We start from the raw sequence: 47011 nt of genomic DNA, 5'->3' as shown, positions 1-47011 counted from the left end.
GCCCGGTAACCGCCGCGCCATCCCCGGACCGGCCTCCTGTTCCGGTGAGCGGAACACAACGTGGCGGAGCGCCCGGCGGGCCCCATAGTGAACGCCAGCCGCATCCCGCCCCGTCCCGTCCCCGCGGATGCGATCCCCGAAGTCAGAGCCGCCGTCGGCCGATCCCACGGCCCCGTACCCCGGCACCCGCGCCGGGCGGGTGGCGTGCGAAGGAGCAGCCATGAACGTCATGCGCACCAACCTCACCACGGCCGGAAGGGTGACCGGCGCGCCGCGCATCGCACCCCGCCGGGAGCCCGCCCCCGGAGCGGAGAAGTGATGGACGCCGCCACGGCTGGGCTGCTGCCCGCGGATTCCGCGCGTTCCGTTCTTGTCGGACGGGTCTGGGACCCCGAGACGGGAGGCCCCCGGGTCGTGACCGTCCGCGGGGGCCAACTCCTGGACCTCACCGAGGAGTTCTCGACCGTCGCCGAGCTCATCGAGCATGCCGCGCCCGCGCGTACCGTCGCGCGGGCCGCGGCACCGGTCCGCTGGTCCCTCAAGGACGTCGCCGACTCGTCGGAGCACGCGGAGCCGAACGTCCCGCGGCTGCTCGCGCCCATCGACCTACAGGTGATCAAGGCATGCGGCATCACCTTCACCGAGAGCCTGATCGAGCGGGTCATCGAGGAGCGCTGCCGCGGCGACTTCACCCGCGCCTCGGCCGTCCGCGGCCTGGTCATGGACGCGCTCGGCGGAAGCGTCGCGGTGGCGCCGGGGTCCCCGGAGGCGCTTGGGGTGATCGAGGTGCTGACCGCACAGGGCATGTGGTCCCAGTACCTCGAGGGGGGACTGGGCCGCTATCCGGAGGTGTTCACCAAGGCCCCCGTCCTGTCGTCCGTTGGCCACGGCAGCGCCATCGGCATCCCGTCCTTCTCCGAGTGGAACAACCCGGAGCCGGAGCTCGTACTCATCGTCGACTCCGGCGGGCGCGTCAGGGGAGCGACGCTCGGCAACGATGTGAACCTGCGCGATGTCGAGGGCCGCAGCGCACTCCTGCTGGGCATGGCCAAGGACAACAACGCCTCCTGCGCCGTCGGCCCGTTCATCCGTCTTCTCGACGACGACTTCACCCTCGACGTGCTCCGCGACGAGGAGATCACCCTCCGGATAGCCGGACGGGACGGCTTCCGCCTGGAGGGCCACAACAGCCTCTCCCGCATCAGCCGGACGTTCGAGGAGCTGATCGGCGCCACCTACGGCGTCCACCACCAGTATCCGGACGGGTTCGCCCTCTTCACCGGAACGCTCTTCGCCCCCACCCAGGACCGGGGGGAGGACGGCATGGGGTTCACCCACCGCCCCGGTGACCGGGTCACCATCAGCAGCCCGCACCTCGGCACCCTCATGAACACGACCGCGCCCACGGAGGAGCTGCCGCCCTGGGAGTTCGGCCTCCTCGCCATGTCCACGCATCTGGCGCGGCTCGGACCCGCGCGAACTCACACCGAGGCCGACCCATGCCCGAGAGAGGAGCCCGTTTCCCATGGCGCCGACGATCAGTGATCCAGCCGTGGTCCTCGTCCCCCACGCCGACTGCGCCGCGGTCCTCGCCGAAGTGCCCGGCCTGCGCCCGGTCGTCTACGATCCGCGGTCCGCGCTGCCCCCGGAGGCGCGTACGGCGCGGGTGCTGGTGGCCCCGTTCCTGATGACCCCCGGAATGACCGCGCTCACCGGCGGAATGCCGGACCTGGAGCTGGTGCAGCTCCTCACCGCCGGGGCCGAGGCCTGGATCGGGCGGCTGCCCGAGGGGGTCGTGCTCTCCGACTGCCGGGGCGCCCACGGCGGCGCCACCGCGGAGTGGGTGGTGTCGACGCTGCTCGCGGTGTACCGGCATCTGCCGCGGTTCGGCCGGGCCCAGGACGAGGGGCGCTGGGACTACCACCGGACCGAGGAACTGGCCGGGAAGAAGATCCTCATCGTGGGGGCCGGTGACGTGGCGGAGAACACGGTCCGCAGGCTGGCGGGGTTCGAGGTGAGCACCACGCTGGTCGGGCGGCGCGCCCGGGACGGCGTGCACGGCATGGACGAACTGCCCGCCCTGCTGCCCGAGCACGACGCCACGGTGCTGGTCGTCCCGCTCACCGAGGAGACCCGCGGCATGGCCGACGCGGAGTTCCTGGCCGCGATGCCGGACGGCGCGGTGCTGGTCAACGGGGCGCGCGGCCCGGTCTGTGACACCGACGCGCTGGTAGCCGAGCTGGACTCCGAGCGGCTGCGGGCCGCGGTCGACGTCACCGACCCGGAGCCGCTGCCCGAGGGGCACCCGCTGTGGAAGGTGCCCGGTCTGCTGCTCACCCCTCATGTGGGCGGCAGTGTGCCGCTGACGATGCCCCGGGCCTACGCCGTGGTGGCGGAGCAACTGCGCCACTTCGTACGGGGCGAGGAACCGCCGAACGCCGTGCACGGCGCCTACTGACGCGTGCCTGTTCCTCCCTCATTTCCCATCCCTCCCCTTGCTCCCGTCCTTCCTCCCCTTCCTCCCCTTCCTCCCCTTGCTCCCGTCCTTCCTCCCCTTCCTCCCCTTCCTCCCCTTCCTCCCCTTCCTCCACCACCGTCGCCGGAGGTCCGTCATGTATCACCAGCCCACCGCCCCTCTGGGCGGATCCCTAGGATGGTCGGCCCTGACCGCCGCCATCCCCCTCCTCCTGCTGTTCCTGCTGTTGGGCGTGTTCCGGGTCCGTGCGTGGATCGCCTCCGTCACCGGGTTGCTGGTGGCGACCGCCGTGGCGGTCGGGGGGTACGGGATGCCGTTCGGCACCGCGGTGGCCGGCGCGGCCGAGGGGGCCGTCTTCGGGCTGTTCCCCGCCATGTGGATCGTGGCCAACGCGATCTGGGTCTACCGGATGACCCGCGGCAGCGGGGATTTCGACCGGTTGCGCGAGGCGTTCTCACGGGTCAGCGACGACCGCCGGGTCCAGGGGCTGATCATCGCGTTCTCCTTCGGTGCGCTGCTGGAGGCGCTGGCCGGATTCGGGGCGCCGGTGGCGATCTGTTCGGCGATGCTGGTGGCGCTCGGGCTGTCGGCCATGCGGGCGGTGACGGTGTCGATGATCGCGAACACCGTGCCGGTGGCGTGGGGCGGTGTCGGACTGCCGATCATTACGCTCGGCCAGGTCACCGGGATCCCGGTGGACACGCTCAGCCGGGCCACCGCCCACCTCGTTCCGGTGCTCGCGCTCTTCGTCCCGGTGCTGCTGCTCGTGGTGCTCGACGGCGCCCGTGGGGTGCGCGAGGTGTGGCCCGCGGCGGCGGTGGCCGGGGTGTCGTTCGCCGTCCCGCAGTACGTGGTCGCGACCTTCGGCCCGATCCAACTCGTGGACATCGTCGCCGCACTGGCCTCGGCCGGATCCGTACTGCTGCTGACGCGGTTCTGGCAACCGCGCCGCTCGGACCACTCGGCCCGGGCCGGTGCCGAGGCGTCCGGCGGCGGTGCCCCGGCGCCAACCGCCGCCGACGCGACGGGCGTTCTCACCGCCCCGCCCCGCGTTCTCCCCGCTGCGTCCCGCGTCGATGTCCTCCGCGCCTTCGCGCCCTACCTGGTGATCATCGTGTTCTTCACCGTGTCCGTGGTCCCGGGCGTCAAGAGCGCGCTGACGGCCGCGACGATGACCTTCGCATGGCCCGGGCTCGCGGTGCGGACCCCGCAGGACGAGCCGGTGGCGCTCGCGACGTACAAGTTCGACTGGCTCGCCACCCCCGGGACCGTCCTGCTCATCGCGGGCATCGTCACCGCGATGATGCTGCGGATCGACGCCCGCTCTGCGCTGCGGGCCTACGGCCGAACGCTGTGGCAGCTGCGGGAGGCCGCGGGCACCGTGATGGCGGTGCTGGCACTGGCGTACGTCATGAACCTGTCCGGGCAGACCACGACACTCGGCCTGTTCCTGGCCACCGCGGGAAGCTTCTTCGTCGTCCTGTCACCGCTGCTCGGCTGGTTCGGCACCGCCGTCACCGGCTCGGATACGTCGTCGAATTCGCTGTTCGGCGCGCTGCAGGTCAGCGCCGCGCAAGGGACCGGGATGCCGCCGAACCTCGCCGCGGCGGCCAACACCGCCGGAGGGGTCCTGGGGAAGATGATGAGCCCGCAGAACCTGGCCATCGGAGCGGCGGCCGTCGGCCTGGCAGGGCGCGAGGGCGAAATCCTCCGGCGGGTCGTGGTCGCCTCCGCGGTGCTCGTGCCCGCGCTCTGTCTGCTCGTCTCTCTGCAGTCGACGCCGGTCCTCGGATGGCTCGTGCCATGACCGGGGAACCGGTACACCCACCCCCGCACATGGACACCACCGGCAGTGGAGGCAACCCCATGATCGACACACGGATCTCATCGGTACGGATGCGGGAAGTCAGCGCCGTGCCCGCTGCGGATTCACCGCCCCGCGCGGCCCCGCCCCAATCCCGTCCGCTCAGCGTCTACCCGGCGTTCCACACCGGATCCGCGGGCCAGGTGCTGCTCTCCGATCCCCATCGCAGGACCGCCAGATACCTCGAGATCGCGACCACGACCGGTGTGACCGGCAGATACGGACCGCTCGATCACGATGTGGTCGCCCCCCTGGCCGACGGCATGGCGGGCGAATTGCTCGGCCTGAACCCGATGGCGAACGGCTACGTCTGGGATGTGCTGCAGCGCACCAACCGGCACGCACGCCATGGAACCCGCAAGATCGCCATGAGCGCCGTGGACAACGCGCTGTGGGATCTGCGCGGCCGCCTGATGGGCGTGCCCGTCTGGCAGCTGCTCGGCGGGGCCGGGCGCACCCGGATCCCGGCCTATGCCAGCACCCACGGCACCTTTCATTCCGAGGGCGAGGTCGAGCGCACGGCGGCGGAACTGCTTGACCAGGGCTACACCGCCCAGAAGTGGTTCTTCGGCGACGGGCCCGGACAGGGCCCCGAAGGAATGGAACACAATATCGCGCTGGTCGAACGCGCCCGAGCGGCCGTCGGTTTTCGGTCCGCCCTGATGTTCGACGCCTTTATGAGCTGGGACCTCCCCTATGCCCGGGCCTGGTGCGCCCGGGTGGAACGGTTCCGTCCTGACTGGCTGGAGGAACCGTTCCCCGCCGCGGCGGTTCCGTCGTTCGCGCAGCTCAGCTCCTCGACCACCATTCCGCTTGCGGCCGGTGAGCACCTGTACGACCGGTATGACCTCCTGCCCTTCCTGCAGCAGGGGCTGCTGAGCGTGGTGCAGGTCGATCCGGAATGGTGCGGTGGGGTCACCGAGGCGGTGCGCATGTGTGCCATGGCCGAGCCATTCGGCGTTCAGGTCCTTCCGCACGGGCACGGTATTCACGCCGCGCTGCATATCGTGGCGAGCCAGTCGCCACAGCTCTGTCCGTCCGTCGAATACCTCTACCGCTTCACTCCGGAAAAGCACTACTTCGAAGTCGAGGCTCCCGCCGCGAAGGGCGGGGCGATTCCGCTGCCCACCCGCCCGGGATTCGGAATCGAAATCGACGAGGACCGAGTGGAGATGGACGAGGAAGTCTTCGCGTTTTCCTGAGCCCGTGCCGTTTCCTGAGCCGGTCCCGTACGCCGCCGAGGCGCCGCGGCAGCGTCACGTCCCTTGTAGGATTGCATGATCACAGGGCTTGTCTGCTGTGTCTTCACGGGGGTGACCTGCCTCCCTTCGTGTGAAAATGTGGAAGTATGCAATTCCTTGAGCCCGGTACCGGACGCTACGTAAAGTCATCTCCGGCTCCCTACGACCTGACGTACGACGATGTGTTCATGGTGCCGAGCCGTTCCGCGGTCGGCTCCCGCCAGGGAGTGGACCTGTCGTCCCCCGACGGCACCGGCACCACCATCCCGCTCGTCGTCGCCAACATGACCGCGATCGCCGGCCGCCGCATGGCCGAGACCGTCGCGAGGCGCGGTGGCCTCGTCGTCATCCCGCAGGACATCCCGATCGACGTCGTCACCGATGTGGTCCGCTGGGTCAAGGGCCGCCATCTGGTGCTGGACACCCCGATCGTCCTCGCCCCGACCGGCACCGTCGCCGACGCGCTGGCGCTGCTGCCCAAGCGGGCACACGGCGCGGGCGTGGTGGTCGAGGACGGGCGGCCGGTGGGCGTGGTGACCGAGTCCGACCTGACCGGGGTGGACCGCTTCACCCAGCTGTCCGAGGTGATGTCGCGGGAGCTGATGGTGGTCGACGCCGACATCGACCCCCAGGAGGCGTTCGGCCGCCTCGACGCCGCCCACCGCAAGCTGGCGCCCGCCGTGGACGCGGACGGAAAGCTGGCGGGCATCCTGAGCCGCAAGGGGGCGCTGCGCGCGACGCTCTACACCCCCGCGGTGGACGCGGCGGGCCGGCTGCGGATCGCGGCCGCCGTCGGGGTCAACGGCGATGTGGAGGGCCGTACGAAGGCGCTCATCGACGCCGGGGTGGACACCCTCGTCGTGGACACCGCCCACGGCCACCAGGAGTCGATGATCAGCGCGCTCAAGGCGGTCCGTGGCCTGGGCCCGCGGGTGCCGGTGGTGGCGGGCAACGTGGTGGCCGCCGAGGGGGTGCGCGATCTCATCGAGGCCGGGGCCGACATCGTCAAGGTCGGCGTCGGGCCGGGCGCCATGTGCACCACCCGCATGATGACCGGCGTCGGCAGGCCGCAGTTCTCCGCGGTGATGGAGTGCGCCGCCGAGGCGCGCAGGTTCGGCAAGCACATCTGGGCGGACGGCGGCATCCGGCACCCGCGTGACGTCGCGATGGCGCTGGCCGCCGGGGCGTCCAACGTCATGATCGGCTCCTGGTTCGCGGGCACCTACGAGTCGCCGGGCGACCTCCAGCACACCGCCGACGGCCGCCCGTACAAGGAGAGCTTCGGCATGGCGTCGGCGCGCGCGGTGCGCAACCGCACCAGCGAGGAGTCGGCGTACGAGCGGGCCCGCAAGGGGCTGTTCGAGGAGGGCATCTCCACCTCGCGGATGTTCCTGGACCCGGTCCGGCCGGGCGTCGAGGACCTGATCGACGCGATCGTCGCGGGCGTGCGCAGCTCCTGCACCTACGCGGGCGCGGGGTCGCTCGAGGAGCTCCACGAGCGGGCCGTCATCGGCGTCCAGAGCGCCGCGGGCTACGCCGAGGGGCAGCCCCTCCACGTCTCCTGGGACTGAGACGGAGTCTCCTGGGACCGCGACAGCGCCACAGCCCCACTCGGCTCGGGTGAGTGGGGCTGTGGTGCTGTGGTGCGGCGGTGCCTCATCTCGCCATTCCACGCTGCTCACCCCGGGTGCGGGGCAGCGCGTGGCGCGGCGGGCTGGTGAGCGTGATCTGCCGCACCAGCTGGTGGAACGAGACCAGCGCGGCGACCGGGGGAAGACCGGCCACGGCCATGCTGGGCGCGTTCCTCGGGGCGTGGGCGACGCACAGGAACACCGCGATGGTGGAGAAGAGCACCACCACGGCCCATGAGTGCGCCGCACCCCGCCGGTGCAGGGCGGCCCGCAGCACCGACAGCGAGGCGACCAGCCAGGGTCCGTAGACCAGCAGTGGCCACCACGCCGCCATGGACTCCGAAGTGCTCGGGGAGGCCAGATAGCGCAGCGGAGGGTAGGAGATCATGCCGCCGAGCACGCTCAGCATGGCGACGATGATCGTGGTGACCGCCGCGAAGATCAGGCTGATCACATGCAGCCAGGGCAACCTCGGCAGCTGGAAGCGGACCCGGCGGCGCTTGCCGCGCCCCCGCACATGCGGGGGGGAGGGGGCGTGCAGCGGGGGAACCGGCGGTCCGATGGGGCCGGTGGTGTGCACCGCGTCCTCGGGGGAGGCCGTCTGGAGCAGCCGGGCCAGATCCCCCTCCAGGTCCCAGCGGCCCTCGATGGTCTCCGGATCCGGCAGGGGGAAAGGATTCATCTCATAATCGACGGGCGCCTCGAAGCGCTCCCCGGGAGGGGGCGCGGGGGCGGGCCGGTGGCCGGTGGGAGGGGGCCCGTAGCCGCCCGGCCTCGGCTCGGTGTACGTCATGCCTTGACGCCCGGTTCTGTGGTATTGGAGCGCTGGAGGAAGTCCGCCTCGATCCGGCCCAGCGTCCGGATGAAGTCCTCCCACACTCTCGCGCAGTATTCGAGCGGGTAGCGCTCGTTGTCACCCCCCTGGTCACGAGGCCGGAACACCGGTTCGGCACCGAGGTGGGAGTGATCGGGTGGTTGCAGACTGTCAGTGGTCACGTCCCCACCAACGACCGCTAAAATGGTGCAGTATCGCGGCATTCGGGTGAAACGCGCGCTGACGAGCTCAGTGTTTCGCAACGATTCACCGTCGGGCGCCCCCGCGCGCAACGTTGCGACACGCATGCGCAACCATGGTCCATTACGGCCGTCGGCGGACGGCTCATAGGGTCTTGCGCTGACGTGGAGTGGCGGAGACCGGCTGCTCGGCGATTCCCACCTGCGGGTTTCCCTTCCGGGCAGCCGTATGTCCGCAGCCGGTCGCCACCACCTGATGGCAGCGAACAAGGAGCCACCCAAGTGTTGGAGCACGGCGCAGTACCGCCCGCCACCCAGCAACCGGAACCAGACCCTCCGGTCGGTGGGCTGGGCGCCCGGCTGATGCGGCGCAAGCCGGTGGAGCGGCTGGTCGCCGAGGGCGGCCAGGGCGAGGGCGGAAGCCTCCGGCGCTCGATGGGCATGTGGCAGCTCACGATGATCAGCATCGGGGCCACCCTGGGCACCGGCATCTTCGTGGTGCTCGGCGAGGCGGTGCCGGACGCGGGCCCCGCGGTCGTCGTGTCATTCGTCATCGCCGGACTCACCGCACTGTTCTCCGCGCTGTCCTACGCCGAACTGGCGGGCACCATCCCGGTCTCCGGCTCCTCCTACTCGTACGCCTACGCGACGATGGGCGAGCTGATCGCCTGGGTCTGCGGCTGGTGTCTGATCCTCGAATACGGCGTCTCGGTGGCGGCCGTCGCCGTCGGCTGGGGCGAGTACCTCAACGAACTGCTCGACGGCACGCTCGGTGTCACCATCCCCGCCGCGCTGGCCGCCCCGCCCGGGGACGGCGGGATCTTCAATCTGCCCGCGCTGCTCGTGGTGCTGCTGGCCATGGCCTTCCTACTGGGCGGCGCCAAGGAGAGCGCCCGCGCCAACGCCGTCATGGTCGGGGTGAAGATCGCGGCGCTGATCCTCTTCTGCGCCGTCGCCTTCACCGGCATCCGGGCCGGGAACTACACCCCGTTCATGCCGCTGGGCATGGCGGGCGTCAGCGCCGCCGGTGCCACCCTCTTCTTCTCCTACATCGGCTTCGACGCCGCCTCCACGGCCGGTGAGGAGGCCAAGAACCCCCAGCGCGACCTGCCCCGCGCGATCATGCTCTCGCTGGTCATCGTCACCGCGCTGTACTGCCTGGTGGCCGCCGTGGCGGTGGGCGCGCTGCCGTGGAAGAAGTTCTCCGGCTCCGAGGCCGCACTCGCCTCGATCATGAACGATGTCACCGGGCAGAGCTTCTGGGCCGTACTGCTGGCCGCCGGGGCGGTCATCGCGATCGCCTCGGTGGTGCTGACCGTGCTCTACGGGCAGACCCGCATCCTCTTCGCGATGTCCCGGGACGGGCTGGTGCCCAAGGTCTTCTCCACGGTCCACGCCCGGACCGGGGTGCCCCGCGCCAACACCGTCATCGTCTCGCTCTTCTGCGGCGTCCTCGCCGCCGCGATCCCGCTCGGCCAGCTCGCCGACGCCACCAGCATCGGCACGCTCTTCGCCTTCGCGCTGGTCAACATCGCCGTGATCGTGCTGCGCCGGACCCGGCCCGAGATGCCCCGGACCTTCCGGGTGCCGCTGTCCCCGCTCTTCCCGGTGATCGGCTTCGCGCTGTGTCTGTGGATGATGAGCAGTCTGCAGTTGGTGACCTGGGTGGTCTTCGGCGTGTGGATGGCCGTCGGCCTTGTGCTGTACTTCGGATACGGCATGCGCCGATCCCGACTGGCCACAGCAGAGAAGTGATTGCCCCCCAGTGCGACTGAACGATCTCGACGAACGCATCGTCCACGCCCTCGCCGAGGACGCCCGCCGCTCCTACGCCGACATCGGCGAAATCGTCGGACTGTCCGCGCCCGCCGTCAAACGGCGGGTGGACCGGCTGCGCGCGGAGGGAGCCATCACCGGCTTCACGGTGCGGGTCGACCCGGCGGCGCTGGGCTGGGAGACCGAGGGCTTCATCGAGCTCTACTGCCGCCACAACACCTCGCCGGACGACATCCGCCGGGGTCTGTCGCGCTACCCCGAGGTGGTGTCCGCGTCCACCGTCACCGGTGACGCGGACGCCGTCGTCCAGGTCTTCGCCGCGGACATGCGCCACTTTGAGAGGGTGCTGGAGCGGATCGCGGGGGAGCGCTTTGTGGAGCGGACCAAGTCCGTGTTGGTGCTGTCGCCGCTGCTGCGGAGGTTTGGTTCGGGTGCCCCCACGTAAGCGCTCCGCTGGGTGCGCGGGTTCTTCGGTGCGTTTCGTCGGCGGTCGACTGCGGCGCCGTTGTGGCTGGTCGCGCAGTTCCCCGCGCCCCTTCGGGGCGCCCCCCCCGCGGCGGAGCCGCATATCGACACAGCCCCGCGGCGGATCTCGTCCTTGTGCAACGAATCGTTGTGTACGGATCCCCATACGTCATGAATCGACGCCGGACGCAATGAAGTCGTCTTGTTGGGCGATCCGGAGGCAACGTACTGTTTTTATGCCCGTACTCCTTCCCCCAAGGTCTGCCCATGCCGCCGCTGCGCACCGCCCTGCTCCAGAACTCCGGTCACCCCGGCGACCCCGCCGGTAACCTCAAGGTCCTCGACGAGGCCGCCGCCCGCGCGGCCGCCGATGGCGCCGGGCTGCTGGTCACCGCGGAGATGTTCCTCACGGGCTACGCCATCGGCGGCGGCGTACGGGAGCTGGCCGAGCCCGCCGACGGGCCCAGCGGGCGGGCGGTGGCCGAGATCGCCGCGACGCACGGGCTGGCCGTCCTCTACGGCTACCCCGAGCGCCACGCCGGCGCCGTCCACAACTCCGCGCGGCTGGTGGGCGCGGACGGCACCCAGCTGGCCAACTACCGCAAGACCCATCTCTACGGCTGCTTCGAGCGGGCGTCGTTCCTCCCCGGGGAGACCCCCGTCGTCCAGGCCACCCTCGGCGGGCTGACCGTCGGCATCCTGGTCTGCTACGACGTGGAGTTCCCCGAGAACGTACGGGCCCACGCCCTGGCCGGGACCGATCTGCTGCTGGTGCCCACCGCGCAGATGCACCCCTATGAGTTCGTCGCCGAGTCCCTGATTCCGGTACGGGCCTTCGAGAGCCAGATGTACATCGCGTACGTCAACCGCAGCGGCCCCGAGGGCGAGTTCGACTTCGTCGGGCTGAGCTGTCTGGCCGGGCCCGACGGCGCCACCTGTCTGCGCGCGGGCCGCGGTGAGGAGCTTCTCCTCGGCGATGTCGACCCCAAACTGCTGACCACCTCGCGCCGGATCAACCCGTATCTGCGCGACCGCCGCCCCGGTCTCTACACCTCACTCGGCTGATCCGGCCCCCTGCCGCACCCGAACCACCCTTTTGAGCACCAAGCAGCAAGGAGTCCGTACCCCATGACGTCCACGGTGCCCACCGCCGTCCATGACGAGCAGGAGGCGCAGGCCCTCGAGGCCCTGCCGCCCATCACCATGTTCGGCCCGGACTTCCCCTACGCCTACGACGACTACCTCGCCCACCCCGCCGGCCTGGGCCAGATACCGGCCACCGAGCACGGCGCCGAGGTCGCGGTCGTCGGCGGCGGTCTCTCCGGTGTCGTCACCGCGTACGAGCTGATGAAGATGGGCCTGAAGCCCGTGGTCTACGAGGCCGACCGGATCGGCGGGCGGCTGCGCACCGTCGGCTTCGACGGCTGTGACGACGCGCTGACCGCCGAAATGGGCGCGATGCGCTTCCCGCCGTCCTCCACCGCCCTCCAGCACTACATCGACCTGGTGGGGCTGAAGACCCGGCCGTTCCCCAACCCGCTGGCCCCCGAGACCCCCTCGACCGTCGTCGACCTCAAGGGCGAGGCCCACTACGCCCGCACCATCGACGATCTGCCGCCGGTCTACCGCGAGGTGGCCGACGCCTGGAACACCTGCCTGGAGGAAGGCGCGGACTTCTCCGACATGAACCGCGCCATCCGCGAGCGGGACGTGCCCCGGATCCGGGAGATCTGGTCGCGGCTGGTGGAGAAGCTGGACAACCAGACCTTCTACGGCTTCCTCTGCGACTCCTCGGCCTTCACCTCCTTCCGCCACCGCGAGATCTTCGGCCAGGTCGGCTTCGGCACCGGCGGCTGGGACACCGACTTCCCCAACTCCATCCTGGAGATCCTGCGCGTCGTCTACACCGAGGCCGACGACCACCACCGCGGCATCGTCGGCGGCAGCCAGCAGCTTCCGCTGCGGCTGTGGGAGCGCGAGCCCGAGAAGCTCGTCCACTGGCCCCGGGGCACCTCGCTGGCCTCGCTGCACGAGGGCGCGCCGCGCCCGGCCGTGACCCGGCTGCACCGGGCCGCGGGCGACCGCGTCGTGGTGACGGACGCGAGCGGCGGCATCCGCTCATACCGCGCGGTGGTCTTCACCGCGCAGTCCTGGATGCTGCTCGCCCAGATCGACTGCGATGACTCGCTCTTCCCGATCGACCACTGGACGGCGATCGAGCGCACCCACTACATGGAGTCCAGCAAGCTCTTCGTGCCGGTGGACCGGCCGTTCTGGCTGGACGAGGACGAGGTCACCGGCCGGGACACGATGAGCATGACGCTCACCGACCGGATGACCCGCGGCACGTATCTGCTGGACGACGGCCCGGACCGGCCCGCCGTCATCTGCCTCTCGTACACCTGGTGCGACGACAGCCTCAAGTGGCTGCCGCTGTCGGCGAACGAACGGATGGAGGTCATGCTGAAGTCGCTCTCGGAGATCTATCCGAACGTCGACATCCGCAGGCACATCATCGGCAGCCCGGTCACCGTGTCATGGGAGAACGAGCCGTACTTCATGGGCGCGTTCAAGGCCAATCTGCCCGGCCACTACCGCTACCAGCGCCGGTTGTTCACCCACTTCATGCAGGACCGGCTGCCCGCCGACAAGCGCGGCGTCTTCCTCGCGGGCGATGACATCTCCTGGACGGCGGGCTGGGCCGAGGGCGCGATCCAGACCGCGCTCAACGCGGTGTGGGGCGTGATGCACCGGTTCGGCGGCTCCACGGACCCGAAGAACCCCGGGCCGGGCGATCTGTACGACGGGATCGCGCCCGTCGAGCTGCCCGAGGACTGAGCCGGGGTCGTCCAGCGCCCGGTCCGGGGCCGCTTCAGTACCCGGACGGCAGCGGGGTGAGCAGAAAGCGCCCGACCAGGCCCACGGTGGCGTCCACGCGCTCCGCGAACTCCTCCGCCAGCTCCGGCGCCGCACGCAGCCCCCACAGTGCGCGGAACGCCGCCCACGCGGCGTCCCGCGCCTTGTCCAGGCTCCAGGAGACCGTGAGATGGGTGAGCGGATCGGCCACGTCCAGCAGGTCGGGGCCGGGCATCAGCTCCTCCCGGATCCGCTCCTCCATCCCCGTGAGCAGGGCCCCGATCCGGTCGAAGTCGCCCTCCAGGGCGCCCGGTTCGAGGTCCCGGGCCCGGCAGGTGTCCAGCAGCGCGAGCGCCAGGTCGTGGCCGATGTGGGCGTTGATCCCGGCGAGCGCGAACTGCACCGGGCGGACCCCGGGGTGGCACCGCAGCTGGAACAGCGGCCGCCAGCAGGCGGGCGGCCGCCCTCCGGTGGCCGCCGCGTCGACCGCCGCCAGATAGCGCCCGGCGAACCGCACGTCCAACTCCTCGGTGGCGGACGGGTCGTGGAAGTACCCGTCCGCTAGCCGTCGGCTGACCTCCTCGGTGACCGAGAGGTACACCCCGTTGAAGACCGCCACCCCGTCCCCGGGCGGCAGCGCCGCGCCGAGCGCGCTCATGCGCGCCACGACGCCTCTCACGGTGCGCGGCGCGAGCCGCGCGGGCACGGTCGTGGCGGCGGGGGTGGGCGTGGGCGTCGTCATGGACGCCAGAGTGGCAGGCCGGACGGGCTCGGTCCCGCCGTAGGCCGCCGCTTCCCCTGGACGGCCTAACGCCCCGTCAACCGCAGTCGCATCACAGCACACCCGCGTCGCGCGCCGTCCAGATCGACGGATACAGCGGCCGCCAGCCCAGCTCATCGCGCAGCCGGAGGTTGGAGGTGATCCCGAACCAGGGGTCGTCGGTGGTCCGCCCGGGCATGCCCTCGGGCAGCGGTGCGCCCATGAGCCGGTGGATCTCGACGACGGTCGGCGGGGCGTCGTCGACGATGTTGTACTTGCGGCCCGACACCGAGCCACCGGCCGTGCCGCCCGGTGCGCGCAGCAGCCGCAGCAGTGCCTGCGTCGCATCCGCGTGGTGGACCATGGCGAGCCGCTGGTCCCCGGCCCAGCTCTGGGCGTGCGGCAGGAAGTTCGCCACATGCGGATCGCCGTCCCCGTACACGAAGGCCAGGCTGCCGATCCGCAGATCGAGGCCGTGCTCACGGTGCAGCGCCAGCAGCTCCCGCTCCGCCTCGGCCTTGGAGGCCGGGTACGCCCCCCACAGCAGACCGCCGGGCCTGCTCTCATCGTCCTCGGTGAACGGCCGCCCGCGCGATTCGCCGTACACCAGATTGGTGCTGACCTGGAGGAACCGGCTCGCCCCCGCCTCGACCGCGGCCCGCCCGAGTGCGACGGCCGCGTCCCGGTTGACCGCCCACGCCTCGTCGTCCGGCACCCCGCGGAAGGCCGCCGCGATGTTGACCACCGCATGCACCCCCTCCACGGCCCGCCGCAGGTCCTTCTCCTCGCGCAGATCGCCCACCGTGAGCCGCGCGCCCCGGGCCGCGAAGGGGGCGCCGCGCTCCTCGTCGCGCACCAGCACCCGTACCTCGGTACCGGCCGCGGGCCGCTCCAGCAGCCGCTTGGTGAACCGCTGGCCCACCTGACCGGTCGCGCCCGTCACCAGAATCAAGGGCATGAGCATCCGCCTTTCGTCTCGTCGCTCGGCCCCAGCCTGCGGCGGGCCGGGCGGGGCCGGGAGAGACCTCCTCATCCAGGGATCCGCAGACCCTGGATACGGGACGCCGACGCGGCGACGATGGGAGGGTGCACCGAATGGAACTCGCCGACTTCCTGCGCCGCTGCCGCGCCCGCCTCGGCCCCGCGGAGGTGGGGCTGACGCCCGGCCCCCGGCGCCGTACGCCCGGGCTGCGCCGGGAGGAGGTGGCCCAGCTCGCGGGCATGTCCCCGGACTACTACACCCGGCTGGAGCAGGCCCGCGGCCCGCGCCCGTCCCGCCAGATGCTGACCGCGCTGGCCCGGGCGCTGCGGCTCACCGACGATGAGCGCGACTACCTCTTCCACCTGGTGGGGGAGGAGCCGCCGCGCGACCGCAGCACCTCGGAGCATGTGCGGCCGGGCCTGCTGAGGGTGCTTGACCGGCTGTACGACACCCCGGCCCAGGTGATCACCGACTGGGGCGAGGTGCTGGCGCAGAACGCGATGGCGGCGGCGCTGGTCGGCGACATCATGGCGCGGCCGCCCGGCGACCGCAATATCGTCCGGAGCTTCTTCACCCGGCGCGACGCCGCCTCCTCGGATGACGGCGCCTCCTCCGGCACCCCCGGGATCTTCCCGAGCGAGGAGATCGAGGAGCACGCCCGACTGCATGTGGCCACCCTCCGGGCCGTGCTCGCGGCCCGCCCCGACGACCCGGGCCCGGCGGCCCTGGTGGCCGAACTGCTGTCTGCCAGCGAGGAGTTCGCGGCGGTGTGGGCGGACCACGAGGTGGCCATCCGGCACTCCACGGTCAAGCGGTTCACCCACCCGGTGGTGGGGACGATGGAGCTGGACTGCGAGGTCCTGCTGAGCTCGGAACACGCCCAGCGCCTGATCGTCCACACGGCCCGCCCCGGCACGGAGTCCGCGGAGCGGCTGGAACTGCTACGGGTGGTGGGCCTCCAGGACCTCGCCCCACAAGGCTGAGGCCCTGGGGTTGCGCGGCTCCGTCGCGTGGCAGCTGCTTCACCCCTGAACGCCCGGGGGCTGGGGCGGAGCCCCAGGTCCGGGAAGGGGCGGGGAGGGGGAAGGCCCGCCGCAGGCGCCACAGCCCGCCGAACGCCCCCCGCGCCTACGCCGGTCGTTCGTCGTCGTATCCGCTCGTCCCCGCGTCCAGCAGCGGCTCCCCCCGCTTCAGATGCGCCGGGGCCAGAGCACGCAGCACGTGGTAGCCGAGCAACACCACCACCGTGCCGAGCGCGATCCCGCCCAGCTCGAAGTTGTCGCCGATCTTCAGGCTGACGCCGCCCACGCCGATGATGACGCCCGCCGCGACCGGCACCAGATTGACCGGATTGCGCAGGTCCACCTTGTTGTGCACCCAGATCTGCGCACCGAGCAGCCCGATCATCCCGTAGAGGATGACGGTGATCCCGCCCAGCACCCCGCCCGGCACCGCCGCCACCACCGCGCCGAACTTCGGGCACAGTCCGAAGAGCAGCGCGAAGCCCGCGGCGGCCCAGTACGCGGCGGTGGAGTACACCCGGGTCGCGGCCATGACCCCGATGTTCTCGGAATACGTCGTATTGGCCGGGCCACCGACCGAAGTGGAGATCATGGTCGCCGCCCCATCCGCGGCGATCGCCGTGCCCAGCTGGTCGTCGAGCGGATCGCCGATCATCTCGCCGACCGCCTTCACATGCCCGGCGTTCTCGGCGATCAGCGCGATCACCACCGGCAGTGCCACCAGCACCGCCGACCAGTGGAAGGTGGGCCCGTGCAGGGACGGCAGACCGATCCAGTCCGCCTTGCCCACACCGGAGAGGTCCAGCCGCCAGTGGTCGGTGACCCGTCCACTGCCGTCAAGGGAGTGGATCCTGCCGAAGACGCGGTCGAAGACCCAGGAGACCGCATAGCCGAAGACCAGCCCCAGGAAGATCGCGATACGCGACCAGAAGCCCCGCAGACAGACCACCGCCGCCCCGGTGAGCAGCATCGTCAGCAGCGCGGTCCACTGATCGGCGGGCCAGTACGTCCCCGCGGTCACCGGCGCGAGGTTGAACCCGATCAGCATGACCACCGCACCGGTCACCACCGGCGGCATCGCCGCGTGGATGATCCGGGCGCCGAACGTCCGTACCGCCAGACCGCTCAGCAGCAGCACCCCGCCGACCACCAGGATCGCCCCGGTGACGGCGGCGCTGCCACCGCCCTGCGCCCTGATCGCGGCGGCCACGCCGACGAAGGACAGGCTGCACCCCAGATAGCTGGGGATCCGGCCACGGGTCGCGAGCAGGAAGAGGATGGTCGCGACCCCGGACATCATGATCGCGAGGTTGGGGTCCAGCCCCATCAGCACCGGGGCGACGAAGCTGGCCCCGAACATGGCCACGACGTGCTGCGCGCCGAGCCCCACCGTCCTCGGCCACGACAGCCGCTCATCCGGCTTGACGACGGCACCGGGGGCGGGGGTGCGCCCATCGCCGTGCAGGGTCCAGCCCACGCCGAGGCCCATGACTGCTCCACTTCATCGCTGCGGGATTCGCGGCAATGGTAGTTGGCCGAAAATATGCGCCGTGCGGCTAGCTGGGATCGGCTTCCGCGAAGTCCTCGGCCAGCGACTGCGCCGCCGCATAGGAGCGCGGGCCGGCGGCCCCGTCGAGGTCGGTACGGACGTCCGGGTGGGCGATCGACCAGGCCAGCTCGACGGCGCGGTCCAGGGCGGCCCGGAAGAGCAGCGAACCGCAGCTGATCCGCCGCACCCCGAGCTCCGCCAGCCGCTCATAGGTGTGGCGGCCGGGCGTGAAGAGGATGTTCAGCGGGATCTCGCCGAGGTCGTCGGCCAGTGCGCCGATGTTCTGCTCATCGGCGAGCGCGGGTACGAAGATCCCGTCCGCGCCCGCCCGCACATACGCCTCGATGCGCTCGGCGGTGGCGGCCAGCGAGGGCGGGGTGCCGCCACCGGTCGCCGCGACCCAGTAGGTGTCTGTCCGGGCGTTCACGAACAGCCGGGGCACCCGCTCCTTGACCGCCTCGATCACCGCGCGCTGCCGGGCCAGCGGTGCGAGGGTGCCGTCGGGGCGCCCGTCCTCGATGTTCACGCCGACCACCCCGGTCCGGTCCAGCTCGGCGGCGACCGCCGCGACCTCCTCGGGCCGTTCGCCGAACCCGCCCTCGATGTCGACGCTCACCAGCGCCGGGAGCCGGGCGATGCCACGGGCGAGGGCGAGGGTGCCGTCGCGGGCGGCGCCCGTCGCGTCCGGCAGCCCGGCCGCCGCGGCCACACCGAGGCTGGTGGTGCCGATGGCGGGGAAGCCACGCCGGACGAGGGCGGCGGCGGAGGCGTGGTCCCACGCGTTGGGCAGCAGCAGGGGGCGTTCGCCGTGGTGGAGTTGGCGGAAGGCGGTGTGGCGGTCGGGGGCCGGACCGTCGCTCGTAGCGCTCATGGCACCGACCGTACGGCCGGATCCCTTCGGCGCTCACCGAACGATGGCGGTGTCCGAGAGGGTGCACCATCGTCCCCGCGGTCCCGGCCCGCTTCCGGCGACCCGGCCCCGCCCTCTGGCGACCCGGCCCCGCCCCCGGGCGGGGCTCGCCCCCGCCCCGTCAGGAAAGCGTCGCCCGGGACGTCGACGCGTCCGGGTCCGGGTGCGGTGCGGAGTCCGTGGCGTCCGTCCCCGCCGGGGTCCGCAACACCCCGGCCCCCGCCACCAGCCCCAGCGCCAACGTCGTGACCAGGCAGAACGAGATCGTCAGCGAGGTCAGATCCGCGATCGAGCCCATCGCCGCCGGAGCGATCAGCCCCGAGGTGTAGGTGATGGTGGCGACGCCCGCGATGGCCTGGCTCGGGGCCGGGCCGCTGCGCCCCGCGGCGGCGAAGGCCAGCGGCACCACGACCGCGATGCCCAGACCGATGAGCCCGAATCCGGTGATGGCGAGGGCGGGCCCGGAGGCGGTGACCACGAGGAGACCCCCGGCGGTGGCCAGGACGCCGCCCGTCCGTACGGTCCGCACCGGGCCGAAGCGGGCCACCACCGCGTCCCCGACGAGCCGGGCACCGGCCATCGTGCAGGAGAAGGCGGTGGTGCAGGCGGCGGCGACACCGGGGGAGGTGTCCATGACGTCGCGCAGATAGACCGCCGACCAGTCCAGGCTCGCCCCCTCCGCGAACACCGCGCAGAACCCCACCGCGCCGATGATCAGCGCGGAGCGCGGCGGCAGCGCGAAGTGCGGCGGCGGATGCTCCTCGGGGGCGCTGCGCAGATCCAGGACCCAGTGGCAGGCCACCGCGCCGAGCACCGTAAGGACCCCGGCGGCGATGGCGAGATGGAGCCGGGCGTCGGCATCGGCGTGCGCGGCGACCGTGCCCGCCGCCGAGCCGGTGAGCGCGCCGACGCTCCACATGCCGTGCAGCCCGGACATGATCGAGCGGCCGAGGCGGTTCTCGATCTCCACGCCGAGGGCGTTCATGGCGACGTCGGACGTTCCGGCGACCGCGCCGAAGATCAGGAGCGCACCGCACAGCCAGACCAGACCCGGCGCGAGCGGGGGCATCGCCAGCCAGGCGGTCCACAGGGCGAGCAGTCCGCGCAGCGCCGCGCGGGCGCCGAAGCGATGGCTGATCCGCCCGGCGAGGGGCATCGCGACCGAGGCCCCGATGGCGGGAAAGGCGAGCGCGAGGCCGAGTTGACCGGCGCTCAGGTCCAGCCGCTCCTGGATCCAGGGGATACGGGTGGCGAAGTTGCCGGTCACCGCGCCGTGCACGGCGAACACCGCCGCCACGGCGATTCGTGCCCGCCGTACGGGGCGCATCTCGGACGCCCCGGACTCCTTGAGCTTGCCCATACCTGTCGCACCCTCCCCGTAGCGCCGACCCGCTGTCCGCATCCGTGCCCGCGTGCCCGTTGTTCCGTACCCGTGCGTGCGCGTGCCTGCCCGTACGCGTGCGTGATTGTGCCCGGCCCGTGCCGTGGGCCCACCGGAAACTATCAGGAAGGGTCCCTGATAGATAGAGCTTTTCCCGTGCCCCTCTGGCAGGATCCGGGCATGACCTCGACGAGCGTGTCCATGGCGGGCCGCACCGCCTCTCCGAGCACGGCGCGGGCCATCAACGACCGCCTCGCCCTGCAGCTGCTCAAGGAACGGGGGCCGTTGACCGCGGGGGAGCTCAAGTCACTGACCGGGCTGTCCCGTCCCACCATCGCGGACCTGGTCGAGCGGCTGATGCAGACCGGGTTGGTGGCGGTCGTGGGGGAGTCGGGGGCGGAGCGCCGGGGGCCCAACGCCCGGGTGTACGGGATCGTGGCCGACAGCGCGCATGTGGCCGGGGTCGACGTCCGTACGGACCGCGTCGCCGTGTGCGTGGCCGATCTGCTGGGCCGGACCGTGGCGGAGGAGTCGCTTCCGGTGGCCCCGGACATGGATCCTGCGCACACCGTGGCCGCCGCGGTGGCCCTGGTGGAGCGGGCCGCCGAACGGGCCGGGGCGGCGCGGCTGCACCACATCGGCATCGGGGCCCCCGGTCTCATCGACCCCGCCACGGGGGAGCTCAACTCGCCGGGCGGGCTGCCCTCCTGGCACCGGGAACTGGCCACCGCGCTGCACGGCGGCCTCGCGGGGCCGGTGCTGCTGGAGAACGAGGTCAATCTCGCGGCCGTCGCCGAACAGCGGCTGGGCGCGGTGCGCGACCGCGACACCTTCGTGCTGCTGTGGCTCGGCCATGGCATCGGCGCGGCCGTGGTGCTCGACCGGAAGCTGCGGCGCGGAGCGTCCGGCGGCACCGGGGAGATCGGCTTTCTGCCGGTCCCGGGCACCGTGGGGCTGCCCTCCGCCACCGGCTGCGACGGCGGGTTCCACTCCCTGGTGGGCAGCGCCGCGGTCTGTGAACTCGCCCGGCGGCACGGCCTGGAGGCCGCGGCGGGCGGTTCGCGCGGGGTCGGGGCGGAGGGCTCCGGCGCGGCGGAGGCGGTGATCCGCGCGGCCCTGGAGGCGGGGGAGCGGGGCGAGACGTTCCTGGACGCGCTGGCGGCCCGTATCGCGCTGGGTGTCGCCGCGATCTGCGCGGTGCTCGACCCGGGGTGCGCGGTGCTCGGCGGCGAGGTCGGCCGGGCCGGGGGCGACGGACTCGCCCGCCGGGTGGAGGAGCATGTGGCCCGGCTGTCGCCGCTGCGGACGTGGGTGCGCGCGGGGGTGGTGGGTGGCGGCGGGGTGCTGCGGGGCGCCGTGCTGACGGCGCTGGACGCGACGCAGAACGAGCTGTTCGGCGCGGTGTAGCGCCTCGGCGCTCGGTGGCCCTGCATCCGCCGCGGCCCCTCCGGCGCGCGCCGCGTCCGTGGGGCGAGGGCATTCCTGTGCGATCTCTTGTCGTGCCCATGGAGCCGCCTTACGCTGAGCCCGATCTCAATTCTGAATAGCGTTCAGCTATCTGATTGGAGTGCTCGATGGGTGCACCTCCAGCGGGACGCGGGCGGATCGCCCGGGCGATCGTCACCGCCTCCGCCCTCCTGGCCGTCCTGGCGATCCCCGCCGCCCCCTCCGCGCAGGGCGCCGAGCGCGTCGGGCAGTCCGGCCCGGTGCCCCGTACGGTGGTGCTCGATGGGGCCCGGCTGTCCCTCACCAAGCTGAAACTGCAGCTGGGAGACCGGGATTTGCGGCGGACCGTACGCGATCTGACCACCCAGGCCGACCAGTGGATGGAGCAGGGCCCCTGGACGGTCACCGACAAGGACCAGGTGCCGCCCAGCGGCGACAAGCACGACTACTTCAGCCAGGCCCCGTACTTCTGGCCGACCCAGCCCAAGACCGACGACAATCCGTATGGCTGTCCCTACGTTCAGAAGGATGGCCAACGGAACCCCGATGTGGACAAGATGACGGACCGTCCCGAGGTCGGCAAGGTCTTCGAGTCCGCCTACGAGCTCTCCCTGGCCTGGTACTACACCGGTGAGCGGGCCTACGCTGAGCACGCGGCCGACATCCTGCGCACCTGGTTCGTCAGCCCGGCGACCCGGATGAATCCGAACCTGAACCACGCCCAGTTCATCCCCTGCATGTCAGACGGCCGTTCGATCGGGATCATCGACTTCTCCCAGGCCTTCACCAGCCTCCTCGACGCCGCCGCGCTGCTCGACACCGGCGCCCCCGGCTGGACCGAGAGCGACCACGCGGGCTTCCGCACCTGGAACGAGCAGTTCCTGGACTGGCTGGTGAACAGCGACTTCGGCAAGGAGGAGGGCGCCACCGAGAACAACCACGGCACCTTCTACGACATGCAGGTCGCCGCGATCGCCACCGCCGTGGGCGACCGGGACCGCGCCCGCCAGGTGCTCCGCGACGCCCGCACCAAGCGCATCGACACCCAGATCGCGGCCGACGGCACGCAGCCGCAGGAGCTGGAGCGGACCCGGAGCTTCCACTACTCGACGTTCAACCTGGTCGCGTACGTCCGGATGGCCGCCATCGGGAAGCAGATCGGGGTGGACCTGTGGCACTACACCGGGTCCGGCGGCGCCAACCTCTTCAAGGCGGTCGACGTCCTGCTCCCGGCGGCCACCGGCGCCGAGCCCTGGCCGTACCCGGAGCTCGACTTCCGCGCCTACGCGGCGAGCGACATCGTCCACGCGGCGGCCGACGCCGGTGACCGTAAGGCCCGCGCGGCACTACCCAAGCTCCAGCCCCCGCCCGGCGGCGACCTGTGGGCCCTGCGACCGGCGGTGGAACAACTGGACAGCATCGCCCAGGGCTGACGGGCGTCTCGCTCCCCGCCCCGCCCCTTCCCGATCCGGGGCCTGGGGCAAGCCCCGGGCCCCGGATCGGGAACCGCCTCCGCGCCGTGGTGCCCGGCCTCCGGGGCCGAGCGCCCTGCGGGCGGTTCGCGGTCGGTGGTCGCGGTGGTTCCCGGGCTGGCGGTGGCAGGGGCGTTTTTCTCCCCGCCCCGCCCCTTCCCGAACCGGGGGCGAGCCCCCGGGCCCCGTCCGGGAGCGCCCCCCCCGTGCGGCGGCGGCCCGTCTATGCCTCGGTGGCATTGCCGGTGGGTGCTCGTGCCCGGTGTGGGGTAGTCGGTGGGTTCCGTTCGGGAGCGGTGCCCGTGCGGCGGCGGGCAGCCTACGCCCCGGTGCCCTACAGGCGGTGGGGGGCGGGGGCCCGCGGTCGGTGGTTGCGCGGGCTCCCGGTTGCGCGATCCCTTGGGGTGTCACCGGTGGCTGCCCAGGCTCGGGCCATCGGTGCGGAAGCGGTGCCGGGACCACCGGGGGGCCGGGGGCCGGGCCCCCGTTTCGGGAAGGGGCGGGAATGGGGAATTTGCACCGGTGGCCCGAGGCGGCGCACCCGGTCGGGCTCGGGGCCGAGATGGCGTCGCACCCGGCCAGGGGACGGGGAGTCCCCTCGGGTGGGGCACCTCGCGCGGGCGCCTCGCGGGGCGGTCCGCTCTGGCGCCCCGGGGCTCGTCTCCGTGAGGGAGGCCACATGGGGGTCGGGTCCCGGCTGGGCTGATGGCCGTGGCACACTGGGCCCGTACCAGTGACGTCAGCGCACTCCGGGGTCGGTGAAAATCCGAACCGGCGGTTACAGTCCGCGACCCGTCCGCCGCCAGCGGCCGGTTGACCAGGTGAAATTCCTGGACCGACGGTGAAAGTCCGGATGGGAGGCAGTGCGCGGCGGTAGCGACATCACCGGTGCGTCGCCTCGGCGGTCCGTTCTCGCGCATGCGGGATGGCGGACGCTTCGCTGATCCCGGCGTGCTGGCGGCGGCGTTTCCGCTTCCAGGTCATCTCGACGCCCCGGAGTCCGTGCCCGTAAGAGGCAGGAGGACCCGGTGGCCACCGCAGCCGAAGCCCGAGCGATGCGCCGTGCCATCGCGCTCGCCGCCCGCGGCCTCGGCCACACCAGCCCCAACCCCGTCGTCGGCTGCGTCGTCCTCGACACGGGCGGCCGCGTCGTCGGCGAGGGCTGGCACCAGCGGGCCGGCGGCCCGCACGCCGAGGTCCACGCGCTGCGCGCGGCGGGGGAGCGGGCCCGCGGCGGCACCGCCCTCGTCACCCTCGAGCCCTGCGACCACACCGGCCGCACCGGTCCCTGCTCGCAGGCGCTGATCGCCGCCGGGATCTCCCGCGTCCACTACGCCGTCGCCGACCCCACCGCCCAGGCCACGGGCGGCGCGGCCACCCTCGCCGCCGCCGGGGTCGAGGCCGAGGCCGGGCTGCTGGCCGACGAGGCCGAGGCGGTCAACGAGCCGTGGCTGACCGCGATGCGCCGTGGCCGCCCCTTCGTGCTGTGGAAGTTCGCCGCGACCCTGGACGGCCGCAGCGCCGCCGCCGACGGCACCAGCCGCTGGATCACCTCCGCCGAGTCCCGCGCCGATGTGCACCGGCTGCGCGCGGAGGCCGACGCCGTCGTCGTCGGCTCCGGCACCCTGCGCGCCGACGATCCCCACTTGGCCGTACGTGACCAGGAGGGCGCCACCCAGCCGCTGCGGATCGTCGTGGACACGGGCGCCACCATCAAGCCCGGCGCCCGGGTCCTGGACGGCGCCGCGCCCACGCTGATCGCCGTCGCCGAGGACGCGGGCATCGCCCATCTGCCGCGGCGGCCCGGCGTGGAGACCGTAAGGCTGCCGCGCGCGGAAACCGGGCTCCGGATCCCCGCGCTCCTGGCCGAGCTGCACGGCCGCGGGGTGCGCTCCGTCCTGCTGGAGGGCGGGCCCACCCTCGCCGGGGCGTTCCTCGCCGCGGACGCTGTCGACAAGGTCGTCGGCTATCTCGCCCCCGTCCTGCTCGGCGCGGGCCCCGCCGCCCTCGCCGACGCCGGAATCACCACCATCACGCAGGCGTTGCGCCTCGAGACGGCCGATGTGACCCGGCTCGGTCCCGATCTGCGCATCACCGCCGTGCCCGTACCCGTGCCCCTTTCCGCCACCGACCCAGCCGAGGAGAACTGAAGTGTTCACCGGAATTGTCGAAGAACTGGGTGAGATCGTCGCCATCGAGCACCTGGGCGACGCGTCCCGTTTCCAGGTACGCGGCCCCGTCGTCGCCGAAGGGGCGAAGCACGGCGACTCCATCGCCGTCAACGGCGTCTGTCTCACCGTCGTCGACATCACCGAGGACGCGGAGGGCACCCGGTTCGGCGCCGATGTGATGGCCGAGACCCTGAACCGCTCCAGCCTCGGCGCGCTCGACATCGGCTCCCGGGTCAACCTGGAGCGCCCGATGGCGCTGGGCGGGCGGCTCGGCGGCCACATCGTGCAGGGCCATGTGGACGGCACCGGCGCCATCGTGGAGCGCAAGCTCTCCGAGCACTGGGAGATCGTGAAGATCTCGCTGCCCGCCGAACTCAGCCGCTACGTCGTCGAGAAGGGCTCCATCACGGTGGACGGCATCAGCCTCACCGTCGTGGACGCGGGCCCCGACTACTTCACCGTCAGCCTCATCCCGACGACCCTCGCGCTCACCACGCTCGGGGTCAAACAGGCCGGGGACCCGGTCAACCTCGAGGTGGACGTACTCGCCAAATACGTCGAGCGGCTGCTGGGACGCGACAACGGCACGCAGGACAAGGAGGCCACATCTCATGAGTGAGGCATACGCGGTGACCGAACCGCATCCCAGCAGCGGACCGGCCGCCTCCCCCCACGGCGGACCGGCCGCCTCCCCCAGCGGCGGCCCCGCCGCCCCCCTGCGAGCCGCGCACTGGCCCGACGAACTGGCGCTGGACCCCATCGAGCGCGCCATCGCCGACATCGCCGCGGGCCGCCCCGTGGTCGTCGTGGACGACGAGGACCGGGAGAACGAGGGCGACCTCGTCGCCGCCGCCGAGACGATCACCCCCGAGATCGTCGCCTTCATGATGAACGAGTGCCGGGGGCTCATCTGCGCGCCCATGGACCCCGCCGACCTCGACCGGCTGCGGCTTCCGCAGATGGTCGAGGAGAACACCGAGTCCATGCGGACCGCCTTCACCGTCTCGGTCGACGCCACCGCCGAACACGGCGTCAGCACCGGAATCTCCGCCGCCGACCGGGCCACCACCCTGCGGCTGCTGGCCGACCCGGCCACCGCCCCCGGCGACCTCGTACGTCCCGGCCACATCTTCCCGCTGCGCGCCCGCCCGGGCGGGGTGCTCGAGCGCGACGGCCACACCGAGGCCGGGGTCGACCTCGCCCGGCTGGCCGGACTGCGCCCGGCGGCCGTGATCTGCGAGATCGCGGGGGAGGACGGCGCCATGCTGCGCCTGCCCGACCTGGTCGCCTTCGCCCACAAGCACGACCTGGCGATCGTCTCCATCGCCGATCTGATCGCGTACCGCAAGCCCGCCGAGCCGCTGGTGCGGCGGGAGGCCGAGACCCGGCTGCCCACCGCCTTCGGCGACTTCCGGGCGTACGGCTACCGCGCGACCGACGGCGTCGAGCACATCGCGCTGGTTCAGGGCGACCTCAAGGACGGCGAGGACGTGCTGGTCCGCGTCCACTCCGAATGCCTCACCGGCGATGTCTTCCACTCGCTGCGCTGCGACTGCGGCCCCCAGCTGCACGCCGCTCTGGAGCGGGTCACCGCCGAGGGCCGGGGCATCGTGCTGTATCTGCGCGGCCATGAGGGGCGCGGTATCGGCCTGCTGTCCAAGCTGCGCGCGTACGAGCTGCAGGAGCTGGGCCGGGACACCCTGGACGCCAATCTGGAGCTCGGCCTGCCCGCCGACGCGCGGGACTACGCCGCGGGTGCGGAGATCCTCGCCGACCTCGGCGTGCGCTCGCTGCGGCTGATGACCAACAACCCCGAGAAGACCACGGCGCTGGTGCGCCACGGGCTGCGGGTCACCGGCCGGGAGCCGATGCCCGTCCAGGCCGGGGAGCACAACCTCCGCTACCTCCGCACCAAGCGGGACCGGATGGGGCACGACCTGCCCTGGCTGGACGGCGAGCGCGCCGAACCCATGTCGGCCTGCGGCAACCAGTAGCCACCCACCACCACAGAAGCACCACCGGAACACCAGAAACACCAGAAACACCGAGGAGAGACGTGAGCGGTAAGGGCGCCCCCGAACTGTCCGTGAAGAGCTGCGGGGACCTGCGCGTCGCCGTCATCGCCGCACAGTGGCACGAGCAGGTGATGGACGGGCTGCTCGACGGCGCCCTGCGCGCGCTGGGCGAGCTCGGCATCGACGGGCCCACCGTGCTGCGGGTGCCGGGCAGCTTCGAACTGCCGGTGGTCGCCAAGGTGCTCGCGGGCCGCGGCTACGACGCGATCGTGGCCCTGGGCGTGGTCATCCGCGGCGGCACCCCGCACTTCGACTATGTGTGCCAGGGCGTCACCCAGGGGCTGACCCAGGTCAGCGTGGACACCGGCGTGCCCATCGGCTTCGGCGTGCTGACCTGCGACACCGAGGAGCAGGCCCTGGACCGGGCCGGGATCGCGGGCTCCAGCGAGGACAAGGGCCACGAGGCGGTCACCGCGGCCGTCGCCACCGCCACCACCCTGCGCTCGGTCGCCGAACCCTGGCGCTGAGGGGCGTCGCACGACCCAAGTAGGATGACGGACACGATGCCCAAGAAGACGTTCGAGGAGCTCTTCGCCGAGCTCCAGCAGAAGGCCGCCACGGCCGACCCCGCCACCTCCCGCACCGCCGAGCTGGTCCACTCCGGTGTGCACACCATCGGCAAGAAGGTCGTGGAGGAGGCCGCCGAGGTGTGGATGGCCGCCGAGTACGAGAGCGACGAGGCGACCGCCGAGGAGATCTCCCAGCTCCTGTACCACCTTCAGGTGATGATGGTCGCCAAGGGGCTGACCCTCGACGACGTCTACGCCCATCTCTGAACACCACCGCCAGCCGCCCCGGCCACCGAGCCACCGAGCCACCGAAGTAAGGAAAGAGCACTCATGCTGCGCATCGCCGTCCCCAACAAGGGTTCACTGTCCGAGCCTGCGTCGGCGATGCTCCATGAGGCGGGCTACCGGCAGCGCAAGGACCGCAAGGAGCTGGTCCTGGTCGACGCGGAGAACGAGGTGGAGTTCTTCTTCCTCCGCCCCCGCGACATCGCCGTCTACGTGGGTTCCGGCAGGCTCGACATCGGCATCACCGGCCGCGATCTGCTGCTGGACTCCGGCTCCCAGGCCGAGGAGATCATGCAGCTCGGCTTCGCCGGGTCCACCTTCCGCTACGCCACCCGCCCCGGCACGGCCAGGGACGTCAGCGAGTTCGGCGGGATGACCGTGGCCACCTCCTTCGCCGGACTGGTCACCAAGCACCTCGCCGACAGCGGAGTGGACGCCGCCGTGGTCCACCTCGACGGCGCCGTGGAGACCGCCATCCAGCTCGGTGTCGCCGAGGTCATCGCGGATGTGGTCGAGACCGGCACCACCCTGCGCAACGCCGGGCTGGAGATCATCGGCGAGCCCATCCTGGAGTCCGAGGCGGTCGTCATCCGACGCACCGGCGACCCCAGCGACGACCCCAAGGTCCAGCAGTTCCTCCGCCGGATGCAGGGCGTCCTGGTGGCCAGGCGCTACGTGATGATGGACTACGACATCCGGGTGGAGCAGGTGGAGCGCGCCGTGGCGCTCACCCCGGGCCTGGAGTCGCCCACCGTCTCCCCGCTGCACCACGAGGGCTGGGTCGCGGTCCGCTCGATGGTCCCCGCCAAGGACGCCCAGCGGATCATGGACGAGCTCTACGACCTGGGGGCACGGGCCATCCTCACCACCGGCATCCACGCCTGCCGCCTCTGACGGCCGGCCCGTCGCCCCACCCGCTATCCCGTATCCCGTTCCCTCCCATCCGAGAGGCCGACCACGTGTCCGCCGCCGCGCCCACCCCCGCCCTGCCCGTCACCTTCCGGCCCACCAGGACCCGGGCCGTGCTGACGACCGTCGGTGTCGCCGTCCTGGTCGTCCTCACGGCCGTCGCCCTGCTGCTGGAGCGGCTGGGGCCGGGCGAGCGGGCCAGCTTCATCCTCACCGGACTGCTGTTCTTCGGGGTGCTGATGCTGCTCAGCCGCCCCAAGGTGGTGGCCGAGGAGGGCGGGGTGACCGTGGTCAACCTCACCACCAAGCGCCGGCTGGAGTGGGCCGAGGTGCTCCGGGTGAATCTGCGCCCCGGCGACCCCTGGGTCTATCTGGACCTCGCCGACGGCACCAGCCTGCCCGCGATGGGCATCCAGCCGGGCATCGCCAAGGCGCACGCGATCAGCGACGCGCGGGCCCTGCGCGCCCTCGCCGAGCGGCACGGGACGGGCCGTGCCAAGGACTGAGCCGCCCGGCAGGGCCGCCCGGCCCCGCGGTGTTGAGCGGCCCCTTTACGTCCGCTTCCGCCCCCTGCCGGGCGGGCCCCACGAACCGGCCGACGCGTGGCTCTGCACTCCAACGGCGTGAGGGGCCTGCCCGTCACGCCCCATCCTTGATTACTCTGTTGCCGGGGCCGAACGGTGCCCCGCCCCGCCTCTGAAGCGCGCACGCGCGCGTGCGCCCCTGGCGGGCTCCCCTGCGACCCGAGGAGTGACTCCCTCAGCAGATGGACGGATCGTCCTGTAGTACCTGCGCCGCCGCCGACCACGAGGCGGCGGCATGAGCATCACCCTGGCCCTCCTGTTGCTGTCCGCGGCACTCGTCCTGATCCTCGCCAACGGCTTCTTCGTGGCCGCCGAATTCGGCCTGGTCACCGTCGAGCGGCCGGACGCCGAGCGAGCCGCAGACGAGGGCGACAAGCGCGCCCGTACCGTCGTCGAGGCGCTGCGCGAGCTGTCCTTCCAGCTCTCCGGCACCCAGCTGGGCATCACCATCACCTCGCTGATCGTCGGCATGCTGGCCGAGCCCGCGCTCGGCCATCTGCTGACCGCGCCGCTGGAAGCGGTCGGACTGCCGCACGGCGCCGTCCCCGGCGTCGCCATCGTGCTCGGCATGCTGCTGGCGTCCGCCGTCCAGATGGTCATCGGCGAGCTGGTGCCCAAGAACTGGGCGGTCTCCCGGCCGCTGCAGGTCGCCCGCTTCGTCGCGGGCCCGCAGTACGCCTTCGCCCGCTTCTTCCGGCCCGTGATCGCCCTGCTCAACACCGTGGCCAACCGGCTGGTGCGGGCGCTGGGCGTGGAGCCCACCGAGGAGCTGGCCTCCGCCCGCACCCCCGGTGAGCTGGTCTCGCTCGCCCGTCACTCGGCGCGGGCCGGCGCGCTCGAGCAGGACACGGCCGACCTGTTCGTCCGCACCCTCTCGCTGGGCGAGCTGACCGCCCAGCATGTGATGACCCCGCGGGTGCGGGTCAGCGCGCTGCACTCCACGGCGACCGCCGTGGACGTGCTCAATCTCACCCGGGCCACCGGGCTGTCCCGCTTCCCCGTCTACCGCGACCGGCTTGACGAGGTCATCGGGATGGTGCACCTCAAGGACGCCCTCGCGGTGCCGTCGGACGACCGGCTGCGCACCCCCGTCAGCCGGATCGCCCAGCCCCCGGTGCTGGTCCCCGAGACGCTGCCGGTCCAGCCGCTGCTGGAGCAGCTGCGCAGCGAGCAGCCGATAGCCGTGGTCGTCGACGAGTACGGCGGCACGGCCGGTGTGGTCACCCTGGAGGACATCGTCGAGGAGCTGGTCGGCGAGGTGCGCGACGAGCACGACGACGAGACCGCGGAGACCCCCGACCTGGTGCAGGCCCTCACCGAGGACGGCCGCCCCGTATGGGACGCCGACGGCGGCTGCCGCGTCGACACCCTGCGCCGGATCGGCCTCGACGTGCCCGACGGGCCGTACGAGACCGTGGCCGGGCTGGTGGCCGATCTGCTGGCGCGGATCCCCGCCCCCGGCGATATCGCCGAGCTGCCCGGCTGGAAGCTGGCCGTCCGGCAGGTCGGCCACCACCGGGCGGAGCTGGTGCGCATCGTCCGTACGAAGCCGGGTACGCCGTCCGTCCAGATGACTGCCCACGCCGTGGCCGGGAAGGCGGACGGACGATGAGCCTGGTACAGCTTCTCTTCGCCGTGCTGCTGGTCCTGGCCAACGGCTTCTTCGTGGGCGCCGAGTTCGCCCTGGTCTCGGTGCGCCGCAGCCAGATCGAGCCGCGCGCGGCCGAGGGCTCCGCGCGCGCTCGTACGGTGCTCACGGGCCTGGAGAACCTGCCGCAGATGATGGCGGCCGCCCAGTTCGGCATCACCGTCTGCTCGCTGACCCTCGGCGCGGTCGCCGAGCCGACCGTCGCCGAGCTGCTTGAACCGGTCTTCCACGCCGTTCATCTGCCCGAGCAGCTGATCCATCCGCTCGGTTACGCCATCGCGCTCGCCCTGGTGGTCTTCCTCCACCTGGTCATCGGCGAGATGGTGCCGAAGAACCTGGCCATGGCGGCGCCGGACAAGACCGCGCTGTGGCTCGGCCCCGGGCTGGTCGCCTTCGCGCGGCTGTGCCGCCCGGTCACCGCGCTGCTGGGGGCGTGCGCCCGGGTGGTGCTGCGGCTGTTCCGGGTGGAGCCCAAGGACGAGATCGAGGCCGTCTTCACCAGCGAGCAGCTGACCCATCTGGTCGAGGACTCCCGGCAGGCCGGGCTGCTCGATCCCGGGGAGCAGGAACGGCTCGCGGACGCCCTGGAGCTGGGCAGCCGCCCGGTCACCGACGTCCTGCTGGACCCGGCGGGCCTGGTCACCGTGGACCCCTCGGTCACCCCCCGGCAGATCGAGGAGCTGACCGTGCGCACCGGCTACTCACGCTTCCCGGTGCGCGGCCCCGGCGGCGCCTTCATGGGCTATCTGCATGTGAAGGACGTCCTGGAGCTGGAGTTCCCGGAGCGGGCCGTGCCACAGCGGCTCTGGCATCCCATCGAGACGCTCCGGGCGGAGCTCCCGCTGGACGACGCCCTCACCGCGATGCGCCGGGCCGCCTCCCATCTGGCGGCCGTCGCCGACGCGTCGGGCACGGTGCTGGGACTTGTGGCCCTGGAGGACGTCCTGGAGAAGCTGGTCGGCGAGGTCCACGACCCCGCCCACCGGGGCGGGACCCGGGACCGGGTGGCCGAGCCCAGGGGCGAGGCCGCGCCCGCGGTGCCCTCCGGGGAGGAGCGGGCGATGGTGGGCTGACCCGCGGGTTCGCCTGCGGGGGGTTCGCCTGCGGCGGGCTGTTCCCCTACCCGCCCCTTCCCACAACCGGGGCTCCGCCCCGGACCCCGCTCCTCAAACGCCGGAGGGGCTGATTTCAGCCCGTCCGGCGCTTGAGGACACGCCCGAAGGGCGTCCGGGGTCCAGGGGGCGGAGCCCCATGGTTCGGGAAGGGGCGGGTCGGGGAAAGCCCGCCGCAGGCGACCCCGCAGGCGCGCTACGCCAGCGGCGGGTCCTGCGGGTCGCGGTACATCGGACCGCGACCCGACAGGACCTCCCCGTACGCCTGCATCAGATCCGGCAGCCGCAGCGTCGCGAGGTCATCCCGATTAGGCGTTCCGCTCCACCCGGACAGCCGCAAATCCCGGTACGCACAGCTCTTCTCGTACAGCGTGCGCAGGAACCGCCCGTTCCCCAGCTCGTCGATCCAGCCCTGGTCCACCACATGGCCGCTGATGCTCCGCAGCTCCTCCACGGCCTCCTCGTCCCACACGTCCCCGTTCTCCGCCGCCAGCACCTCACCGATCCGGGTGAGCTCCAGCGGGCGGTAGCTGGGGAAGTCGACGCGGGTGGTGAAGCGCGAGCCGAGGCCGGGGTTGGCGGCCAGCAGCCGGTCCATGCCCTCGGGGTACCCGGCGAGGATCACCACCAGCCGGTCGCGGTTGTCCTCGGCCCGCTTGAGCAGCACCTGAAGCGCCTCGTCGCCGTACGCGTCGCCCTTGCTGTAGCCCGAGTTGGACAGGCTGTACGCCTCGTCCACGAAGAGCACCCCGCCGAGCGCGGAGTCGATCAGCTCATTGGCCTTCACCGCCGTCTGGCCCAGATACTCGCCGACCAGATCGGCGCGCCCGGCCTCCACCAGGTGGTCGCCGCCGAGCAGCCCGAGGGCGTAGAAGACCCGGCCGAGGATGCGGGCCACGGTGGTCTTGCCGGTGCCGGAGGGCCCGGAGAAGACGAAGTGCCGCTTGGGCGGCTGGACCGGCAGCCCCTGCCCGGCGCGCAGCCGCGCCATGTGGAGCTGCGCCGACAGCGCCCGGACCTGCCGCTTGACCGGCTCCAGGCCGACCATGCGCTCCAGCTCCTGGAGCGCGCTCTCCAGCAGCACCGGATCGGAGGGGCCGGGCTGGGTGGGCAGTCCGGCCCGGTCACGGGTGCCGCCCGCGCCCATCACGGCGGGGCCCATCAGCGGCGGGCCCTCGGGGCCCTCCGGCGCGGCGCGCGGATCGCGGCCGTCGGACAGCGTGTCGGCGGGGTCGGCGGCGCTGGCGTCCCGGCCGTCCGAGGCGTCCTGGCCACCGGCCCCGGCCAGCGATACGGCGGCGAGGTCCGCGGGCTCGTCAAGACCGTCGGACTCGGCTATCGCCGCCAGCCGCGCCGAGGTGTCCATGAAGTGGGAGTCGATGCGGTGCACCGCGCGGTAGAGGGGGAGCGCGGCGGCGCTGCGCCCGGTGCCCTCATGGGCGCGGGCGAGCCAGTAGCGCAGCTCCTTGCGCTGGGGCTGTTCGCTGCGACAGCGCATTAAGGCGGCGGCGAGCAGCGGTTCGGCCTGGCTGTACATCTCCAGCCGGACCCGCGCCATCCCGGCGAACAGACCGGCCTCGATGCCCAGGAACGGATCGTCGAGCAGCGGCTCGGTGTGGCGTACCAGCTGCTCCCAGTCCTTGACCAGATAGGCGCGGCAGGCGTGCAGAAAGCGGGCCTGCGGATCGGCCTCGACCGGGGGGCAGCCGGCCAGCGCGCGGTCCAGCTCGGGCACATGGCGGCCGTCGAGCCAGTGGGAGGCGTGGGCGAGCAGCAGGTCCCGGCTGGTCTCCAGCACCGGCTGGACCCACCAGCCCAGCCAGTACCAGGAGTTGAGGGTGCGGCGGTGCCGGGTGCGCTGCTCGCCGAAGCGGTCGCGGTGCCGGTACATCCGCAGCAGCGCCGCGGCCGTATCGGCCCGCAGCGCGTGCAGCCCGAGCCAGGCGTCGGCCATTCCCGGATCGAGCCGGGTGGCGGCCCGGAACTCCTCCTCGGCCTGTGCGTACGCGCCCATCGTGTAGGCATCGACGGCTCGCAGCCAGGCGAGGTCGGCCGGGGCGTGCGAACCCTGCGTGCCGAAATCCATCACGTCCCCCACAACCCCTGCCCCCGTGGATGCCGCAGGGGCGACTGCCCCTTTCGCATCGTACCTGCGCAACTCGCATGGGCCGAGGGTGCCGCACTGTTGTTCGTTGCAATCACACAAGGTCGGGCGGGTGTGCGCGGGGGCGTGTAGGGGGCGCATGAGGCCTCGGGCGGGCCGTTACCCAGGGTGAGGGAATGGCCGCGCAAAGCAGCGGAAAACCGGCGCCAGACAGGACGAAGCCCCCGATCACGGGGGAACAACCGGGGGCTTCGCGTTGTGGGACGACTCGTACGAGTCGCACATTGAGAACGTAAGACCTGTATGGGCCCCAGGTCAAGCCGAGTTGGAGTACACGTCATGCCCCGGGCGGCGGCGTCCGGTCCGGTCACGGGCATCGGTTCACGCTGTGTGAGGCCAGGGGGTGTTTCCATCGGTCGCCGCGGGTCCCGGTAGCACCTCGTACCCCTCCTTCCGCTGCCGCACCAGCGCTCCCGCATACGGACGGGACGGGTCGGCGGTGAAATGCGCACGCTCGGCGGGCAGCCACCCGTCCCAGAATGCGGACAGCTCGGGACCGTCCCGCAGCTGACCGCGGTGCCAGGAGTCCCGCTCCGGCAGATCCATCCACAACAGCTGTGCCAGCCGCGGGCGCATCGTACGGCCGCCGCTGCCCACGCCCTCCAGCAGCACGACCGGCGCGGGGTCCAGCCGTCGCCGCTCGCTGGCGAAGCGGCGCTCCACCCAGTCGTACGGGGCGTACCGCGCGGCCGTGCCCAGGGCCAGCGGGGCGAGGACATGGGCCCGCAGCCGCTCCGGCCAGCCGAAAAGCTCCTCATGGGTGGCGAAGTCGTCGGTGTGCAGCACGGGTGCGCCGCCGAGCGCCCCGGCCAGCCGCCCGGCGAAGGTGGTCTTTCCGGAACCCGCGTGGCCGTCCACCGCGACCAGCCGGACCGGCCCGCAGGACGGCGGCAGTGCCCGCAGGTGCCGCGCCAGCGTCTCCAGGCTGCCGACCGGTCGGTGAGTTCGCATCGGGGACCACCATACGGCCCTTCGGGCTCGTTCACTCCATTGGTCCACACCAATATTGATGAAGCGGGCGCCGGGGGAATCACTGGCCTGAGACCACATGCAGCGGCCATAGTTGTGCGACTGTCGCGCACCCGCCGCCCACTGCATCGGACGACGACTGGGGGAACCCCGCATGACCAGATCTGGACCCACGCCCCGCCGCTCCGTGCTCGCCGCCGCCCTCGGCGTCGCGGGCGCCGCCGCCGTCGCCACGACAGCCGCCGCGGCCTCCGGAACGGCGCGCCCGGCCGCCGCCGCGGAACGAGCCTCCGGGGACGCCGTGACCCCGGCGGGCCCGGCGGCCCGACGGAAGGCCAAGCGGATCGCGGAGTACCACGGCTGGACCAGCCACGCCGACTGGCTGGCCGGTGCCGCCAAGGGCGTCCGCGCCGAGCCCGGCGCCCGCCCGGGCATCGTCATCTCCCGCCCGCTGGGCAGCGTGGACTACCCCGATCCGCACACCGGCACCAAGGCCGCCTGGGAGTACGCCACCTGGACCTCCCCGGTGCGCACCCTCTCCGTGCCCGCGGCCGAGGCCATCGTCTCCTGGAACGCCCGCACCCCGGCCGGTACCTGGGTCCAGATCGAGCTCAAGGGCACCTACACCGACGGCTCCGCCACCCCCTGGTACGTGATGGGCCGCTGGGCCTCCGACGACGGCGCCTCCTCCATCCGGCGCACCTCGGTGGACGACCAGAGCGACGACAAGAGCTCGGTGTGGACCGACACCTTCTCCATCGACGACCCGGCGAGCGGGCTGCGGCTCGCGAAGTACCAGGTGCGGCTCACCCTCCACCGCAAGCCCGGCACCACCCTCACCCCCACGGTGTGGCGGGTCGGCGCGATGGGCTCGGACGTGCCCGACCGGTTCGAGGTGCCCGCCTCCGCGCCGGGCCTGGCCAAGGGGCGTGAACTCGCCGTACCGCGCTACTCGCAGGAGATCCACAAGGGCCAGTACCCGGAGTACGACAACGGTGGCGAGGCGTGGTGCAGCCCCACCTCCTCCCAGATGATCATCGAGTACTGGGGCCGCAAGCCCTCCGCGAAGGACCTGGCCTGGGTCAACCCGGACTACGCCGATCCGCAGGTCTGCCACGCCGCCCGGTCCACCTTCGACTACCAGTACGAGGGCTGCGGCAACTGGCCGTTCAACGCCGCCTACGCCGCCACCTACCGCGATCTCCAGGGCGTGGTCACCCGGCTCGGCTCGCTCACCGACGCCGAGAAGCTGATCGAGGTCGGCATTCCGTTGATCACCTCGCAGTCCTTCCTCAAGACGGAGCTGGACGGCGCGGGATACGGCACCTCGGGCCATCTGATGACCGTCATCGGCTTCACGGCGGACGGCGACGTCATCGCCAACGACCCGGCCTCGGCCGACAACGCGGCGGTCCGCCACGTCTACAAGCGGCGGCAGTGGGAGAACATCTGGCTGCGGACGAAGCGGTACGACGCCAACGGCAAGGTGGTCTCGGGCACCGGCGGCGTCTGCTACCTCTACTTCCCGGCCAAGCCCAGCGCCGCCCAGCGGCGGGTGCTGAAGGAACTCGGCATCCGCTGAGCGGGTTTGGTCTGCTGAGCGGGCTCGGCCCGCTGAAAGGGCTCGGTCGGCTGACAGGCTCGGTCGGCCGAGAAGGGCCCGGGAACCTGATCGCGTCAGGCCGCCGCGCGCACCTCCCGCGCGGCGTCCGCGCGGAGCGCGACCCGGACCAGGGCGGCGGCCAGCCGGGGAAGGTCCTTCCCGGCCACCAGCCCCGCCAGCGACCGCGCGCTCTTCGGCAGCCCGACCCGTTCGGCGCCGTCCAGCGCCTTGCTGTCGAAGTACGGGGCGAACTCGGGCCAGGCCCCCTGCACTTCGCGCAGGAAGATGTTCACCCCGGTCGGACCGATGCCCTTGACCTCCTGGAGCAGCTTCTTCACGTCCCCGGCCTCGCGCAGCCGCCGCAGATCGCCCCCGTACTCCCGGTTCACCAGCTCGGCCGCCTCGCCCAGCTGGCTGGAGGTCCGCTCGTCGTACCGCCGGTAGCCGCCCTCGCCCAGCGCGTCGACCCGCTGCTGCCAGGTGGCCTCCGCCATCCGCCGCGGGTCGCGCATCCCGGCCTCGAAGAGGGCGCGCGCGGCGGCGACGGCGATGTTGGAACTGACCCGCGCGGACAGCAGCTGCGCGAGCACCAGCAGCTGGTAGAGCGGGCCGGGGGTGTCGCGGAGCTTGATCCCGGCCTCGGCGGCGAAGGTCGTGCCCTGCTGGTCGAGGAGAGCGCGCGCCACGCTCTTGTTCTTGTCGCTCATCGCCCATCCCGCCTCGTGGTGTGGTGCCGCTGTGCCGTTGCGTCGGTCACGGGTGCCCGGCGGTGCCCCGCTCACTCGGGGCCGCCCCGCATGATCTTCCAAATACGGGTGGCGACCTGGAGGTTGAGCCTGCTGTCCACGTCCGTCAGATCGTTTCCGCCGATCTCGCGGATGCGCTGGAGCCGGTAGCGCAGCGTCGAGCGGTGGATCACCAGCGCCGCGGCCGTCGCGCTGTAGTTGCCGCCGTGGTCGAAGTACTCGCTGAGGGTCGCCACCAGGTCCGTGTGGTGCCGGGTGTCGTAGTCCAGCAGCGGGCCCAGCCACTCCCGTACGAACCGCTCGACCTCCCGGTGGCCGCTCCCGGTGGGCAGGATCCGGTAGAGCCCCAGATCGTCGTAGCACGTCATGCCGTACGGGCTGGGTGAAAGGCGGCGGACCTCCAGCGCCCGCAGCGCCTCCTGGTACGAGCGGGGCACCTCGTGCGGGGTGTCGCAGGACGCGCCCACCCCGATCGCCCCGCTGCCGGTGCCGAGCTCACGGCTCAGCGCCGAATGCAGCGACCGTTCGCCGGGTGCGCCCTGGGTCACCAGGACCGCCGTGTCCGTGCGCAGGGCGGGCAGGATCCGCAGGCCGAGACCGGTGGCCGCCCGGCTCACGGCCTTGAGGAAGACCTCGTCGGCCGGGCGGTCCGTCCAGCGCACCACGATCACATGGTGCGGACCGTGCAGATCGTGGCCGACCGCCTCCGCACGGGCGTACGCGCTGGCGTCATCGGCCGTACGGCCGTCTTCCGCCGTACGGCCGTCTCCCGCCGTACGGGCCTCGTCCGCCGTACGGGCCTCGTCCGCGCCCGAGAGCAGATCGTCCACCAGCTCCCGCCGCAGCCGCAGCTCCACCTGGGCCAGCTCGCGCGAGTGGGCGAGCTCCAGGCCCAGCGAGGTCGCGGCGTGGTCCAGCGCGCGAACGGCCCGCTCATCGGCCCTGCCCTCCGGGTCCACCAGGGACAGCGCGCCCAGCACCTCACCGCGCGGATCGGCCACCGCGACCAGCCGGTCCCGCATCCGTACCGGACGCGGCCTGCGGGCGGCCTCCCGCAGCAGCTCCCCGCGCCGTTCCGGATCGGGCTTGGGGCAGGAGGCCGGGCGGCCCGGCCCCGCCCAGGCCCTGAGGTTGCCGAACCGGTCCTCGGCGGCAGCCGCGAACCCGGTGATCCGGTACAGCGTCCGGACGATCCCGTCCTCGCCGTCGCCCCGGGCGACCGAGCGGGCGAGCGCGTCATGCACCTCCCGCAGATGGTGGAAATCGGCCAGCGAGGAGTCCAGCCGCCGCCGTATCGCCTCCTGCTCCTGCCACGCCCGACGCAGCTCCAGGGCCTGGTCGTGGGCGAGGCGGTGCGCGGCGGCGGTGGCCAGCGCCGCCGCCGTCTGCCGTACGAGCAGGGCGAGCAGCAGCCGTTCGTCCTCGCCGGGCCGGTCGCGGTAGCTCACCACGAGGGCGCCGTACAGCCCGTCCGGCGCATGAGGCGCATGAGGCGCATGAGGCGCATGCGGTTTATGGGGTCCGACTGGCTCGTGCGGCTCATGCGGCCCGCGCAGGCCGTCCCGCTCGCGCAGTCCGAAGGCCCAGCCCCAGGCCCGCCGGGGGAACCGGACCGGCCCGTCCCGTCCGGCCAGCTCCCTCACCTGCGTGTCCAGGGCCTCGGTGGCGCGCTGGCCGTCGTCAGGGCAGCGGACCAGACCCTCGCCGAGCCGTAGGTAGCCCGCCTCGGCGCGGCCGGTGCCGAGCGCGCTGACCTGGGCCATCGCCCGGCGCAGTATCCCCGCCTCGTCCTCGCCGCCGATCCCGTCGAAGCCGGTGAACAGGGTCAGACAGCGGCGCAGCAGCAGGTCCTGGGCGACACCTGGTGGGGCCGTGGGGTCACTCCGTGCGTCCTTCTGTGTCCCGTACGTCGTCATGCCTCCGTCCTCATGCCTCCGTCCTCATGCCTCCTTGTGGAGATCCGGCGGCCGAGTACCCCATTCTTGGCAATTCACCGCATGAGGGCGAAAAGCCCGCACGGATTTCGATCCGCGAGGTGCAGGGGCGGACGTACGGGCGAGGGGCGCCGCTGCCTCGGCCGAGGAGACTCCGGGGTTCGGCCGTGCGGACTCCGGTGTGACGTCAACCGCGACGGGCGTGATGGATTTCCCAATTCGACTGCCCACGCCCGTGGTTGGCGCACCGCCAGAACGGGTTTTCTGAAGGGGTTTCGCCGAGGGCCCTTTCAGCGGCCTGCCCACTGGAGGGCCGAGGTCAGCGCGGGGTTCGGGCCGCTGGCAGATGCCTGTGACAGATGCTTGTCAGCCCCTGGCGGCGCCCGTCTCCATGATCAGATCCGGATTGGAGTTTTCCGTTTTTCCTTTCCTCATCGAACGGTTGATCAGTAATCTCGCCTCAGCAGCGGGTTGCCGTGCCGCTCTTCGTCGTGCTCCACTTCCCCGAGGACGCTGACGACCCGAGGGCGGCCCCGGAAGCCGGAAGAGGGCGAAGGAAGTGCAGGACGTGGACTGGCGGCCGGAGGGCATCGACGCCACAGGCGAGGACGCGGCAGGCTACAGGGACGCAGCCCATGGCGGCTGCCCCGGGGAGCGCACGATATGACCTCCGAATCGGGCGGGCCGAGATGTGACCGCGGCGCCGGGGACGCCGCCGGACACCCCGCCCCCAGGGAGCACGATTCGCTGAGGCGATTCGCGGGCATCTGGTGCCGGGCCATCCACCCGCTGGCCGCCACCACGATGTCCCCCGACGAGTTCGAGGGCTATCTGCTGCCGCTGGCCCAGCGGTTGAGCGCCGCCCTGCGCTCCTCCCCGTTCGACACCGAGACCGCGTACGAGGTCGGGGCCGCGCTGGTGGACGCCCAGTGCACCGAGCCCGACGCGCTGCCCGCCATCCTGGGCATCATCGACGAGCATCTGGTGTCCTGCTCGTCGCCCGCGGTGCCCGACGCCGAGCCGTCCACCCAGTCGTCCTCCCAGTCGTCCTCTCAACCGTCCTCTCGGCCGTCCGGTGAATCGTTCGCAGGCGCGCCCGACGAGCCCTTGACCGACGGGCCCGCCCGCGAGCCCCTGGTCGGCGAGGAGGCGCGTGCCCGCTGTGTGCGGCTGCAGCACGCCCTGGCCGCCGGATTCGTCCGCGAGCTGCGTGAGCGCGAGCGCGGTGAGCAGGAGGCCATCTCGCGGGCCGCGCTGGCCGCCCGGAACGAGGCCGAGAAGGCGCTGCACGCGAGCGAGGCCAAGTTCCAGGCCGTCTTCGAGGGCGCGATCATCGGCGTGGGCATCGCCGGGCTCGACGGCGAGGTGCTTGTGGTCAATGACGCCCTGGCCCGGATGTTCGGCGGGATGGAGTTCTTCCGCCCCGGCCGCAACGTCACCGAGTTCGTTCACCCCGACGACGTGCCGGGCGCCCATGAGCTCTACCGCGAACTGGTCAACGGGGAGCGCGACCACTTCCGCATCGAGAAGCCGCACTACCGGGATGACGGCAGCGAGCTGTGGACCAATCTGACGGTCACCCTGCTGCGCGACTCCAGCGGCGCCCCGCAATACCAGCTCGCCCTCGCGGAGGACATCACCGAGCACCGCCAGCTGCGGGAGCGGCTGCGCTACGAGGCCACCCATGACGAGCTGACCGGACTGCCCAACCGGACCCTGTTCCTCGAGCGGCTGGACCAGGTGCTGGCCGCCGACGCCGACGCCGAGCGGTTCGGGGTGTGCTATCTGGACCTGGACGGCTTCAAGGCCGTGAACGACAGCCTCGGTCACGTCGTCGGCGACCGGATGCTCAAGACCGTGGCCGAACGCCTCCAGCGCTGTGTGAAGGCCCCCGCCGAGCTGCTCGCCCGGGTCGGCGGCGATGAGTTCCTCGCCCTGGTCACCGGCCCCTCGGCGCAGGCCGACGGTGCCGGGCTGGCCCGCCGGATGCTCGCCGCGCTCGCAGAACCCGTCCGCATCGAGGGCCGTGAGCTGCGGGTACGGGCCAGCATCGGCGTGGTCGACGGCCGGGCCGGGGAGATCGGCCGGGCCGAGGTGCTGCGCAGCGCCGACATCACCATGTACCGGGCCAAGGCCGCGGGCGGCAATCGCTTCGAGATCGCCGACGCCGACTCCAACGCCCGGGTGATCGCCCGCCACAGCCTCACCAACGGGCTGCCGTCCGCCCTGGAGAAGGGCGAGTTCTTCATCGAGTACCAGCCGCTGGTACGGCTCACCGACGGCACCGTGCGCGGCGCCGAAGCGCTCGTACGCTGGCTGCACCCGCTGCACGGAGTGCTCGGCCCCGACCAGTTCATCCCGCTCGCCGAGGACACCGGGCTGATCGTCCCGCTCGGCCGCTGGGTGCTGGAGCAGGCCGCACGGCAGGCGCGCGAGTGGCGCGACGCCGCCGAGGACGACGCGTCGCTGCGCGTCAACGTCAACCTCTCGCCGTGCCAGCTGAGCCATCCCAAGCTGGTCGCGGACACGGTGGCGGTCCTGGAGGACGCCGGGCTGTGCCCCAGCGCGCTGTGCCTGGAGGTCACCGAGAACGACCTCATCGGCGCCGACGAGACCGCCCTGCGACCGCTGCGGCAACTCGCCGACCTCGGCGTGGACATCGCCCTGGACGACTTCGGCACCGGGTACTCCAACCTGTCGTACCTGCGCCGGCTCCCGGTCTCCACGCTCAAGCTGGACCGCTCCTTCACCCGGGGCATGCAGCGGGCCCCGGCCGATCCGGTCGACGTCAAGATCGTCGAGGGGATCGTCTCGCTCGCGCACACGCTGGACCTCGCGGTGACGGTCGAGGGCGTGGAGACGGCCGTACAGGCCGAGCATCTGCGGGGGCTGGGCTGTGACACCGCCCAGGGCTGGTACTACGCACGGCCGGGCCCGCCGGAGCGGCTGCACACGCTGGCGCTGGCCGACGCGAACTGAGGGCGGCGAGGCCGCGGTACTCCCGCTGAGGGTGCGAGAAGGCGGTGTCCTCCTCGCGCCCGTCCGGCAGCGGGCAGCGCGGCGCGCTCGGTTCGCCGCGCTCAGTTCGCCGTGTCGTCCAGCAGCCGCGAGCGGATCAGGAAGCGCACACCCTCCGGTGCCTCCAGGGAGAAGCCGCTGCCACGGCCCGGCACCACATCCACCGTGAGATGCGTATGGGCCCACAGCTCGAACTGCGAGGCCGACATCCAGAAGCCCACCGGCTCCTCGACCCCGTCCACCTCCAGCTCCCCGAGCAGCACATCCGAACCACCCGTACGGAACTCGCCGAGCGGATAGCACATCGGTGCGCTGCCGTCACAGCAGCCGCCCGACTGGTGGAACATCAGCGGCCCGTGATCCGCCCGCAGCTTGCGGATCAGCTCGCCCGCGGCCGGTGTCAGCGCGATACGGTCCATGGCGCTTCCTCTCCGTCATGCTGGCCATGCGGTCATGCTCACCGAGCGGTCAGAGGTACCGCCCAGCGAACCCCTGGCCACGTTGCGAGAACGTTGCCCCCGCCACCTTGCCCTCACCGCCTTGCCCCCACCACCTGCCCTCACCATGTCACCGGCAGCTCGCGCAGCCCATAGGTGTTCTTGTCCGTACGGACGTGGATTTCGTCGTACGGAACGGCCGGGCGCAGGTCGGGGAACCGGCCGAAGAGCCTGGCGTACGAGCAGCGCATCAGCGAGCGGGCGAGCTGCTGTCCGAGGCACTGGTGGATGCCGTAGCCGAACGCGGCGTGGTGGGCCGCCGGGCGGGTGACGTCCAGGGTGTCGGGCGCCGCGAAGTGCTCCGGGTCGCGGTTGACCGCGGGCAGCGCGAGGGTGACCGAGTCCCCGGCCTTGATCAGGTCGTCTCCGACCTGGACATCCTCCAGGGCGGTGCGGATCGGCCCGAAGTGGGTGACGGTGACGTATCGCAGCAGCTCCTCCACGGCCGAGTCCAGCACGGCCGGGTCGGCCCGCACCGCCTCCAGCTGCCCCGGGTTCTGCATCAGCGCGAGAGCGCCGAGGGCCAGGGTGTTGCCGGTCGACTCGAAACCGGCGGTGAGGATGACCATGCCGATCGTCGCGGCCTCGTCCTCCGGCAGATCGGGCTCGGCGGCCAGATGTCCCAGGAGATCCTCCGCCGTCCCGGTCTTCTTCTGCCTGATCAGCTCACGGAACCGCTCGTGGATGGCCTGGGTGGCGCGGGTGATCTCCCCGGCGCCGGAGTCGAGTTCGAACAGCGCCGCCGACTCCTTCCGGAACCGTTCACGGGCGTCGTCCGGCACGCCCAGCAACTCCGTGAGGAGGTCCAGAGACATCGGCATGGCGAAGTCGGCCATGAGGTCGGCCGGTGGCCCCTGCAGCTCCATCGCCGTCAGCCGCCCGTCCGCCAGTTGCTCGATCCTCGGGACAAGCCGGTCCATGCGGCGCACGGTGAAGTGGCGGGTGAGCAGCCGCCGGTAGCGCGTGTGCTCGGGCGGGTCCATACGGTGGAAGACACCGGGCGGCACCGCACGCCGCGACTGCTCGGCCTCGGCGGAAATCGCCACCGGCATACGGGCCAGGTCGGCCCGGTTGCTGAATCGGCTGTCGCCGAGCACCAGCCGAGCGGCCGAATATCCGGTGACCAGCCATCCCAGATGGCCGTCGGAATAGTGCATACGGCTCAACGGGCCACGTTCGCCGAGCCGCAGGAGTTCGGTGGGCAGTTCGAACGGACACCGACGCGTGGTGGGCACACCGGTGGGAATCGGAAGAGCGTCCGTCATCGTATCTTCCTCTATGTCCGGATCACGAGTCTTCGTGACCTTGCTCGCGGGAAGGGAATTTTATGAGCGGCAGGATGGTGCCATACGACCCCCAAGCCCGTCCATGACACTTGTCGCGATATAGCGGCGGGGTTAGACTCCCGGTGCAAAATGACCGGAGTATTACAGAAGTAATTCGGCGCTGCTGCCCGGGAAGTGACCCGATATTAGGCAATGGGTGGTGCAGGTGCAAGACGGGGGAATGAATGGGTCTCGCAATCCTCAGGGGTTTCGCTACCCGCTATCCGCTGCCCAGCAGGAGATATGGGTGGCGCAGCGCATCAATCCGGATGGCCTGCAATTCCAAGTAGGCCAGTACGTCGAGATCCATGGGCCCCTCAACCCCACCCTTTTTGAATCGGCGCTGCGCCGGGCCGTCACCGAGGCCGATACGCTGCACGCGCGCTTCCCGGACATCGATGGCGGCATCGATGGTGTCCGCGACGGCGGCATCGACGGCGGTATCGATGGCGCGATCGACGGCGTGCCCCACCAGGTGCTCGGCCCGTCCGGCGACTGGTCACTGCGGACCCTCGACCTGAGCCGCGACCCCGAACCCCGGGCCGCCGCCGAACGGTGGATGCGCGAGGAACTCAGGACGCCGATGGACCTGGCGCACGGACCGCTGTTCTCCTTCGCCCTGATCAAGACGGCGACGGATCGGTTCGTCTGGTACCAGGGATATCACCACATCGTGACCGACGGGGCGGGCAGCACACTCTTCGCCCGCCGGGTCGCCGACCTCTACACGGCATTCCACAAAGGCGAACCCGCCGGCGAGTCCCCCTTCTCTTCACTGGCCGCCCTGCTCGACCAGGAAGCCCAGTACCGGAAATCCGAGGAATTCGAGCGAGACCGCCGATACTGGCTGGAGCGTTTTGCCTCCCCGCCGCAGGCCGCACGTCTCACCACCGAGCCCGCCACCGAACCCAGCGATTTCCTGCGCCATACCACCCTGATCGCAGCCGCTGACGCCAACCGCCTCAAGGGAGCCGCGCGCGCCGTCCGGACTCACTGGTCGGTGGTGCTGACCGCGGTTGTCGCGGTTTACCTGCACCGCTTGACTGGAACCCAGGACGTCACGCTCGGCTTCGCTGTTTCGGCGCGAAAGGACCCGATTTCCCGCCGTACTCCCGGAACTCTGGCCAACATAGTTCCGCTCCGTGTGGAATTGGGCGCCGCGACAAGCTGGACCGATGTCCTGCGACGCCTTTCTGGAGAAGTCCGCAAGGCCTTGTCGCATCAGCGCTACCGGGGTGAGGACCTGGCCCGCGACCTCCATCTCACCGGGGGCGTTCCGGCCCTCGTGGGGCCCGAGGTCAACGTCATGTCGTTCGACTGGGACCTTGAGTTCGGCGAGTGCCGGGCCACCCACCACAACCTGGCCAACGGCCCGATCCCCGATGTGTCGGTCATGGCCTACGAACAGCCCGACGGCGGTATCCGCGTCGACCTGAACGGTAACGCCGACCTCTACGGCCCCCAGGACCTGGCCGACCACCAGCGGCGCCTCTCCGCGTTGTTGGCGGCGGTGGTGGCGGACGCGGGACGGTGTGTGGGCGGCGCGGAGTTGGTGTCGGCGGCCGAGCGCGGGGCGTTGTTGGGCTGGGGGAGCGGTGGCGCGGGGACGGCACCGGGGGTGCTGACCGAGCGGATGGCGGCGTCCGGTGCTGGCGCGGTCGCGGTGAGGTGCGGCGAAGCCGCCCTGTCCTACGGGGAGTTGGGGGCGCGGTCGGATCGGTTGGCGCGGTTCTTGGTGGGGTGTGGGGTGGGGCCGGAGCGGCTGGTGGCGGTGGCCATGTCGCGTTCGGTGGATGTGGTGGTGGTGTTGCTGGCGGTGTTGAAGGCCGGTGGCGCGTACGTACCGGTGGACCCCGGGTATCCGGCGGGGCGGATGCGGTTCATGGTGGAGGACGCCGGGCCGGTGCTGGTGGTGGCGTCGGGTGATGTGGTGGGCCGGTTGCCGTCGTTGGGTGTTCCGGTGGTGGTGCTGGATGATCCGGAGACGGTGCGCGAGGTGGATGAGCGGCCGGACGCGGCGTTGACGGATGCGGATCGTCTGGCGCCGCTGCGTCCCTCACATCCGGCGTATGTGATGTACACCTCCGGCTCGACCGGCACCCCCAAGGGTGTGGTGGTGACCCACCAGAGCCTGGTCAACACCATCGGGTGGGCCGTCGAAACCCTCGGGGCGCGGGCCCTCTCCCACGTGATGATGTCCACCTCGGCGAGTTTCGATGTGTCCGCCTTCGAGCTGTTCGCACCGCTCGCGTTCGGTGGCCTCGTGGAGATCGTGGACGACGCTGTGGCCCTGGTGGGGCGGCTGCCCCACCGGCCGGAAGCCAGCCTGGTGAGCGGCGTCCCCTCGGCCCTGGTCCAGGTCGCGAAGGCCATCGGGCCACGGGACTTCCCGGGCGTCGTGGTCTGCGCCGGGGAGGCCCTGTCGGGCCCGGCGGCCCGCGCGATCGGCGACGCCCTGCCCGGCTGCCGGGTGCTCAACGCCTACGGCCCGACAGAGGCCACGGTCTATGCGACGGCCGGGTGGTACGACGGCGAGGCAGAGGGCGCCGCACCGATCGGTGGGCCGATCGCCGGTATGCGGGTGTATGTGGTGGATGGTGGGTTGGGTTTGGTGCCG

At 71.9% G+C, this 47011-nt stretch carries 38 protein-coding genes and 1 riboswitch; of the genes, 24 read left to right on the top strand and 14 right to left on the bottom strand.

Going from position 1 to position 47011, the window contains the following annotated elements:
- Positions 1-318: 318 nt before the first annotated feature.
- Both VT50_RS16090 and VT50_RS16085 read left to right on the top strand, forming a co-directional pair.
- The gene (locus VT50_RS16090) at positions 319-1545 is read left to right on the top strand and encodes a fumarylacetoacetate hydrolase family protein (protein ID WP_046091004.1); all 1227 of its coding nucleotides are present in this window, start codon (positions 319-321) and stop codon (positions 1543-1545) included.
- Positions 1526-2458 (top strand): 2-hydroxyacid dehydrogenase, encoded by a 933-nt coding sequence (locus VT50_RS16085; protein ID WP_046091005.1) that lies wholly within the window; start codon positions 1526-1528, stop codon positions 2456-2458. Before VT50_RS16090 ends, VT50_RS16085 begins: the two co-directional genes overlap by 20 nt.
- Before the next feature lie 18 nt (positions 2459-2476).
- On the opposite strand, the gene VT50_RS39300 is transcribed toward VT50_RS16085, so the two are convergent.
- A complete protein-coding gene (locus VT50_RS39300) occupies positions 2477-2614 on the bottom strand; it encodes a hypothetical protein (protein WP_158083208.1) in 138 nt (45 codons plus the stop codon).
- Between VT50_RS39300 and VT50_RS16080 the strand changes: the two genes are divergently transcribed.
- The 3 genes from VT50_RS16080 to VT50_RS16070 all read left to right on the top strand — a co-directional run bounded on the left by VT50_RS16080 (position 2613) and on the right by VT50_RS16070 (position 7152).
- Complete coding sequence (locus VT50_RS16080) at positions 2613-4283, top strand: L-lactate permease (RefSeq protein ID WP_046091013.1); 1671 nt, start codon at positions 2613-2615, stop codon at positions 4281-4283. The genes VT50_RS39300 and VT50_RS16080 overlap by 2 nt on opposite strands.
- Positions 4284-4312: 29 nt before the next feature.
- Positions 4313-5542, top strand: coding sequence for an enolase C-terminal domain-like protein (locus VT50_RS16075; RefSeq protein ID WP_053048867.1), 1230 nt, complete (start codon positions 4313-4315; stop codon positions 5540-5542).
- A gap of 146 nt (positions 5543-5688) precedes the next feature.
- Positions 5689-7152, top strand: a complete 1464-nt coding sequence (locus tag VT50_RS16070; protein ID WP_046091012.1) for a GuaB1 family IMP dehydrogenase-related protein — start codon at positions 5689-5691, stop codon at positions 7150-7152.
- 85 nt (positions 7153-7237) lie between these two features.
- On the opposite strand, the gene VT50_RS16065 is transcribed toward VT50_RS16070, so the two are convergent.
- Both VT50_RS16065 and VT50_RS16060 read right to left on the bottom strand, forming a co-directional pair.
- Positions 7238-7894, bottom strand: coding sequence for a DUF2637 domain-containing protein (locus VT50_RS16065; protein WP_240529187.1), 657 nt, complete (start codon positions 7892-7894; stop codon positions 7238-7240).
- A gap of 107 nt (positions 7895-8001) precedes the next feature.
- Positions 8002-8208 (bottom strand): hypothetical protein, encoded by a 207-nt coding sequence (locus VT50_RS16060; protein ID WP_046091014.1) that lies wholly within the window; start codon positions 8206-8208, stop codon positions 8002-8004.
- A 300-nt stretch (positions 8209-8508) separates the two neighbouring features.
- Between VT50_RS16060 and VT50_RS16055 the strand changes: the two genes are divergently transcribed.
- The 4 genes from VT50_RS16055 (at position 8509) to VT50_RS16040 (ending at position 13305) form a co-directional block, all read left to right on the top strand.
- Complete coding sequence (locus VT50_RS16055; protein ID WP_046091010.1) at positions 8509-9981, top strand: amino acid permease; 1473 nt, start codon at positions 8509-8511, stop codon at positions 9979-9981.
- 10 nt (positions 9982-9991) lie between these two features.
- Positions 9992-10447, top strand: coding sequence for an Lrp/AsnC family transcriptional regulator (locus VT50_RS16050; protein ID WP_046091009.1), 456 nt, complete (start codon positions 9992-9994; stop codon positions 10445-10447).
- A gap of 287 nt (positions 10448-10734) precedes the next feature.
- Positions 10735-11532, top strand: coding sequence for a carbon-nitrogen hydrolase family protein (locus VT50_RS16045; protein WP_046091008.1), 798 nt, complete (start codon positions 10735-10737; stop codon positions 11530-11532).
- A 63-nt stretch (positions 11533-11595) separates the two neighbouring features.
- Positions 11596-13305, top strand: a complete 1710-nt coding sequence (locus VT50_RS16040; protein WP_079343840.1) for a flavin monoamine oxidase family protein — start codon at positions 11596-11598, stop codon at positions 13303-13305.
- Positions 13306-13339: 34 nt separating this feature from the next.
- On the opposite strand, the gene VT50_RS16035 is transcribed toward VT50_RS16040, so the two are convergent.
- Positions 13340-14065 carry a DUF5995 family protein gene (locus VT50_RS16035; protein WP_276207309.1) on the bottom strand — a complete coding sequence of 242 codons (726 nt, stop codon included), beginning with the start codon at positions 14063-14065 and terminating at the stop codon, positions 13340-13342.
- A 91-nt stretch (positions 14066-14156) separates the two neighbouring features.
- Positions 14157-15041, bottom strand: a complete 885-nt coding sequence (locus VT50_RS16030; RefSeq protein WP_046090785.1) for an NAD-dependent epimerase/dehydratase family protein — start codon at positions 15039-15041, stop codon at positions 14157-14159.
- Positions 15042-15169: 128 nt separating this feature from the next.
- Between VT50_RS16030 and VT50_RS16025 the strand changes: the two genes are divergently transcribed.
- Positions 15170-16048, top strand: coding sequence for a helix-turn-helix transcriptional regulator (locus tag VT50_RS16025; protein WP_046090784.1), 879 nt, complete (start codon positions 15170-15172; stop codon positions 16046-16048).
- Positions 16049-16193: 145 nt separating this feature from the next.
- On the opposite strand, the gene VT50_RS16020 is transcribed toward VT50_RS16025, so the two are convergent.
- The 3 genes from VT50_RS16020 to VT50_RS16010 all read right to left on the bottom strand — a co-directional run bounded on the left by VT50_RS16020 (position 16194) and on the right by VT50_RS16010 (position 19906).
- Positions 16194-17576: a uracil-xanthine permease family protein gene (locus VT50_RS16020; protein ID WP_046090783.1), complete on the bottom strand. Its 1383-nt coding sequence runs from the start codon at positions 17574-17576 to the stop codon at positions 16194-16196.
- Positions 17577-17643: 67 nt separating this feature from the next.
- A complete protein-coding gene (locus VT50_RS16015; protein ID WP_046090782.1) occupies positions 17644-18507 on the bottom strand; it encodes an isocitrate lyase/PEP mutase family protein in 864 nt (287 codons plus the stop codon).
- Between the two features lie 160 nt (positions 18508-18667).
- Positions 18668-19906: an MFS transporter gene (locus tag VT50_RS16010; RefSeq protein WP_046090781.1), complete on the bottom strand. Its 1239-nt coding sequence runs from the start codon at positions 19904-19906 to the stop codon at positions 18668-18670.
- A gap of 201 nt (positions 19907-20107) precedes the next feature.
- Between VT50_RS16010 and VT50_RS16005 the strand changes: the two genes are divergently transcribed.
- The 11 genes from VT50_RS16005 to VT50_RS15955 all read left to right on the top strand — a co-directional run bounded on the left by VT50_RS16005 (position 20108) and on the right by VT50_RS15955 (position 32099).
- A complete protein-coding gene (locus VT50_RS16005) occupies positions 20108-21334 on the top strand; it encodes an ROK family transcriptional regulator (RefSeq protein ID WP_046090780.1) in 1227 nt (408 codons plus the stop codon).
- Positions 21335-21501: 167 nt separating this feature from the next.
- On the top strand, positions 21502-22806 hold the full coding sequence (locus VT50_RS16000) for an alginate lyase family protein (protein WP_046090779.1): 1305 nt from the start codon (positions 21502-21504) through the stop codon (positions 22804-22806).
- 779 nt (positions 22807-23585) lie between these two features.
- Positions 23586-23716: riboswitch (FMN riboswitch) on the top strand.
- A 157-nt stretch (positions 23717-23873) separates the two neighbouring features.
- Positions 23874-24995, top strand: a complete 1122-nt coding sequence (gene ribD, locus VT50_RS15995) for a bifunctional diaminohydroxyphosphoribosylaminopyrimidine deaminase/5-amino-6-(5-phosphoribosylamino)uracil reductase RibD (RefSeq protein WP_046090670.1) — start codon at positions 23874-23876, stop codon at positions 24993-24995.
- A gap of 1 nt (position 24996) precedes the next feature.
- A complete protein-coding gene (locus VT50_RS15990; protein ID WP_046090669.1) occupies positions 24997-25635 on the top strand; it encodes a riboflavin synthase in 639 nt (212 codons plus the stop codon).
- A complete protein-coding gene (locus tag VT50_RS15985; protein ID WP_240529186.1) occupies positions 25628-27010 on the top strand; it encodes a bifunctional 3,4-dihydroxy-2-butanone-4-phosphate synthase/GTP cyclohydrolase II in 1383 nt (460 codons plus the stop codon). The genes VT50_RS15990 and VT50_RS15985 overlap by 8 nt, the downstream gene beginning before the upstream one ends.
- A gap of 62 nt (positions 27011-27072) precedes the next feature.
- Positions 27073-27558, top strand: coding sequence for a 6,7-dimethyl-8-ribityllumazine synthase (ribH, locus tag VT50_RS15980; protein ID WP_046090668.1), 486 nt, complete (start codon positions 27073-27075; stop codon positions 27556-27558).
- Positions 27559-27594: 36 nt separating this feature from the next.
- On the top strand, positions 27595-27867 hold the full coding sequence (locus tag VT50_RS15975; protein ID WP_046090674.1) for a phosphoribosyl-ATP diphosphatase: 273 nt from the start codon (positions 27595-27597) through the stop codon (positions 27865-27867).
- A gap of 63 nt (positions 27868-27930) precedes the next feature.
- On the top strand, positions 27931-28779 hold the full coding sequence (hisG, locus tag VT50_RS15970; protein WP_046090667.1) for an ATP phosphoribosyltransferase: 849 nt from the start codon (positions 27931-27933) through the stop codon (positions 28777-28779).
- 65 nt (positions 28780-28844) lie between these two features.
- Entirely contained in the window at positions 28845-29300 is a 456-nt protein-coding gene (locus VT50_RS15965; RefSeq protein WP_046090666.1) for a PH domain-containing protein, read from the top strand.
- A 319-nt stretch (positions 29301-29619) separates the two neighbouring features.
- Positions 29620-30990, top strand: coding sequence for a hemolysin family protein (locus VT50_RS15960; RefSeq protein WP_046090673.1), 1371 nt, complete (start codon positions 29620-29622; stop codon positions 30988-30990).
- The gene (locus tag VT50_RS15955) at positions 30987-32099 is read left to right on the top strand and encodes a hemolysin family protein (RefSeq protein WP_046090665.1); all 1113 of its coding nucleotides are present in this window, start codon (positions 30987-30989) and stop codon (positions 32097-32099) included. The genes VT50_RS15960 and VT50_RS15955 overlap by 4 nt, the downstream gene beginning before the upstream one ends.
- A gap of 235 nt (positions 32100-32334) precedes the next feature.
- Here the strand turns inward: VT50_RS15955 and VT50_RS15950 are convergent, their stop codons facing one another.
- Together VT50_RS15950 and VT50_RS15945 are read right to left on the bottom strand one after the other, a co-directional pair.
- Positions 32335-34224 (bottom strand): AAA family ATPase, encoded by a 1890-nt coding sequence (locus tag VT50_RS15950; protein ID WP_046090664.1) that lies wholly within the window; start codon positions 34222-34224, stop codon positions 32335-32337.
- Positions 34225-34623: 399 nt separating this feature from the next.
- Positions 34624-35253: a uridine kinase family protein gene (locus tag VT50_RS15945; RefSeq protein ID WP_046090663.1), complete on the bottom strand. Its 630-nt coding sequence runs from the start codon at positions 35251-35253 to the stop codon at positions 34624-34626.
- Between the two features lie 172 nt (positions 35254-35425).
- Here VT50_RS15945 and VT50_RS15940 point away from each other — a divergent pair, with 172 nt between their 5' ends.
- A complete protein-coding gene (locus tag VT50_RS15940; RefSeq protein WP_046090662.1) occupies positions 35426-36853 on the top strand; it encodes a peptidase C39 family protein in 1428 nt (475 codons plus the stop codon).
- 95 nt (positions 36854-36948) lie between these two features.
- Here VT50_RS15940 and VT50_RS15935 read toward each other — a convergent pair whose 3' ends face one another.
- Together VT50_RS15935 and VT50_RS15930 are read right to left on the bottom strand one after the other, a co-directional pair.
- Positions 36949-37581 (bottom strand): HhH-GDP family DNA glycosylase, encoded by a 633-nt coding sequence (locus VT50_RS15935; protein ID WP_046090661.1) that lies wholly within the window; start codon positions 37579-37581, stop codon positions 36949-36951.
- Between the two features lie 71 nt (positions 37582-37652).
- Entirely contained in the window at positions 37653-39536 is a 1884-nt protein-coding gene (locus VT50_RS15930; protein ID WP_053048855.1) for a PucR family transcriptional regulator, read from the bottom strand.
- 681 nt (positions 39537-40217) lie between these two features.
- Between VT50_RS15930 and VT50_RS15925 the strand changes: the two genes are divergently transcribed.
- Positions 40218-42533, top strand: coding sequence for a putative bifunctional diguanylate cyclase/phosphodiesterase (locus VT50_RS15925; RefSeq protein ID WP_046090660.1), 2316 nt, complete (start codon positions 40218-40220; stop codon positions 42531-42533).
- 101 nt (positions 42534-42634) lie between these two features.
- Here the strand turns inward: VT50_RS15925 and VT50_RS15920 are convergent, their stop codons facing one another.
- Positions 42635-42991, bottom strand: a complete 357-nt coding sequence (locus VT50_RS15920; RefSeq protein WP_046090659.1) for a DUF779 domain-containing protein — start codon at positions 42989-42991, stop codon at positions 42635-42637.
- 140 nt (positions 42992-43131) lie between these two features.
- Complete coding sequence (locus tag VT50_RS15915) at positions 43132-44334, bottom strand: cytochrome P450 (RefSeq protein WP_046090658.1); 1203 nt, start codon at positions 44332-44334, stop codon at positions 43132-43134.
- Positions 44335-44641: 307 nt separating this feature from the next.
- On the opposite strand from VT50_RS15915, the gene VT50_RS15910 reads away from it, so the two are divergent.
- Positions 44642-47011: AMP-binding protein (locus VT50_RS15910; protein WP_158083207.1), on the top strand; the 2370-nt coding region annotated here is incomplete at its 3' end.

The sequence above is a fragment of the Streptomyces antioxidans genome (assembly GCF_000968685.2).
GTDB classification, from domain to species: domain Bacteria; phylum Actinomycetota; class Actinomycetes; order Streptomycetales; family Streptomycetaceae; genus Streptomyces; species Streptomyces antioxidans.
This window is presented reverse-complemented; position numbering and strand designations above follow the sequence as displayed.

Excerpts from the sequence above, each read along its gene's own strand:
- VT50_RS16090 (WP_046091004.1), top strand. The coding sequence starts at position 319 with ATGGACGCCGCCACGGCTGGGCTGCTGCCCGCGGATTCCGCGCGTTCC.
- VT50_RS16085 (WP_046091005.1), top strand. The coding sequence starts at position 1,526 with ATGGCGCCGACGATCAGTGATCCAGCCGTGGTCCTCGTCCCCCACGCC.
- VT50_RS16080 (WP_046091013.1), top strand. The coding sequence starts at position 2,613 with ATGTATCACCAGCCCACCGCCCCTCTGGGCGGATCCCTAGGATGGTCG.
- VT50_RS39300 (WP_158083208.1), bottom strand. The coding sequence starts at position 2,614 with ATGACGGACCTCCGGCGACGGTGGTGGAGGAAGGGGAGGAAGGGGAGG.
- VT50_RS16075 (WP_053048867.1), top strand. The coding sequence starts at position 4,313 with ATGGACACCACCGGCAGTGGAGGCAACCCCATGATCGACACACGGATC.
- VT50_RS16070 (WP_046091012.1), top strand. The coding sequence starts at position 5,689 with ATGCAATTCCTTGAGCCCGGTACCGGACGCTACGTAAAGTCATCTCCG.
- VT50_RS16065 (WP_240529187.1), bottom strand. The coding sequence starts at position 7,894 with ATGAATCCTTTCCCCCTGCCGGATCCGGAGACCATCGAGGGCCGCTGG.
- VT50_RS16045 (WP_046091008.1), top strand. The coding sequence starts at position 10,735 with ATGCCGCCGCTGCGCACCGCCCTGCTCCAGAACTCCGGTCACCCCGGC.
- VT50_RS16040 (WP_079343840.1), top strand. The coding sequence starts at position 11,596 with ATGACGTCCACGGTGCCCACCGCCGTCCATGACGAGCAGGAGGCGCAG.
- VT50_RS16035 (WP_276207309.1), bottom strand. The coding sequence starts at position 14,065 with ATGACGACGCCCACGCCCACCCCCGCCGCCACGACCGTGCCCGCGCGG.
- VT50_RS16030 (WP_046090785.1), bottom strand. The coding sequence starts at position 15,041 with ATGCCCTTGATTCTGGTGACGGGCGCGACCGGTCAGGTGGGCCAGCGG.
- VT50_RS16020 (WP_046090783.1), bottom strand. The coding sequence starts at position 17,576 with ATGGGCCTCGGCGTGGGCTGGACCCTGCACGGCGATGGGCGCACCCCC.
- VT50_RS16015 (WP_046090782.1), bottom strand. The coding sequence starts at position 18,507 with ATGAGCGCTACGAGCGACGGTCCGGCCCCCGACCGCCACACCGCCTTC.
- VT50_RS16010 (WP_046090781.1), bottom strand. The coding sequence starts at position 19,906 with ATGGGCAAGCTCAAGGAGTCCGGGGCGTCCGAGATGCGCCCCGTACGG.
- VT50_RS16005 (WP_046090780.1), top strand. The coding sequence starts at position 20,108 with ATGACCTCGACGAGCGTGTCCATGGCGGGCCGCACCGCCTCTCCGAGC.
- VT50_RS16000 (WP_046090779.1), top strand. The coding sequence starts at position 21,502 with ATGGGTGCACCTCCAGCGGGACGCGGGCGGATCGCCCGGGCGATCGTC.
- VT50_RS15985 (WP_240529186.1), top strand. The coding sequence starts at position 25,628 with ATGAGTGAGGCATACGCGGTGACCGAACCGCATCCCAGCAGCGGACCG.
- VT50_RS15975 (WP_046090674.1), top strand. The coding sequence starts at position 27,595 with ATGCCCAAGAAGACGTTCGAGGAGCTCTTCGCCGAGCTCCAGCAGAAG.
- hisG (WP_046090667.1), top strand. The coding sequence starts at position 27,931 with ATGCTGCGCATCGCCGTCCCCAACAAGGGTTCACTGTCCGAGCCTGCG.
- VT50_RS15955 (WP_046090665.1), top strand. The coding sequence starts at position 30,987 with ATGAGCCTGGTACAGCTTCTCTTCGCCGTGCTGCTGGTCCTGGCCAAC.
- VT50_RS15950 (WP_046090664.1), bottom strand. The coding sequence starts at position 34,224 with ATGGATTTCGGCACGCAGGGTTCGCACGCCCCGGCCGACCTCGCCTGG.
- VT50_RS15945 (WP_046090663.1), bottom strand. The coding sequence starts at position 35,253 with ATGCGAACTCACCGACCGGTCGGCAGCCTGGAGACGCTGGCGCGGCAC.
- VT50_RS15940 (WP_046090662.1), top strand. The coding sequence starts at position 35,426 with ATGACCAGATCTGGACCCACGCCCCGCCGCTCCGTGCTCGCCGCCGCC.
- VT50_RS15935 (WP_046090661.1), bottom strand. The coding sequence starts at position 37,581 with ATGAGCGACAAGAACAAGAGCGTGGCGCGCGCTCTCCTCGACCAGCAG.
- VT50_RS15930 (WP_053048855.1), bottom strand. The coding sequence starts at position 39,536 with ATGACGACGTACGGGACACAGAAGGACGCACGGAGTGACCCCACGGCC.
- VT50_RS15925 (WP_046090660.1), top strand. The coding sequence starts at position 40,218 with ATGACCTCCGAATCGGGCGGGCCGAGATGTGACCGCGGCGCCGGGGAC.
- VT50_RS15920 (WP_046090659.1), bottom strand. The coding sequence starts at position 42,991 with ATGGACCGTATCGCGCTGACACCGGCCGCGGGCGAGCTGATCCGCAAG.
- VT50_RS15915 (WP_046090658.1), bottom strand. The coding sequence starts at position 44,334 with ATGACGGACGCTCTTCCGATTCCCACCGGTGTGCCCACCACGCGTCGG.